Origin of the sequence: Streptomyces sp. HD, from assembly GCF_028369295.1 — a bacterium.
Taxonomy (GTDB): Bacteria; Actinomycetota; Actinomycetes; order Streptomycetales; family Streptomycetaceae; genus Streptomyces.
This window is the reverse complement of record NZ_JAQMYP010000001.1, coordinates 284,623-341,517: the sequence shown is the minus strand read 5'-3', so window position 1 is coordinate 341,517 and position 56,895 is coordinate 284,623. Positions and strand designations below refer to the sequence as shown.

Here is a 56,895-nt window from a genome sequence, read left to right as displayed (position 1 = left end):
GCCCATGTTGGCGGCGGGGGTCGTCAGTCCCGCCTGGTTGACCAGGGTGTTGTACACGGTGACGCCGAGGAGCGAGGCGATGGCCACGAAGCCGAGATGACGGCGGATCACCTCCCGTTGCCGCCACGCCTGCCGCGCCCCGAAGGGCGCCACCGCGGCCAACGCCACCAGCCATCTCCAGAACGCCTGCTGCACCGGCGGCACGCTGTCGTGCAGCGCGCGGGAGGTGACGAAGCTGCCGGACCAGACGACGGTGGCGAGGGCGGCGAGCGCGAGACCGAGGGCGGTCGCCCGGGGGAGGGAGGTGGGAGTGGGACTGGGGGTGGAGGTGGTTGTCCTGGGCAGGACGACGGTCACGGAGATCCTTTCGCTGGACGGTGATCGACCTGGTCGGCCTGGTCGGCCGGGTGCCGGTCGGTCGATCTACCGTCGCAGCGCGCCACCTGTCACGTCCATCGAAACTTTCCGATGGTTTTCTTCAGCAGAACTGAACAATCGAGCCCCGGACGACCGTACGGCACCCCGCCCCGCCCCCACCTGCCCCACGACCGTCGCCCCGAACGCGAGCGCCATGCCCGTGAGCTGGAGCGGGGTCAGCGTCTGTCCCAGCACCGCCCAGCCGACCACCGCGGCGGTCAGGGGCGACAGCGGGCCGAGGAAGGTGACCTGGGTGGCGGTGAGGCGGCCGATGCCGCGGAACCAGAGCCAGTACGCGACCGCCGTGTTCGCCAGCGCGAGATAGAGGTAGCCGGCGGCCGCCCGGCCGTCCAGCGCGGGCGGCGCGCCCTCGGCCAGGAGGGCGAGCGGGGCGATGAGCAGGCCGCCGGCCGTCAGCTGCCAGCCGGTGAGGGCGAGCGGGCCGACGCCGTCAGGGCGCCCCCAGCGCTTGGTCAGGACCGTGCCGGCCGACATGGACGCCGTGGCCGCCAGGGCCGCCAGCACGCCGACGAGGTCGAGCGCACCGGCCGCCTTCAGTACGACCAGACTGACGCCGAAGGCCGCCACGACCCCGGTGAGCACGTTCCGCACCGTCGGCCGCTGCCCCAGCAGCAACGCCGAGAGACCCACGACCAACAGCGGGCCCACCGAACCGACGACGGCCGCCATACCGCCGGGCAGCCGGTACGCCGAGAGGAAGAGAAGCGGGAAGAAGGCCCCGATGTTCAGCGCGCCCAGCACCGCCGACTTCACCCACCAGGCGCCGCGCGGGAGGACACGGGTGACTGCGAGCAGCAGCAGACCGGCGGGCAGGGCGCGCATCAGGCCGGTGAACAGGGGGCGGTCGGGCGGCAGGAACTCGGTGGTGACCGCGTAGGTCGTACCCCAGGAGACGGGGGCGAGGGCGGTGAGGAGGATCAGAGCGACACGGTTGGAGGCCATGAAAATAGCTTAGCCCTAAGCCACTTCCAGTCAAGCCACTTTTCGCAGAGCTACTTTCTAGTAAGCTACTTTTTGGCTAGCCACTTTCTTGCGGGTGATCGTTCGGCGCCCGATACTCGACCCATGAGTGCACGCCCGCCCCAGCGCAAGGACCCCGTCGACGCGATCATCGACCAGTGGGCGGCCGTGCGGCCCGACCTCGACACGAAGGCGATGGAGGTCTTCGGGCGCATCTACCGCCTGTCCCGCACGGTGGGCGACCGCATGGACAAGGCGTACACCCCCTACGGCATCTCGCGTGGCGAGTTCGACGTCCTGGCGACCCTGCGCCGCTCCGGCGAGCCCTACACCCTCTCGCCTCGCCAGCTCTCGGCGACGCTGATGCTCACCACCGGCGGCATGACCGGCCGCCTCGACAAGCTGGAACGCGCCGACCTGCTGCGCCGCTCCCCCGATCCGCACGACCGCCGCGGCCTCCAGGTCACCCTCACCGAGAAGGGCCTGAACCTCATCGACCAGGCGGTCGGCGCCGGCCTCGCCGTCCAGACCGAGGCCCTGTCCGCCCTCGACGCCGAACAGGCCGACCAACTGGCCGACCTGCTACGGGAGTTGCTCGCGGGGGCACCCGAATCCCGGTAGTTCACCCACCCAGGTGCGCGGCGAGCGCCGCCTCGACCGCCGCCGCGTCCGCAGCCTCCGCCGCCCAGGCCACGTATCCGTCGGGGCGGACCAGCACGGTCGTACGCCGGTCGCCCGCCCAACGCTCCACGGTCACCCGCTCCTTGCGGGAGCCCTCGTTCTCGTACGGGTCGGAGTCCTTCGGGGTGATCAGCACGAACCGCCCGCCGCGCAGGGCCTCGTAGAGGCGGCCGCCCTCCAGGGCGACGTCGGGGACGCGGGTGCCGGTCAGGCGGTGGGCACCGCGGGGCGCGGGGTACCTGAAGCCGATGCCGGAGACCTGGGCCAGAGCGGCGCGCTGCGCGGGCCTGGCCGCGCCCACGAAGGCAGAGACAAGGGCGCGTACGGCACGCAGCGCCGGGCTCTGTGCCCGCGCCAGCCGGACCAGCCCTCCACTGCTGCGCAGCACGGCCTTGCCGACGGGGTGGCGCTCGGCCTGGTAGCTGTCCAGAAGCCCCTCGGGCACCCGGCCCTGGACGGCCGCGGCGAGCTTCCAGCCGAGGTTGGCCGCATCCTGGAGGCCGGTGTTCATGCCCTGACCGCCGGCCGGTGAGTGCACGTGCGCGGCGTCCCCGGCGAGGAAGACCCGGCCCACCCGGTACTCGGGGACCTGCCGCTCGTCGCTGTGGAAGCGGGAGAGCCAACGGGCGTCATGCATGCCGTAGTCGGTGCCCAGGGCGCGACGGGTGACCTCCCTGATCTCGTCGAGGTCGATCGGGGCGTCGTCGGGGACCTCGTGGCGGCGGTTCCAGCCCATGACGCGGTACCAGCCGTCGCCGAACGACGCGATCATCGCGAAGGCGTCGTCCGCGCCGTTGACGGTGAGCACACTCTCCGGTTCCTCGGCGAGCCGGACGTCGGCGAGGAACAGGGACTTGATGACCGATACGCCGGGGAAGGGCAGACCGAGCGCCTGGCGTACGGCGCTGCGGTGACCGTCCGTGCCGACGACGTAGGCCGCGCGCCGGGTGACGACCGCCCCGTCCGGGCCACGCACATCGAGGTCGACCCCGGCGCCGTCCTGCCGCAGTCCGACGACCTCGCTCTCGAAGAGGAACTCGACACCCAGCTCCCGCGCCCGCCGCTCCAGCAGCCGCTCGACCTCGTACTGCGGGGTGATCAGCAGGAACGGGAAACGGGACGGCAGCGTGCCCAGGTCGAGGGAGAGGCGCCGGAAGAGACGGAGCTCGGTGATGGTGTCGCCGGTGGCCAGCAGTTCGTCGGCGAGACTCCGCGAAACGGGTGCGTGCGCAACACCTCCGTCGAGGGGGGCGGTGGGAGCCGGGCGGGCGTCGAGTTGCTCCAGGGTGCGGGCGTGGACGCCGAAGGCGCGGGAGAGGTTGCTGATCTCGTGGGGGCGCTTCTCGACGAGCGTGACGGAGACGCCGGCGGCGGCCAGGTCGCCGGCCAGGAGGAGGCCTGTGGGACCGGAGCCGACGACGATCACGGGGTGGGTGACGGGGTGGGTGCTGGGAGCGCTGTGGGTGCCGGGCATGGTGGCCTCCTGAATGCCAACATTCGTTTGCCAACGTTCGTTGACCAACGCTTGTTGGCAACGATAGGAGGGCACGTCGAGCATGTCAACACTTGTTGGCCCACATGCGTTGACCCACATACGTTGACCCACACTTGTTGGCCCACATTCGTTGGCCTACGATCGTTGACATGACTCAGCGCAAGGCCGCCACCCCCGACCCGGCCCCCACTCCACCCCGTCGCTCCGAAGCCACCCGCACGGCGATCCTCGACGCCGCCCGCGAGCGCTTCGCCTCCGACGGGTACGAGCGGGCCACCATCCGCGCCATCGCCAAGGACGCGAACATCGATCCGTCGATGGTGATGCGCTACTACGGCAACAAGGAGGGCCTGTTCGCGGCGGCCGTCGCCATCGATCTGCGGCTGCCGGACCCGGCGTCGTTGACCAAGGAGGACGCCGGCCGGGCGCTCGTGACGCACTTCCTGGCCATGTGGGAGAAGAACGAGGTGCTGACGGCCCTGCTCAGGGTCGGTGCGACCAACCAGGCCGGGGCCGAGCGCATGCGGGGCATCTTCGGGGACCAGTTGCTGCCGGTCGCCCGCCGGGTGTGCCCCGACCCCGAGCAGGCCCCGGCGCGGGCCGCGCTGGTGTCGGCGCAGCTGCTCGGGCTGGCGCTCACGCGCTATGTGCTGCGGTTTCCGCCCGCCGTGGAGCTGGCCCCCGAGGAGGTCGTGGCGTGGCTGGCGCCGACGGTGCAGCGGTATCTGACGGCGCCGTACCCGGCGTGAGAGCGGCGAGGGCCGGGGATCCGGGGAACATCGCCCGCCGGGGAACACACCGAGGGCGCCGGCCTCGCACACGTACGGCGGATACGCGTACGTGTGCGAGGGCAGCGCCCTCGGCTTCGGTGCACGGCGGGCCCGGCGGGGAGCCCGCGGTGGATCAGGCCTTGGCCCCCGGCTTCACCACACGGTGCTCGGACTTGGACCTGTCGAGGACCATCACCAGGCCGGTGATGACCACGAACAGGGCAACGGGGGCCAGGACGTAGAGGCCCAGCGTCTCGATGACGCTCAGGCCCTGACCGGGGTCGTCGCCGTCGTCACGCGTGAGCGCGAGCGCGGGGGACGACATGAGCAGCATCATCAGCGTCGTACCGGCAGCCAGGGCGCCGGCGCGCAGGGCGTTCTTCTTGTCCACGATCCCAAAAGTACAGAACGCCATGAGGGGCCGCGCGCCCGGGGTGCCGTATGCGTCGCGGCCCGCCGCCGAGCCTCCCGGCCGTACCCGGCGGTGCCGCCGTCGGCGAGCGCACGCACCCGCCCCCGCACGACCCCGCCTCCCCGCCGCGCACCGTCACTCCCGCGAGGCATCCCCCCGCCGGCTCTCCTCCCGCAGCACCTCCACCAACGCCCGCACCCTGGGCGAAGCCGCCAGTTCCTCCAACGTCACCGCCCGTCCCTCCGCGTCGGCGACGGGCAGCCGCCAGTTCGGGTACTGGTCCCATGTCCCCGGCAGGTTCTGCGGGCGGCGGTCGCCGACGCCGTCCGGGAGCCAGACGCCGACCATGCGGGCCGGGGTGCGCAGCAGGAAGCGGTGGACGGCCTGGATCTCGGCCTCCTCCTCCGACGCGCAGTGCCCGCCCCACGCACCCCGTGACAGGCCGAGGCGGGAGAGCAGCTCCAGCCACTCCCCCGTGTCCGCCGCCGCCTCCGCCCGCTCCTGTTCCAGGGGGCGGGTCAACAGGCCCAGACCGTCGCGGAGTTCGACGTGTTCGCCGGTGAGGCGGGCCGCGGTGGGCGGCAGGTCGTGGGTGGTGGCGGTGGCGAGGCAGTCGGCGCGCCAGGACTCCGGCGGCAGGGGGCGGCCGTCGCCGTCCCAGTCCCGTTCGAACCACAGCACCGAGGTGCCGAGGACACCCCGGGAGCGCAGTGCCTCGCGCACGCCCGGCTCCACGGTGCCGAGGTCCTCCCCGATCACCACCGCCCCGGCCCGGGAGGCCTCCAGCACCAGGATCGCGAGCATGGCCTCGGCGTCGTAACGGACGTATGCCCCCTCCGTCGGCGCGTGCCCCTGCGGCACCCACCACAGCCGGAACAGCCCCATGACGTGGTCGATGCGCAGGGCGCCGGCGTATCGGAACAACGCCTGGAGCAGGCGGCGGTACGGCTCGTAGCCCGACTCGGCCAGCCGGTCCGGGCGCCAGGGCGGCAGCCCCCAGTCCTGGCCGCGCGCGTTGAAGGCGTCCGGCGGGGCGCCCACCGACATGCCGGCCGCGAAGTACGCCTGTTGCGCCCAGGCGTCCGCGCCCCCGGGATGCACCCCGACCGCGAGATCGTGCACGATCCCGACCGGCATGCCCGCCTCCCGCGCGACCCGCTGGACGGCGGTGAGCTGGGTGTCGGTGAGCCAGGCGAGGCGGCAGTGGAAGTCGACCCGGTCCATCAACTCGCCCCGCGCGCGGGCGGTTTCGGGTGATCGCGGGTCCCGTAGCCCCTCCGGCCAGCGCTGCCAGTCGGAGCCGTGCACCTCGGCCAGCGCGTACCAGGTGGCGTGGTCCTCCAGCGCCTCCCCCTCCCGCGCGAGGAAGTCGACGTACGCGGCGCGTCGCCCGGGACCGAGGGGTACCTCGCGCACCAGCTCCAGTGCCTCGCGCTTGGCCTCCCACACCGCGTCGCGGTCGATCAAAGCGCCCTTCGCCAGCACCGCTTCCCGCAGCAGCCCGGCCCGTGCCGACAGGCCCCGGACGCGCTCCTGGTCCTCGACGTACGCGAACTCGGGGACGTCCTCGACCCGCAGGTGCACGGGGTCGGGGAAGCGGCGGGAGGACGGGCGGTACGGGGAGGGGTCGGTCGGGGCTCCGGGTACGGCCGCGTGCAGCGGGTTGACCTGCACGAATCCGGCGCCGAGCGCCCGTCCGGCCCATTCGGCGAGTTCGGCGAGGTCGCCCAGGTCGCCCATGCCCCAGGAGCGGCGGGAGAGCAGGGAGTAGAGCTGGACGAGGAGGCCGTAGGAGCGTCCGGGGGGTGTGGGCAGGCGGGGCGGGGCGACGACCAGGTGGCTGGTCGCGCTACGGCCGTCGGGGGCGGTCGCCGTGAGGCGGTGGACGCCGGGCGGGAGTTGGCCGGCGGTGGTGCGGGATTCGCCCTGTTCGGTCTCGACGAGCAGCCGGGTGCCGGACGGCAGCGCGGCCAGGGCCTCGGGTTCGGCGCCGCTCCAGCACACCACCGTCGGCGGCAGCAGCCGTTCGCGCAGTTCCCGCTCCCGCCCGGTGAGGGCGGCGCGGACGGCTCCGGGCGTGCTCGTGTCGACGTCGAGGGCGGCCAGGGCGAGCGTGAGGGCGGTGGCGGAGGCCGTGACCGTGCGGTCGGCGGACGGCTGGTAGGAGGTGGCGACGCCGTGCAGCTCGGCGAGCCGGGACAGTTCCTCGGCAGGGGCTTCGGCCGACCGCTCAGCTGTCATCTACGGCCTCGGGTAATCCAGGTCCATGTCCATACCGGTGTCCATACCCGTATCCCAGGCCGCTGCCTCACTGGTCAGTGGCGCGGCGTCGGCGAGCGGTGGCTCGCTGGTGAGGGGCTCGGCGTCGGGGAGGGGTGGTTCGCTGGTGAGGGGGGCTTCGAAGCAGGCGCCCTCGGCGCTGAAGACGCAGGCGTGCATCTCCGGCTCGATGAGCGCCTCAGGTTTGGACAGGGCCGATGCAGTGGCCACGGGAGCCTCCTTGTCGAGTACGGCATCGCGGTTATCGCAGCCCTACCCAGCGGGCGCGATGGCAGACGTACAGAGAGGAACAACGTGCCTCTAGTCACATTCCTTCCGGTCGACAGCCGTCCTGAGCCCTTCTCACCGATCACCGATCACCGATCACCGACCGCCGACCACTATTCACTCAGTACATGTACTCAGTGCATAATGATCGGCATGAGCACCCGCCACATCCTGTTGGGGCTGCTCGCCGGGGGGCCGAGCCATGGCTACGACCTCAAGCGACGCCACGACGAACGTTTCCCGCAGGCCCGTCCGCTGGCCTACGGGCAGGTCTACACGACGTTGCAGCGCCTGGTCCGCGACGGTCAGGCCGAGGTCGAGGGCATTGACTCGGACGGCGGACCGGAGCGGACGATGTACCGCTCGACGGAGGACGGGACGCGTGAACTGGCCCGGTGGGCCGGGGAGATCGCGCCGCCCGCGCCGTTCGTGACGAACGAGATCTTCGCCAAGGTCGTCGTCTCGATCCTGTCCGGCGGCGACCCGGAGGCCTATCTGCGCGCCCAGCGCGCCGCCCACATGGAGCGGATGCGGGAGCTCACGGCGCTCAAGACCGCGCAGGGCGCCGATCTCGCGACGGTGCTCTCGGCGGACTACGCCCTCAACCACCTCGACGCCGACCTCCGTTGGATGACGACCACGGCGGCCCGGCTCACCACCCTGACCGCGGAGGTCGACGCCGTATGAGCGACAAAGAGCGCCCAAGGGGGAGCAGTACGAGCGGCGAGGAGGGAGCCGCGGTGCCGCTGCTGACGGCCCGTGACCTCGTCAAGGCGCACGGCAGGACGCAGGCGCTGCGCGGCGCCGGCGTCGAGCTGGGCGCCGGCGAGATCCTCGCGGTCACCGGCGCGAGCGGCAGCGGGAAGTCCACGCTGCTGCACTGCCTCTCCGGGATCGTCCGCCCGGACAGCGGCTCGGTGACATACGGCGGGGACGGCGGGGAGCGGCTGGATCGGCTGCCCGAGAAGCGGCTGAGCGAGCTGCGGCGTACGGAGTTCGGTGTGGTGTTCCAGTTCGGACAGCTGATCCCCGAGCTGACGGCCGTCGACAACGTGGCACTGCCCCTGCTCCTCGCGGGCACCCGCCGTCAGGAGGCGCAGGCGGCGGCCGGCGAGTGGCTGGAGCGGTTCGGGGTGCGCGGGCAGGAGGCGCTGCGGCCCGGCGAGCTGAGCGGCGGCCAGGCCCAGCGGGTGGCACTGGCCCGGGCCCTGGTCACCGGCCCGAAGGTCGTCTTCGCCGACGAGCCGACGGGGGCGCTGGACTCGCTGGCGAGCGAGCAGGTCATGACGTCCCTGGTGCACACGGCCCGCGAGTCGGGCACGGCCGTACTGCTGATCACGCATGACGCGCAGGTGGCGGCGTATGCGGACCGTGAGGTGCGGATGGCCGACGGGGCCGTGGCGCCGCTGGGGGTGGCGGTATGAGGAACGAGTCCTGCGGCGCCCGGGGCATCGCAGCCCGGGTCGCGATGCCGGCCCACGGGGCCCACGCCGCCCACGCCATGAGGCCCGGCCGCCGGCTCACCGGCACCACCGCGGCCTCCCCGGAGGTGACCGTATGAGAGCCGACCTTCGGCTGGCCTGGCTGCTCACCCGGGGTTCCGACCGGCGTGAGTGGTGGCGGGTGACGCTCACGGCGTTCGGGGCCGCGCTCGCGACCGGCATCGGGCTGGCGGTCGCCGTGATCACCTCGATCGACGGGCAGTATTCCGTGTCCGTCGGCGCCGGACTGCTCGATCACTCCCGTGACCGGCAGGGCGTGATCATCGCGCTGTTGCTGCTACTGGTCCCGGTGCTCGGGTTCCTCGGGCAGTGCGCCCGTGTGGGGGCAGTGCACCGCGACCGTCGAGTTGCTGCGCTGCGGCTCGCGGGGGCCACGCCCCGTCAGGTCCGGCGGATCGCAGCTCTGGAGGCGGGGCTGGCCTGCCTGGCCGGTTCGTCGGTGGCCACGGTCTTCGCCGTCCTGCTCCTGCTGCGCCTGTGGCAGCACCCCGAGCCCCTGGCATGGCTCGGCATCGCCCTGGTCGCCGTGGCCGTCCCGGTGCTGGGCGCGGCCGTGAGCGCGCTGTCGCTGCGCCGGGTCGTCGCCTCTCCGCTGGGCTGGGTACGGCGGGTGCGGTCGACGCGGGGTCCGGGGCGGGCGTTCCTGGCGGTGACGGTGCTGCTCGCGGTGCTGGCCGTGTGCGTCGTTCTGACCATGCACTTCGGCGACCCCCTCCCCCTCGCTCTCGGCCCGCTGACGGTGTTCGCGGTGTCTCTGCTGATCGGCGTATCAGCCGTATGGCTGGCGGGCTGGTCGTCCCGGCGGCTGGGCACCGCGCTCGCCTCCCGCGCCCGGCGGCCGGCCCTGCTCATCGCGGCGGAGCGGCTGCGCGACGACCCGTGGGCGACGGCCCGTACGCATGCGGCGGTGCTGCTGGTGACGGTCGTGGGCACAGCGTTCGCCGGCATCCGCCTGGTACTGCTGCACGTCGTGGACCACACCGACCACCTGGCGGAGAACAGGTCGTACTACACCACCGGTCTCAGCCTCTCCGGCGCCGCTGTCCTCGTCGCCCTGGTGCTGACCCTGTCGGCCCTGGCCGTGGGCACCGCCGAGTCGCTGGCCACCCGCCGCCGGGGGCTCGCCGCGCAGGCAGCGGCCGGAGTGCCGCAGAGCGTGCTCGGCCGGGCGCTGCTCCTGGAGACCGCGCTGCCGCTCGCACCGGCGGTGCTGCTCGCGGGCGCGGGCGGGACGGCAATCTACGTGGGCTGGGCCAAGTTGATCGACGACCCGGTCGGGCCCGTGCCGCTGGTGCCGGTGCTGGTTCCGGTGGTCGTCTACGCCGCCTGCCTGCTGGCCGCGGCCACGTCACTGCCGTTGCTGCGGCGGTCGGTGCGGCCGGCGGAGCTGCGGTACGTGTGAGCACGGCCGTACGGCCGCAACCGTCCGACCCCGGGGGCACGGGGGACCCTCGGGGCCGGATCGCCGCATACCCGGCGTGCGCGTGCGCGCACATGGCGCAGGCGTACGCCAGGTATGCGAAAGCCCGGGTCGTCAGGCAGAAATGCCGTCGATCCGGGCCAAGGCGTCGTCCGCGCCGTACGGTTGCAAGTACGGCATCCAGCGCGGGTCCCTATGCCCGGTGCCGATGATGCGCCAGGCCAGACCGGTGGGTGGAGCGGGTTTGTGGCGCAGCCGCCAGCCGATTTCGAACAGGTGTCGGTCGGCCTTCACGTGGTTGCAGCGGCGGCAGGACGCCACCACGTTGTCCCAGACGTGTTTGCCCCCGCGGCTGCGCGGAATGACATGGTCGACGCTGGTTGCGACGCCACCGCAGTACATGCACCGGCCCCCGTCGCGCGCGAAGAGCGCCCTGCGGGTAAGAGGAACGGGCCCCCGATAGGGAACCCGGACGAATCGCTTGAGCCGGACCACGCTGGGTGCGGGGACTGTGACGGTTGCGCTGTGCAGGAAGGCGCCGGACTCTTCAAGGCATACGGCCTTGTTCTCCAGGACGAGGACGAGCGCGCGGCGGAGCGGTACGACGCCAAGAGGCTCGTACGACGCGTTGAGGACCAGGACATGCGGCACGGATGCCTCCTTGGGCGTCGGCGGCGCGTGGCTCGCGCCGGGACGATCTGTAGTCAGTCTCCCCTCTTGCCTGGTGAAAGCGCCACCATGTCCCGGTAACGGGCTGGGAGTGTTTTCGACCACATCTGATTCATCCCCCGGATGACGAACGGTTCATCCCACCAGTTCATCCCCGGGTGGGCACGTTTCCTCCCTCGAACATGGCAACGATCCACACACCGTGCCCCGATAGTGTGGTGAGCCTGCCCCGCCGGTGACCTTTTCGTGACCTTGACCGCCCTTGACCATCTGCCGGTGGGGCGGGCCGCTGCACTGGAGGTACCCGCCGTGTCCCTGCCCGCCGTCCTACTGGCCGTCGGTTCCACGCCGTCACCGTCTCCCTCGGAGAGTCAGACGCCGTCGGTCCCCTCGATCCAGGACGCCCACGAGAGCGCGACCCAGGCTGCGAGCTGGGTCGAGCAGAACTGGTCGACCTGGCTCGCGATAGGTCTCAAGGTCCTGCTGATCCTGGTGATCGCGGGCGTGCTGAGAGTGGTGATCCGGCGGGCGATCACCAAGCTCATAGAGCGGATGAACCGCACCGCGCAGGCGGTGGACGGCACCGCCATCGGGGGCCTGCTGGTCAACGTCGAGCGGCGCCGTCAGCGCTCGCAGGCGATCGGCTCGGTCCTGCGCTCGGTGGCCAGCTTCCTGATCATGGGCACGGCCGCGCTGATGGTGCTGTCCGCCTTCGACATCAACCTGGCCCCGCTGCTGGCCTCCGCCGGTGTCGCGGGCGTGGCGATCGGTTTCGGCGCCCGCAACCTGGTCACCGACTTCCTCTCCGGCGTCTTCATGATCCTGGAGGACCAGTACGGCGTCGGCGACTCGATCGACGCGGGCGTCGCCTCCGGCGAGGTCATCGAGGTCGGCCTGCGCGTGACCAAGCTGCGCGGCGACAACGGCGAGATCTGGTACGTCCGCAACGGCGAGGTCAAGCGCATCGGCAACCTCTCGCAGGGCTGGTCCACGGCCGGCGTCGACGTCACCGTCCGGCCCTCCGAGGACCTTGACCGCGTGAAGGCCGTACTCGGCGAGGTCGGCGAGGCGATGAGCAAGGAGGAGCCCTGGAACGAGCTCCTCTGGGGCCCGATCGAGGTTCTCGGCCTGGACAGCGTGCTGCTGGACTCGATGGTCGTGCGCGTCTCCGCGAAGACCATGCCCGGCAAGTCCCTCACCGTCGAACGCGAACTGCGCTGGCGCATCAAGCGCGCCTTCGACGCCGCCGACATCCGGATCGTCGGCCGCCCCGTGCTCCCCGTCGAGGACACGGCCACGGCCGACCCGACGGCGGGCATGTCGGCCCCGTCGGCATACTCCAACACCTCGTCACCGCAGGCCCAGGCAGCCACTCCGCTGACGCCGCCGAGCGTGACGAAGTAGGTCGACCGGGCCGAGGGCGGGAGCAGGCGGCCCGGTGGCGGGGCGGGTGCAGATGTGGGGCGCGCAGGGCAGAGCGTGCGGGCGTGCGGGGCGGGAGCAGGTGGATGTGGGGGCGCGCAGGGCCGGAGCAGGCGTGCAGGCGGCCCGCGTGCAGGCGGCCGGCGCGTAGCTCGGCCGCTCTCGGCCGCCCCGCCCGCCCTCGGCCGGCGTCAGTCGACCCACCCCCGCCACCGCGGCCACGGCGGCTCGCACCGACCCTCGGCGATGGCCTCCTCGTGGAGCCGCTGAGCGAGTTCGTCCAGCTCACGCCCGGTCGGCGGCTTGCTGCCGATGGTGGAGACCCGGGAGTAGGCGACCAGGCACTCGCCGTGCTGCACGGGCCGTGTCGCCCAGAAGACGAAGGACACACCCGCGACGATCACGGCGAGCGAGGCGAGGGCGAGCAGTGCGCGGCGACGGTCACGCGTCATCCGCGCAGCCTAGCCACGACCGGTCACGACCCCGCCGGAACCAGTCACGGCACCGCCGGGGCCTGTCACGGCACCGCCGGAACCGGTCGTGCCACCGCCGGAACCGGTCGTAGCACCGCCGGAACCGGTCGTGGCACCGCCGGAACCGATCACCGCGCCCAGGCCGGCGTCCAGGTCTCCGCCTCCGGGCGCTCGGAGCGGGCCGCGGCGAGGTGGGCGCGGAGGGCTTTGAGGGTGGGGTGCGGGTTGTCGCCGCGCCAGAGCAGGGAGTGCGGGTAGACCGGGGCCGGGTCGCGCAGCGGGATGCGACGCAGGTCCTGGTCGGCGGGCCAGACCAGACGGGTGTCCGCGCCGACGAAGGTCGCCAGTACCGCGGAGTCGGCGATCGTGTCGACGAGCGGCTCGGTGCCGAAGTCGGGGCCGGTCGCCTCGATCGCGAGCCCGAACTCGGCAGCGAGCGCGTCGTAGTAGGCGGCCCATTCGGTGCCCTCGACGATGCCGGGCATCCAGATCCGGTGCCCGGCGAGCCGATCGGGCGTCACCGAGCGGGCGGCGGCGAAAACGTGCCCCGGCCCGGTCAGGAGCTGCAGCGGCTCGTCGTACACGCGGACCGCCTCGATGCCTTCGGGCAACTGCCGCCCGGGCACGGTCACGGCGCGGAAGGACGCGTCGATCGTGCCGGCGCGCAGGGCCGCGACGGCCGCGTCGGCGTCGAAGAGCGTGACGACATCGAGCTCGGTGTCGGGGTGGGCGCGATGGAAGCCGCGCAGCAGGACCGCCGGGGCGAGCCGTCGGCCGATCACGTCGACGCGCAGGGCACGGCTGCCGGGGCGTACGGAGGCGACGGCCCGTTCCTCGGCCTGCAGGAGGGCACGCGCGTGCGGCAGGAACGCCTGCCCGTCGATGGTGAGCCGGGCCCCGCGGGCGGTACGGGTGAACAGCCGGACCCCGAGGCGCTTCTCCAGCGCGGCGACGCGCTTGGAGACGGCCTGCTGGGTGATCGACAGGGTCACGGCGGCGTCCTGGAACCGGCCGCCGTCCGCTACGGCGACGAAAGTACGCACGGCGTCGAGGTCCACGGCGGCATCCTAGGTGCACAACTCGTGGTTGTGTCCGTGGACGCCCGTTGGTTGTTTGATCTGAGGAATCGCCTGTCGCTTGGATGACTCCGGTCAACGTGAGGTTGGGGGCGGGGCTGAGCATGGTGGGCGAGCGGTCGTTGGGGCGAGGGTTCGGGTGGCTGTGGGCGGCGTACACGGTCAGTACGTTCGGGACGCGGCTGGCCTTCGACGCGCTGCCGCTGATAGCGGTGCTCGTGCTGCACGCCGGGGCGACCGAGGTGGCGCTGCTCGCGGCCTCGGGGCTCGCGGTGGGGGCGGTGGTGGCGGTGCCGCTCGGGGCGTGGGTGGAGGTCCGCCGGAAGCGGCCGGTGATGGTCGCGGCGGACCTTCTCCGGTGCGCGGCCCTGCTGAGCATTCCCGCCGCGTTCGCGCTGGGCGGGCTGGGTCTCGGCCAGCTGCTGGTGGTGTCGGTGGTGGTCGCCGCGGCGGACATCACGTTCGCCGCCGCGAGCGGGGCGTTTCTGAAATCCCTCGTGCCGCCGGAGGACCTGCTCGTGGCGAACGGCCGCTTCGAGGCCACCATGTGGACCGCCACGGCACTCGGACCACCACTCGGGGGCGTGGCGGTCGGCGTGTTCGGCCCCATGACGACGGTACTGGCGGACGCGGTCAGCTATCTGCTGTCGGCGCTGGGGATCCGGGCGATCGGCGGGGAGGGGAGGCGACAGGGCAGTGAGGAAGGGCAACAGTGCGGCGAGGTCGGGCGGCGGAGCGGTAAGGAAGGGCAACAGGGCACGGAGAGCGGGCGACAGACCGGTAAAGAAAGGCAACAGGGCACGGAGGGCAGGCGACAGACCGGTAAAGAAAGGCAACAGATCACGGAGGGCAGGCGACAGACCGGTAAGGAAAGGCAACAGTGCGGCGGACAGGGGCTGCAGAGCGGTAAGGAAAGGCACCAGTCCGGCCCTGACGCCCCGTCGAGCCCGCGGGCGACGCCCGCACTGCGGGTCGCCGACCTCGCCGCAGGCTGGCGACACATCCTCACCCACCCCACCCTGCGCCCGCTGTTCCTCAACACGATCCTGGTCAACGCCCTGATCATGGCGCCGGCCCCGCTGCTCGCCGTCCTCATGCTGGGCCAACTCGGCTTCACCCCCTGGCAGTACGGGCTCGCCTTCGCCGTGCCCTGCCTCGGCGGCCTGCTCGGCTCCCGTCTCTCGCCCCGCCTGGTCGCCCGTTACGGCCGGCACCGGGTTCTGCGCACCGCGGGCGCCCTGCGCGCCTGCTGGGCGATCGGCCTGGCGTTCGTCGGCCCGGGCATGTCCGGACTCGTCCTCGTCATGGCCGTCGAGTTCGGCCTGATCACCTGTATGGCCGTCTTCACCCCCGTGCTCGCCACCACCCGCCTGGACCGGACCCCGCCGGACCGGATCACCCGCACCCTGTCGGCATGGCAGGTCACGGGCAGGACGACGACCGCGGCCATGACGGCACTGTGGGGTCTGCTGGCGGCGATGACCGGCCCGCGCATCGCCATCGCCCTGGCCGGCGCCCTGATGCTGGCGACCCCGCTCCTGCTCCCCCGGCGCGAGCGCACACCGCAGCACAGCACCACCGGGTAACGACTGGGCCACCTGGTATAGACCTCTCTTGACGCCACCTTCCCCTCGGGTCTACCTTCCTGGACAACTCGATAGGAAACTTTCCTAACAGTGATCCTGGATGGACTTCCGTCGTAGATAGCTGAGAAGCTGGTCAGCCGAGAGGCAGGTGTCGATCCCATGGCAGGAACCGCCGGTACGCCGGGCACCCCACGCGTCCTGCGCGCCATGAACGACCGTGCCGCCCTCGACCTCCTCCTGGAGCACGGGCCCCTGTCCCGCACGCGGATCGGCAAGCTCACCGGCCTGTCCAAGCCGACCGCGTCCCAGCTGCTGGCCCGTCTGGAAGCCGCCGGTCTCGTCCTGGCGACCGGCACGACGGAGGGCCGCCCCGGACCCAACGCCCAGCTGTACGAGGTCAATCCGACCGCCGCGTACGCCGCGGGGCTCGATGTCACCCCCGAACGCATCCTCGCCGCCGTCGCCGATATCACGGGCCGCACGGTCGGGTCGTACGAACTGCTCACCCCCGGCAGACGCCCCGCCCACCCCGTGGTCCGGCAGGTCACCGACGCCCTCGACGGCGCGGTGAAGGCGGCGGGTCTCGCCCGCGACGACGTCCACCGGCTCGTCATCGGCACCCCCGGCGCCTTCGACCCCAACACGGGCCGACTGCGCTACGCCTCCCATCTGCCCGGCTGGCACACCCCCGCGCTGCTCGACGAGCTCGCGGCGGCCCTGCCGATGCCGGTCGAGTACGAGAACGACGTCAACCTCGCGGCGGTGGCCGAGCAGCGGCTCGGCGCGGCCCGCGGCCACGAGGACTTCGTACTGCTGTGGAACGAGGGCGGCCTCGGTGCCGCCCTGGTCCTCGGCGGGCGCCTGCACCGCGGCTGGACCGGCGGTGCGGGCGAGGTGGGTTTCCTGCCGGTTCCGGGCGTACCCCTGGTCCGCCAGGTAACCAAAGCCAACAGTGGCGGCTACCAGGAGCTGGCCGGTTCACAGGCCGTCCCCCGGCTCGCGCGCGAAATCGGCATGACGAACATCCCGTCGGGGCCGTACGCCGAGGCCGCCGCCACCCTCGTCCAGCGGGCCGCGGCCGAGGACACCGTCCTGCACCGGCTCCTGCTGTCGACCTACGCGACCCGGCTGGCCACCGGTCTCGCCTCCCTGGTCTCCGTCCTCGACCCCGAGCTGGTCGTCCTCAGCGGCGCCTCCCTCACCGCGGGAGGCGAGGTGCTGCGGAACCTCGTCCAGGACGAGTTGGAGGAGCTGGCCGCGTCCCGGCCCCGGCTCGTCGTCGGTGACGTCCGTGAACATCCCGTGCTGCGGGGCGCGTTGGAGAGCGCGCTCGCGACCACACGCGACGAGGTCTTCGACACCTCACGCTGACGCCCCGCCCCTCTCGACCCACCCCCCGCCTTCCTTCACCCACCCCGTCCCGCCCTTGGGAGACCTCGTCATGCCCGGAAAGTCCTGGAAAGCCATACCCTCGGTGTCCCGCAAGGCGGCCACCGCACTCGCCGCCTCCGCCTCCCTCGCCCTCCTCGCCACGGCCTGCACCGGCCAGTCCGACGCGGGCGCCACCGACGACGCCTCCGCGGAGACGACCCTCAACTTCTGGCACGCCTGGAGCGCGCCCGGCGAGGTGGCGGCGGTCAAGGCCCTGGTCGCCGGATTCGAGAAGGCGCACCCCAACATTCACGTCAACGTCGTCGGCAACATGACCGACGACAAGATCAACCAGGCCCTGCGCGCGGGCGGCGACAAGGCACCCGACGTGATCTCGTCGTTCACCACGAACAACGTCGGCAAGTTCTGTTCCTCCGGGGCTCTGGTCGACCTCAACCCGTTCTTCGAGAAGGCGGGGATCGACCCGGAGAAGACGTTTCCGAAGGCGATGAACGAGTACACCCAGTACGAGGGCAACCGCTGCGCGGTCCCGCTGCTCGGTGACGCCTACGGCCTCTACTACAACAAGACGGCGTTCAAGAAGGCGGGCATCACCAGCCCGCCCAGGACCTGGTCCGAATTCGAGGCGGATGCCAAGAAACTGACGATCACCCAGGGCGACTCGTACAAGCAGCTCGGATTCATGCCGAACTACCACGGCTGGGAGTCGACGACCGAGCACCTCTTCGCCCAGTGGTCACCGAAGTACTTCGGCTCCGACGGCAAGTCGATGGTCGCCGAGGACCCCGGGTTCGCGGCCGCTTTCACCTTCCAGAAGAAGCTCGTCGACGAACTCGGCGGATACAAGAAGCTGGAGAAGTACCGCTCGGGACTGGGCGACGAATGGGGACCCAAGCATCCTTTCCACACCGGCCAGGTGGCCATGCAGCTGGACGGTGAATGGCGGCTCGGAATGGCCCTGGAGGCCAAGCCGGACTTCGAGATCGGGGTGGCCCCGCTGCCCGTCCCGGACGACCAGGCCGACCAGTACGGCAAGGGCTACATCACCGGCACGATCGCCGGCGTCCCCGCCACCAGCAAGAAGCAGAACGCGGCCTGGGAACTGGTGAAGTACATGACCACCGACACGGACGCCGTGGTCGGCTTCTCCAACGCCATCCACAACGTGCCCTCCACCCTGAAGGCCCTGAAGTCGCCGAAGCTGAAGTACGACCCGCGCTTCAAGACGTTCCTGGACATCGCCGCGAACCCGGACTCGCAGACCTCCCCGGCATCCGTGAACGGCGGCGTGTACCTCGTCACGATCGAGAAGTTCGGCTACGACTACGAAAGCGGCAAGGTCTCCGACCTCAAGGCCGGCCTGAAGAAGACGGCCGAGCAGATCGACACGGACATCGCACAGGCCAAGTAGTCGTGACCACATACACACTGCGCGCCAAGCGACGGAAGGCGGCACTGAAGACCGCCGCCTTCCTGTCGCCGTGGCTCATCGGATTCTCGCTCTTCTTCGCCTACCCGCTGATCTCGACGGTCTACTTCTCGTTCATGCACTACGACGGGTTCCGGCCGCCCACCTTCAGCGGGGCGAAGAACTGGACCTACGTCTTCCAGGACTACCCCTACTTCTGGCCGGCACTGCGCAACACCCTGTGGCTGGTCCTGGTGATGGTCACCCTGCGCGTCCTGTTCGGACTCGGGATCGGCATGCTGATCACCAAGATCAAAACAGGTACAGGTGTCTTCCGGACCCTGTTCTACCTGCCGTATCTGGCCCCGCCCGTCGCGGCGACCATGGCGTTCGCGTTCCTCCTCAACCCTGGTACGGGACCGGTCAATTCCATTCTGGAAGGCATCGGAATTCCCGCACCGGCCTGGTTCAACGACCCCTCCTGGTCCAAGCCCGCCCTCACCCTGCTCGCCCTGTGGGGCGTCGGCGACCTGATGGTCATCTTCATGGCCGCACTGCTCGATGTTCCCAAGGAGCAGTACGAGGCCGCCGAACTGGACGGTGCCTCGCCCTGGCAACGGTTCCGCTACGTCACGCTGCCGAACATCTCGCCGATCGTGATGTTCGCGGTCGTCACCGGCGTCATCCAGACCATGCAGTACTACGCCCAGCCGCTGATCGCCGGAAAGGTGGCATCGGGCGTCATCCAGGGCGCCGGCACCGCGTTCGAGCCGGGCTATCCGGAGAACTCGACCTGGACGCTCCCCCAGCTCGTCTACAACCTCGGATTCCAGCGCTTCGACTACGGCTCGGCGTGTGTGGTGGCGCTGGTCCTCTTCGCCCTCTCCATGGTGTTCACCGCGTTTCTGATGCGGCGCCGCGGCGGTCTCATCCAGGCAGGTGACTGATGACCCAAGTACTGGAAAAGCCGGTCGAGTTGCCGACCTCGGCGTCCCCCGCCGAACGCACGGCCCGCCGAAAGGCGCTGCTGCACTGGATAGCTGTGCACTCCCTGGGCGTGGCAGCGGCGCTGTTCTTCACGCTTCCCTTCGTGTTCGTGCTCCTGACGTCGCTGATGAGCGACAGCCAGGCACTGAGCCGGGATCTGATCCCCGACACCTGGGAGTGGGGAAACTACGCAAGGGTCTTCGACACACCGGGCTTCCTGACGTGGTGGCGGAACACCCTCCTCTACGCGGTTTTCGGCACCGTCCTCACGGTCGTCTCGTCGATCCCCGTGGCCTACGCGCTCGCCAAGTTCCGCTTCCGCGGCCGCAATCTGGCGATGATGCTGGTCATCTCGATGATGATGCTGCCGCCCCAGGTGGTCGTCATTCCGATGTACCTGTTCTGGGCGAAGCAACTGGACCTCTCGGGCACCCTGTGGCCCCTGATCATTCCGATGGCGTTCGGGGACGCGTTCTCCATCTTCCTGCTGCGCCAGTTCCTGATGACGATCCCGAACGAATACCTGGACGCGGCCCGGGTGGACGGCTGCGGAGACGTCCGGACCCTGCTGAGGGTCGTCCTGCCGATGGCACGCCCCGGAATCGCGGCAGTGGCCCTCTTCCAGTTCTTCTACGCCTGGAACGACTACTTCGGGCCCCAGATCTACGCCTCCGAAAACGCGGGCGCATGGACCCTGTCCTATGGCCTGGAGTCGTTCAAGGGCATGCACCACACCGACTGGAATCTGACCATGGCCGCGACCGTACTGGTCATGGCCCCCGTGATCCTCGTGTTCTTCTTCGCCCAGAAGGCGTTCGTAGAGGGCGTCACGCTAACCGGAGTAAAGGGTTGATCATGAAACTCACCGTGGTCGGCGGAGGTTCGACCTACACCCCCGAACTCATCGACGGCTTCGCCCGCCTCCGGGACACCCTGCCCATGACGGAACTGGTCCTGATGGACCCGGCGACGGACCGTCTGGAACTGATCGGCGCCCTGGCCCGCCGTATCTTCGCCCGGCAGGGCCACCCGGGCACCATCACCACCACGACGGACCTGGACGCGGCGGTGGACGGCGCCGACGCGGTTCTTCTCCAGCTCCGGGTGGGCGGCCAGGCGGCCCGTGAGCAGGACGAGACCTGGCCCCTGGAATGCGGCTGCGTGGGCCAGGAGACAACGGGTGCGGGCGGCCTGGCGAAGGCCCTGCGCACGGTCCCGGTCGTCCTCGACATCGCCGAGCGGGTCCGCCGCACCAACCCCACCGCCTGGATCATCGACTTCACCAACCCGGTCGGCATCGTGACCCGTGCGCTGCTCCAGGAGGGCCACAAGGCGGTCGGCCTGTGCAACGTGGCGATCGGATTCCAGCGCAAGTTCGCGGCCCTGCTCGGCGTGACCCCCGCCGACGTCCACCTCGACCACGTGGGCCTCAACCACCTCACCTGGGAGACCGGGGTACGCCTGGGCGGCCCCGAGGGCGAGAACGTCCTGCCGAAACTCCTGACCGACCACGGCGACACCATCGCCGCGGACCTGCACCTCCCCCGCCCCCTCCTGGACCGCCTGGCCGTGGTCCCGTCCTACTACCTCCGTTACTACTACGCACATGACGAGGTGGTCCGCGAGCTGCGAACCAAACAGTCCCGCGCCGCGGAAGTGGCGGAAATGGAAAGAAAGTTGCTCGCCCTGTACGCGGACCCGGACCTGTCCGAGAAGCCGGAGCTGCTCTCCAAGCGAGGCGGCGCGTACTACTCGGAGGCGGCGGTGGACCTGGCGGCTGCGCTGCTGAACGGAGCGGGCAGTCCCCACCAGGTGGTGAACACGTACAACAGGGGCACCCTCCCGTTCCTCCCCGACGACGCCGTGATCGAGGTACAGGCGACGGTGGACCAGAGCGGCGCGAGGCCCCTCCCCGTGTCCACCCCGGACCCCCTGTACGCGGGCCTGACGGCCCAGGTGACGGCGTACGAGGACCTGGCCCTCGACGCGGCCCTGCACGGCGGCCGCGACCGTGTCTTCAAGGCCCTGCTCTCGCACCCCCTCATCGGCCAGTACGAGTACGCCGAGAACCTCACCGACCAGCTGATCGCACACAACCGGGAGCACCTCGCGTGGGCATGACCGCACATGTCCTCGCCATCGACGCGGGCAACAGCAAGACCGACGTGGCGGTGGTGGCGGCCGACGGAGCCGTCCTCGCCACGGCCCGCGCCGGGGGGTTCCGGCCACCGGCGGTGGGCGTGGAACGGGCGATGGACACCCTGGCCCAGGCGGTGCAGCAGGCGTTCGCCTCGGCCGGTGTGGCCTCCGCCGACCACGTCTCGGCGTGCCTGGCCAACGCCGACCTCCCCATCGAGGAGGAGACCCTGGCGGCCGCGCTGCACGCACGCGCGTGGGGCTCGACCGTCGAGGTGCGCAACGACACCTTCGCGATCCTCCGCGCGGGCGTCACGCAGCCCCGCGGTGTGGCCGTCGTCTGCGGCGCCGGCATCAACTGCGTGGGCATGCGCCCCGACGGCCGTACGGCCCGCTTCCCCGCGCTGGGGCGTATCTCCGGGGACTGGGGCGGTGGCTGGGGCCTGGCCGAGGAGGCGCTGTGGCACGCGGCCCGCGCGGAGGACGGCCGCGGCGCCGCCACATCCCTCGCCGACGCCCTCCCCGCCCACTTCGGACTGCCCACCATGTACGCCCTGATCGAGGCGCTGCACCTGGGGTCGGTGGAGGAGACCCGCCGCCATGAACTGACACCGGTCCTGTTCGCCACGGCGGCAGCCGGCGACGCCGTCGCCCGCGGCCTCGTGGACCGCCTCGCCGACGAGGTGGTGACCATGTCGACGGTCGCCCTGACCCGTCTGGACCTGCTGGAGGAGGAGACACCCGTCCTGCTGGGCGGAGGCGTCCTGGCGGCACGCCACCCCCAACTGATCGACGGCATCCACGACCGCCTCGCCTCTCGCGCCCCCAAGGCGGTACCGAGCGTGGTCACGGCGAGTCCGGTGCTCGGTGCGGCGCTGCTGGGCCTGGACGCGGCGGGCGCACCGTCGGAGGCCCACACACGCCTCCGACAACACTTCGAGCCGTAGCCCACGACCCCGGACGCCGGACGGGCCGAGACTGCCCGAGCCCCCTCGGGCACGCATCGCACTCCCGGCCCCCGAACATGGAACCGAACCGATTCCCCCGGCGTATTCATGGGCAGGGGGACGTGCGGGGCGTGTTTCGGGGTGTCGGAGGCTCAGGGTCCGCGCTGCGATCCGATCAAGATCCAGTGAAGGCCGGTGCGGATGTCAGTCCCGGCAGCGATACTTGCGCCGAAGGATGACCACGGGGGAGGTCAGCAGTGACACAGACACCGACGGGCCACGCGCCACCACCACCGGCGCCCCCGGCCGGAACCCAGCCCCGCCGCACCGCCTTCGCCGAGGGCTTCGACCAGCTCCGCGCAGCCGCCACCACGGAGCCCGGCCGCCTGCGGATCATCGGCGCCCTCCTCGCCCTCCTCGTCGTCGCCTTCGGTGCCATCGCGGCCTGGCAGATGACCGACCGGGCCGCCGCGGCCGACGACGTCCTCAACCGCAGCCAGCCCCTCAGCTCCGACGCGGCCGACATCTACCGCTCTCTCGCCGACGCCAACACCGCCGCGGCCAGCGGCTACCTCGCCGGTCTGCAGGAGAAGCCCGCCATGCGCGAGGGCTACGAGCGGGACATCCGTACGGCAGCCGCCAAACTCGTCAAGGCGGCCGCCAACTCCGAACCGGGCTCCACCTCGGCGGACACCATCGCCGAACTCAGCAGACTGCTGCCGGAGTACAAAGGCCTGGTGGAGACGGCAAGGGCCAACAACCGCCAGGGCTACCCCGTGGGCGGCGCCTACCTGCGCGCCGCGAACGAGATGATGCAGCAGAAGATGCTGCCGGCCGCCGAGAAGCTGTACCAGACGGAGAACCAGCGCCTGCGCGCCGACTACGCGGACGCGAAGTCGTTCCCCTGGGCCGCCGCGGGGCTCGGCCTCCTCGCCCTGGCCGCCCTCACCTGGGCCCAGCGCCGCAACTACCAGCGCACCAACAGGGTCCTCAACCACGGCCTGGTCACCGCCACGGCCGCCGCCACGGTCGTCCTGCTCTGGCTCGCCGTGAGCCACACCGTCGCGCGCGCGGGCCTGAACGACTCGTACGACCACGGCGTCCGCTCACTGGACGTGCTGCACGAGGCCCGCATCGCCTCCCTCACGGCCCGCAGCGACGAGAACCTCACCCTGGTCCGCCGGGGCGCGGACTCCAAGACGCTCGGCGACGGCTCGGCCGTGGACGCCTACGAGTGGGGCTACGACCAGCAGATCGACCAGCTCGGCAAGTCGCTGGTCCGGGCCGCGGGCCTCGCCGACGACTCGGCGGGGAAGAAGCCCGTACAGGACGCGAACGGCTTCATGAAGGTCTGGAAGGACCGCCACAGCCTCGCCCGCGACGACAACAACTCCGGCAACTACCAGGCCGCCCGCGACCGCGTCATCGGCGCCGCGAAGGAGCCGACCAGCGTGTGCTTCGACAACGTCGACAAGGCACTCGCGGCCGCGCTCACGCACGAGCAGAACGAGTTCAAGCAGGCCGCGAGCGGCGGCCGTGACTCGCTGACCGGACTCCCGACCGGCGCCGCGGTCCTCGCGGTGCTGGGCGCGACCGGCGCGGTCCTCGGCATCGGCCGCAGGCTGTCGGAATACCGGTGAGAGGGGGCACGACGATGAACGCACGCGGCACGACGACGAACGCAGGCGCCCACTCGGTTCGCCTCCGGGGCACGAGCGGCCCGTGGCGGCGTCTGCGGGCCGGACTGCGCGGCTGGGGCGGCGTCGGCGCGATGGCCGTCGTCTGCGCCCTGGCGCTGGGGTTCGCGCTGCTGCTGCCGCTGTCCCAGCAGCACGGCGGACTCGGGGAGGCGGCCACCGGGGGCCAGGGCGTCGCCCACGGCAGCCAGGTGCGGGCCGAGGACTGCGAGAACCCGCAGGACCAGAGCCTGTCGCCGTCCGGCGGCAGCGGCGGCACCCCGACCGTCGACGCCATCAAGAGCCGCAAGGACCGGCGTCTGATCGTGGGCGTCGACACCAACAGCTACCGCTGGGGCTACCTCGACCCGAACAACCCCGCCGGTGAGCTGGAGGGGTTCGACATCGACCTGGTGCACCGGATCGCCGAGGACATCCTCGGTGACCGGGACGCGGTGCAGTTCAAGGCGATCCCGACCAGCCGTCGTATCGAGGCGATCCAGAAGGGCGAGGTCGACATGGTGGTCCGCACCATGACGATCAACTGCGACCGCATCGGGCAAGTCGCCTTCTCCGCCCCGTACTTCGTCACCGGCCAGCAGGTCCTGGCCCCCAAGACCTCCGCCATCACCGGGTTCAACAAGACACTGGCCGACAAGAAGGTGTGCTCGGCCCAGGGCTCCACGGCGTACGACAACCTGGAAGCGGGCAGGAAGAATCGCGACCTTCCCGCCTCCACCGACATCAGGACCACCGTCCCCAACCAGCTCGACTGCCTGGTGAAGTTGCAGCTCGGAGAGGTCGACGCGGTCGTGACGGACGGCGCGCTCGCCGCGAGCCAGGCCGCGCAGGATCCCACGGTGGAGTTGAAGGGCAGCCTGTTCACCGACGAGTACTACGGCGTGGCGATGAAGCTGGGTTCGGACGATCTGGTACGCCAGGTCAACCGGACGCTGGAGAACTACATCAAGGATGGTGGCTGGGAGGCTTCGTACGAGAAGTGGCTCCACCCGACCATGGACCAGGGCGACAAGAAATCGGCATCGGCGACCGCTCCCGAGGCCGACTACAAGTAACCGACCACTGAGACAGACCAGGACCACAACGCAGCGAGAGGTGATCGATGGGCGTCACGGACCCCGCCGGGCCGGTGATGGACCGGGACGAGGTGGACCGTGCGCTGGCGCGGCTCGGCGCGGAGCACGAGGCGATCGAGACGTCGCTCCTCGCCCTGCAGGACCACGCGGGCCGCAGACTGCTGGAGGGTGCCGAGCTCACGGGCGTCACCAAGGAGCGCTGGGCGGCCGCGGAGGCGTCGATCACGCTGCTGTGGGCGTACTTCGACGCGTACACGGACGCGTTGCGCTCCGCCCGTGACATCCGTGCCCGGCGCCGCTGGTCCAGCCGCGACGACCTGGTCGAGCTGACGGAACTGCTGCGCGGCGAATCCGTGACGGTGGCCGGATCGGCGACCGCCACCGCCAACGCCCCGACGCTGCAGGGCAGTTCGAGCAAGCTCAGCGAACAGTTCTCGCTGGCCACCCTGGTGGACCGGATGAACGAGCTGTACGCGACGTCGCTGGACATGGTGGTCGCCGCCGACGCGGTCTGGTCGGCGCTGCCCGCCCGTATCGATTTACTCGCCGCGGAACTCCAGCGCACCCGCCGCCTCGCGCACTCCGTCGGCGTACGGCCGGGCGAGCACCCGGCGGGCGACGACCTGGAACGCATCACGCGCACGCTCACCACCCTGCGCGCCGAGGTGGTGTCCGACCCGCTCGCATACTGGCTTCCCACGCAGGGGAGTTCGGCGCCCGGCGGCGGCAGGCCGGACACCACGGTCTACGACCGTGAGGCGCGCGCCCTGGAGGACGTACGCCGTGAGATCGACGCGGTGTTGACGGTCCGTCAGGATGCCGAGCAGCGCCTGGTCAAGCTGCGTGACGTGCTGTCCCGCGCGGACCGTACGCTCGCCGAGGCGCGTACCGCGCGCGGTGAGGTGCTGGCGAAGATCGCGGCCACGGAGGTGCCGGTCGTCAGCGGCCCGCCGACCGTGCTGCAGGAGCAGCTGGCGACGGCCGCCGAGTACCGCAGACACGCCCAGTGGCACCGCCTGTCCCCGCTCCTTGAGTCCCTGGAGCAGAAGGCGGAGGACGAACTGCTGCGCGCGCGTGAGTCGTTGACCGCGGTCACCGCGCCGCTGGCGGTCCGTGCCGAGTTGCGCGGGCGCCTCGACGCGTACAAGGCGAAGGTCGCCCGGCACGGCTTCGCGGAGGACCCGTTCCTCATCGAGCGCTACGACGCGGCCCGCCGGATGCTGTGGAGCGCCCCCTGCGACCTGCGCGTCGCCGAACAGGCCGTCCTGCGCTACCAGCACGCGGCCGCCGAACTACTCGGCGGCCCACGCGTACCGGGGCCGCGCGGGCCGGAGGATCGCGGGGGAGCATGAGGGTGAAAGCCTGTGGAGAAACCCCCGTCGTCCGCCCGGAGGGCGGGCCCGGCGGTGTCGTGGGGGCACCTCCCGCCCGAGCCGTGCGAAGCGCGGTTCGCACATGGGGGAGGAGCCACGTGGGTGGTCCGGCAACGCGGCCGGGGGTCCCCCCTCTGGGGGAGTGCGTGCCAGGCGCCGGCGGGCAGGCGGGGATTTCTTCAAAGGCTCTGAGGGGGGAGTCGTCGTCATGAGTCAGGCACAGCAGAGCTGTCAGCGGCCGGACTGCGGTGGGACGTACGAGGACATGGGCGGCGGGGAGCTGTACTGCGACACCTGCGGTCTCGCCCCGGTCGTCTCGGCGACCGGCATGGTCGGTTCGCCGCCCACCGGGGTGACCGGCGGCGGCAAGGGCGGGCGCGGTTCGGGCAGCGACAGCTCCCGTTCGACCAGCCGCGGCAGTTCGCGGACGTCGTCGCAGTCGTCGAAGTCCCGGCGCTCGGTGTCGGGACGGCTGTCGCGCTCGCTGTCGGGCCGTTCCACGGGCCGCTCGGTGTCGGTGCGCAGCTCCGGCTCCACGGCCGGCTCCAGCGGCCGCGGCCGGCTGGGCGCCGGCCTGGTCCAGGTGCCGGACGTGCCGCGGCCCGACCCGCGCGCGATGGTGCTGGAGAACCCGGAGGTGCCCGAGCGCAAGCGGTTCTGCTCCCGCTCGGACTGCGGCGCGCCCGTCGGCCGGGCCCGCGGGGAGCGTCCGGGCCGTACGGAGGGCTTCTGCACGAAGTGCGGGCACCCGTACTCGTTCATCCCGAAGCTGAAGTCCGGGGACATCGTGCACGGCCAGTACGAGGTGGCGGGCTGTCTCGCGCACGGCGGGCTCGGCTGGATCTACCTCGCCGTGGACCGCGCGGTCTCCGACCGGTGGGTGGTGCTCAAGGGCCTGCTGGACACCGGCGACCAGGACGCGATGGCGGCGGCGATCTCCGAGCGGCGCTTCCTCGCGGAGATCGAGCACGCCAACATCGTGCGGATCTACAACTTCGTCGAGCATCTCGACAAGCGCACCGGCTCGCTCGACGGCTACATCGTCATGGAGTACGTGGGCGGCAAGTCGCTGAAGGAGATCGCCAACGGCCGCCGCTCCCCCGAGGGCAAGCGCGACCCGCTCCCGGTCGAGCAGGCGTGCGCGTACGGCATCGAGGCGCTGGAGGCCCTCGCGCATCTGCACAGCCGGAACCTCCTCTACTGCGACTTCAAGGTCGACAACGCCATCCAGACCGAGGACCAGCTCAAGCTGATCGACATGGGCGCGGTGCGCAGGATGGACGACGACGAGTCGGCCATCTACGGCACGGTGGGCTACCAGGCGCCGGAGGTCGCGGAGGTCGGCCCGTCGGTGGCGTCCGACCTGTACACGGTCGCGCGCACCCTCGCCGTCCTGACCTTCGACTTCCAGGGCTACACCAACGTCTACGTGGACTCGCTGCCCGACCCCGACCACATCGAGGTCTTCCGCCAGTACGAGTCCTTCTACCGCCTCCTGGTCCGCGCCACCGACCCCGACCCGGCCCGCCGCTTCGCCTCCGCGCAGGAGATGACGGAGCAGCTGACGGGCGTGCTGCGCGAGGTCGTGTCCCTGCAGTCGGGGCGGGCACGGCCGTCGCTGTCGACGCTGTTCGGGCCCGAGGTGCGGGTCACGGACACGGAGTTGTTCCCGAAGCTGAACGGCGAGGTCTCGCGGTTGGGGGCACGGGTGGTGCGAACCGGCAGGAAGGCGGTCTCCGCGCCGTCACCCGCCACCGCCGCCGACCCCTTCGCCGCTCCCGGTGGCGCAGCCGCCGAGGCGCTCCCGGCCGGCTCGCCCGGCATCGTCAGGGCCGTCAGCACCTCCGCCGCGGCCCTGGCGCTCCCGGTCCCCCACGTCGACCCGTCCGACCCCAACGCCGGGTTCCTCGCGGGTCTGATGACCACCGCGGCGGCCGAGCTGCTCGGCGCCCTCGCCGCCGCGCCCGCGCCGTCGACCGAGACACGGCTGCGGCAGGTGCGGGCCTGGCTGGAGAACGGCGACACGAGCACCGCGCACGAGGCGCTGCTGAAGCTGGAGGACGAGCGGCCCGACGACTGGCGGGTCGTCTGGTACCGCGGGGTGGCCGCGCTGGTCACCGGCGACCACGAGGGCGCCGCGCTCGCCTTCGACGCGATCTACGACGCCTTCCCGGGCGAGCCCGCCCCCAAGCTGGCCCTCGGCATGTGCGCGGAGGTGCTGGGCCAGCTGGACAACGCCGCCGAGTACTACCGTCTGGTGTGGTCGACCGACCCGAGCTATGTGAGCGCCGCCTTCGGTCTCGCCCGGGTCCAGCTGGCGACCGGTGACCGCCGTGGCGCCGTGGGGACTCTTGAGTCGGTTCCGGAGAGCTCCATCCACTACACGGCCGCACGCGTGGCGGCCGTCCGCGCCCGGCTGCGTCAACGCACGGCGGTCGCCTCCGACGTACCGTTCCTGGACGATCTGACCGCGGCCGCGGGGCAGGTGGAGGCGCTGGACGCATATGGTCTGGACCCGGCGCGCCGGGAGCAGTTGTCGGCGGAAGTCCTCGGTTGCGCGCTGGACTGGATACTCTCCGGGGGCCAGGGTTCCGCCCTACCCGCCTCCGGAGGACGGACGCTGCTCGGCAGCGGCCTGGACGAGCGGGGACTGCGTTTCGGTCTGGAGCGTTCGTACCGCATGCTGGCCCGGCTCGCGCGGGGCGGCGAGGAGAGGATCGACCTGGTGGAACGTGCAAACCGTTACCGCCCCCGGACGTGGGTGTAGTTGATGTCGCAGATGCCCCAGTTGTCCGCCTGCCCGAGCTGCGAATGGCCGCTCGATTCGAGTGACCGTTTCTGCGGTGCGTGCGGATACGACCTGTCCGCCGTGCCCGTACGGCCGGACGACCACCCGACCATCGCCCTGAACGGCTCGTCGATGCCGCCCCCCGCGCCGGTCGCGGGCTGGTCCGTCACGCCCGCGCCGGACGGCTCCGGCGTCCCGGCGCCCGCGCAGCCGCCGACGGACCTCCAGGGCACACCCCCCGGCGGTCACTCCGTGCCCCCGGGCACGCCCCCGCCCCCGCAGTCCCCACCCCTCACCGCACCGGTGCCCCCGGCCCCCGCCGCTCCCCCCGCCCCGACCGGGTCCCCCGTCTCCCCGGCCTCCGGCGTCCGGTTCGACCGTCCCCCGGAGCCCCCCGAGCCCGAGGAGTACCCGCTGCAGGCGCCCGACCCGCGCATCGCCGAGGTACCGCCCCCACGCGAGGGCACCAAGGTGTGCGTGGCCTGCCGTGCGGGCCGGGTCGACCTCGACGGGTACTGCGAGAACTGCGGGCACGCCCAGCCGCGCGAGCGCGACCACATGGAGCAGGACACCGGCCCGGTCGCCGCGGTCAGCGACCGCGGACTGCGCCACCACCGCAACGAGGACGCGTTCGCCGTCGGCTGCACCGCGCTGCCCGACGGCCGTCCCGCGGTCCTGGCGGTCGTCTGCGACGGCGTGTCCTCGGCGACCCGCCCCGACGACGCCTCGATGGCCGCGTCCCGGGCCGCGAGCGAGTCGCTGCTGACCGCCCTGCCGCGCGGCACGCACCCCCAGCAGGCGCTGCACGACGCGATCGTCGCCGCCTCGAACGCGGTCAACGCGCTCGCCAACGAACCGGCCACGGCCCGCGAGCAGGGTCCGCACCAGAACGCCCCCGCCTGCACGATCGTCGGCTCCGTGGTGACGCCCGAGCTGCTGATCGTCGGCTGGGTCGGCGACAGCCGCGCCTACTGGGTCCCGGTCGACCGCAGCACTCCCCCGGCCCGGCTCACCGAGGACGACTCCTGGGCCGCGCAGATGGTCGCCGCGGGTCTGATGAGCGAGGCCGAGGCGTACGCCGACGAGCGCGCCCACGCCATCACGGGCTGGCTCGGCGCGGACGCCTACGAACTGGAGCCGCACACCGCTTCCTTCAAGCCGGACCGGCCGGGTGTAGTGGTGGTGTGCACGGACGGGCTGTGGAACTACGCGGAGGCCGCCGAGGACATGGCCGACGTCGTACCCCTCGACGCCGCCGCGCGCCCCCTGCACTGCGCCCAGGTACTGGTCGGCCACGCGCTCGACGGCGGGGGCCACGACAACGTAACAGTGGCCGTCCTGCCGTTCCCGGCGCCGCCGATGGGGGCAGGATCGGCCTGAGGCCTGCCGCGGGGGCGGCGCCTCATCGGACCGGAGGGGACCGGTCCGTCGACAGCCATGACCCCGTTACGGGGTTCATTAGGGGGATTTGAGAACGTATGGCCAATTTCTCGAAGTCGAATGTGCCGCAGTTCTCGGTGGACGTGTACCAGAACGAGTACCTGCCGGAGGGCGGTCGCGAGGTCAACGCGATCGTCACGGTGACCTCGACCGGCGGCGGCACCATCGGAAGCGCGGTCGCGGCGCCCCACCTCTACGCGCCGGGGCAGGGCCCGTCCGCCGCAGTGGCGATCATGGTCGACTGCTCGGGGTCGATGGACTACCCGCCGACCAAGATGCGCAACGCCCGCGACGCCACGGCCGCCGCGATCGACACGCTGCGCGACGGCGTCCACTTCGCGGTGATCGGCGGCACACATGTGGCCAAGGAGGTGTACCCGGGCGGCGGGCGCCTCGCCGTGGCGGACGCCGGCACCCGCGACCAGGCCAAACAGGCCCTGCGCAGGCTGAGCGCGGGCGGCGGTACGGCCATCGGCACCTGGCTGCGGCTCGCCGACCGGCTGCTGTCCTCGGAGGACGTCGCCATCCGGCACGGCATCCTGCTCACCGACGGCCGCAACGAGCACGAGTCGCCGGAGGATCTCAGGGCCGCGCTCGACTCCTGTGCCGGACGTTTCACCTGTGACGCGCGTGGAGTGGGCACCGACTGGGAAGTGAAAGAAGTCACAGGCATCGCCTCGGCCCTGCTCGGCAGCGCCGACATCGTCGCCGACCCGGCCGGTCTCGCGGCCGACTTCACACAGATGATGGAGACGGCGATGGGCAAGGAGGTCGCGGACGTCGCCCTGCGGGTGTGGACGCCGGTCGGCACGACCATCAGGTTCGTCAAGCAAGTCGCGCCGACGGTCGAGGAGTTGACCGACCGGCGCACCGAAGCCGGCCCGCGCGCCGGGGACTACCCCACCGGCTCCTGGGGGGACGAGTCCCGTGACTACCACGTTTGCGTCGAAGTACCCGCCGCGGAGATCGGCCGGGAGATGCTCGCCGCACGGGTTTCCCTGGTCATCCCGCAACCCGACGGCTCCGCAACGAACTTGGGCGCCCAGGGCCTGGTGAGGGCCGTATGGACCGACGACATGGTCGCCTCGACGTCGATCAACCCCCAGGTCGCCCACTACACCGGCCAGGCCGAACTTGCACAAGTCATCCAACAAGGGCTTGATCTTCGCAAATCGGGGGATATCGATGGAGCAACGGCGAAACTGGGCCGCGCCGTTCAGCTCGCCAGCGTCTCCGGGAACGCGGATACGGCGAAACTCCTTGCGAAGGTGGTGGACGTGGTCGATGCCGCGGCGGGTACTGTGCGACTGAAGGCGAAGGTCGCGGAGGCCGACGAGATGACTCTCGAAACACGGTCGACAAAGACTGTTCGTGTAAAGAAGTGACTCAGTACTGACTCAGCAGGACCCTGGAAAGCACCGAGCCTGACCCCTTGGGGTTGGAGAAGTCCGGTCGAAGCGGCCGGAAAAGGAGAGGGGGAAGCGCCGACATGCCGACCTGCCCGAACGGACACCAGTCGGGTTCCGACGACTGGTGCGAGGTCTGCGGTCACCGCATGGCCGGTGCCGTACCTCCGCCCCCTCCCCCGCCGCCCCCGCCCGGCGGTGGCTATGGCTTCCCGCCGCCCGGCGGCCCCGGTGGGCCTGGTGGCCCCGGCGGTCCGTTCGGCGGCCCGAACACCGGTCAGCCCGGCGGCCCGCCGCCGATGTCCGGCGTACCGGAGCCGGAGCTCTGCCCGCAGTGCCGTACGCCGCGTGAGGGCGGTGCGCCGTTCTGCGAGGAGTGCCGGTGGAACTTCCTGACCAACACGGCGACGTCGTACACGCCCGCCGCCCCGCCCCCGTCGGCGCCCGGCGGCCCGGGTCTGCCCTCCCACTTCCAGCAGGGCCCCCCGCCGTCGTTCGGCGGCGGTGACTCGTACGAGTACCAGGGCTCGCGCCCGTCCCAGGTGAACCGCCCGGCGGAACCGATCCCGCCGTTCGGCGCGGAGCCGCAGGGGCCGGGTGGACCTGGCGGCCCCGGTGGTCAGGGCGGCCCTGGCTCGGGCTTCGGCGGGCCTGGCGGCCCCGGTGGCCCCGGCCCCGGCGGCCCGGGTGGTCCGGGTTCGGGCTTCGGCGGTCCTGGCCCCGGTCCCGGTGGGCAGGGCGGCCCCGGCGGCTTCGGCCCCGGTCCCGGTGGGCAGGGCGGCCCCGGCGGCTTCGGCCCGGGTCCCGGCGGTCCGGGCAACACCAACCCCGGCGGCCCCGGTGGTCCCGGTGGACCTGGCGCTCCCGGTGGACCTGGCGGCCCGGGTCAGGGGTTCAACGCCCCCTCCGGCTTCGGCGGCGACCCGTCGCGGCCGGCTCCTCCGCCGCCCGGCCCCACCCCGCCCGGTGGTCCCGGCGCGACCAGCGGTGCCCCGCAGGCGTTCCAGCCGGCCGGTCCCGGCCCTGGCCCCGCCGCGCCGCCGGCCCCGCCCGGGTTCGGGCAGGATCCGAACCGTCCGCAGCAGGGCGGCCCGTCCTTCGGCGGCGGCGAGGACGACTGGGTGATCTCCCCGCCCGGGTCGGCCCCGGGCGCTCCCGGCGGGTCCCCGCAGGGCGGCTACGGCTACCCGCAGCCCGGCGCGACCCAGGCCCCGCCCCCGCCCGGCCCCGGCTACCCGCAGCAGCCGACGACGTGGCTGGCGACCATCGGTCCGGACCGTGAGTACTTCATGGCGATGATGCACCGCTCCGGCCCCGAGGCGGCGGGCCTCAACCTGCCCGCGTACTCGCCCGAGCAGCAGCGCACGCTCACCGGCAACCAGGTCACCATCGGCCGCCGCCGCCACTCCACCGGCGACACCCCCGACATCGACCTGTCGGTGCCGCCGGAGGACCCGGGCGTCTCGCACCAGCACGCGGTCCTGGTCCAGCAGCCGGACGGCACCTGGGCGGTCGTCGACCAGAACTCGACGAACGGCACCACGGTGAACGGCTCCGAGGAGCCCATCCAGCCCTTCGTGCCGGTACCGCTGCAGGACGGCGACCGGGTGCACGTGGGCGCGTGGACGACGATCACGATCCGCCGCGGCTAGCAGCGAGCGCGGCTCGACCCTGAGGTCGGGAGATCGAGAGTCGGGAGACCGAGAGATCGGGAGGGGGCTGTCGTACGGCGAGGAATCGCCGTACGACAGCCCCCTCCCGGCATTCGCAAAGCCCCCGGCCGGCGTTCATGAAGCCCCCGGCGTTCGACGGCCCGCCGGCGTTTCAGCCCGGCAGCGCCCAGGCGTACGGCCCCTCGGGGTCGTCCAGCCAGGCCCACGCGTGCTCGCCGCTCACCGTGATCCCGTACCGCTCCCGCTGCGGCTGCCCCTCGCGCTCCCACAGGGCGTACGCCTCCTGTGGATCGAGGCTGCCGCGGGTCAGGGCGAGCAGGAAGCGGAACAGTTCGTGGTCGCGGGCCCGGCGCGGCAGTCCGCCCAGGTTGGTGGACCCCGGTTCGGCGCGGGTCCCGCCGCGCAGCGGCACGAAGTAGGCGGGCGTGTGCAGGAAGCTCCCCTCGGCGTGCCCGGCGTCCCATACGGCGAGGGCGACCAGGCCGGTGGCGAGCGGGGTCAGGATGCGGGCGCCGGGGCGGCACTGGGCGAGCCAGGCGCGCGGGATCGACGTCAGGGTGCAGGTGGCGATGATCCGGTCGAAGGGGGCGCGTTCGGGTACGCCACGTGCGCCGTCGCCGGTGACGACGGCGGGGTGGTGTCCGGCGGCGGCCAGGTGCTGCCGCGCCGACTCGGTGATCTCCGGCTCCAGGTCGACGGTGGTGACGAGGCCGTCGTCGCCGAGCCGGTGGGCGAGCAGTGCGGCGTTGTAGCCGGTTCCCGCACCGATCTCCAGGACCCTGTTGCCGTCCTTCACCTCCAGCGCGACCAGCATCATCGCCATCAGGGACGGCTGGCTGCTGGAGGAGACCAGATCGCCGTCGCGCAGCCGGGTGGCCAGCGGGGTGTCGGCGTACGCCCCGCGCACCCAGCGCTCGCGCTCTCCCGGGTCGGGGTTCTGGCCCCACCGCCGCTCGTAGCCGCCGGCGACGCCGACGTAGTAGTACGGCACGAACAGATGCCGGGGCACGGCGGCGAAGGCCTCCCGCCACACGGGGTCGTCGTCCCAGGCCCCGCTCATGTCGATCTCACGCACCAGCGCGGCCCGCGCCGAGGCGGCGAGGTCCTCCAGATCCCGGTCGAGGGCGTGCGCGCTCATACGTCCACTGTCCTGCGGGAGCCGGTGCGAGGCGAGCGCCCTGCCGGACTGTCCGGAATACGTGGCTCAAGGCGGCCGTCCCTGGGCGAGGGCCGGTCGGCTGGTCCTAAGCCTGGAGTCCTCGGTCGTCGCGTCTGAGACCATGGACCGTGTGAATGAGATTCGGCGCGGCACGCTTCAGGAGCAGACCTTCTACGAGCAGGTCGGCGGGGAGGAGACCTTCCGCCGCCTCGTCCACCGTTTCTACGAGGGTGTCGCCGAGGACCCGCTGCTGCGGCCCATGTACCCCGAGGAGGACCTGGGCCCGGCCGAGGAGCGCCTGACCTTCTTCCTGATCCAGTACTGGGGCGGTCCGACCACGTACAGCGAGAACCGCGGCCACCCCCGCCTGCGCATGCGCCACGCCCCCTTCACCGTCGACCGCGAGGCGCACGACGCCTGGCTGAAGCACATGCGGGTCGCCGTGGACGAGCTCGGCCTCTCCGAGGAGCACGAGCGGACGCTGTGGAACTACCTGACCTACGCGGCGGCGTCGATGGTGAACACGGCGGGCTGAGCCTTCCGGCGAGCGTCGGTGGCTCCGGCACCCGCCCCATCCGTATCGGCCCGCCTGACGCCCCCCTCCCGTCGGAGGGCGAGCTCGCCGAGCAGGCGGCCGTGAGCCGGCTGACGGTGCGCGAGGCGGTCGGCTGTCACGCACCTTTCACGCACCCCTGCCCGAGGCACCGCCATGTCCCTACCCCACCACGCCCTGGCCGCTGGTGTGACAGCGACCGTAGCTGTGGCTGTGGCTGTGGCTGTGGCTGTGGCTGTGGCTGTGGCTGTCAGCGGACGCTGACGTCGAGCGCGCCGAGTCCCGCGCGTCGTACGGCGATCGACCCGTACGGTGTGCGCAGCCGTAGCCACGCGCCGGACGAGAACAACGCGAGCTCCCCCGTGGCACGCAGGAATCCCAGCGACTGGGCCGCGTGCACCGCCCGTACCGGCAGGTGAGTGTCCCCGACGGTCCGGGACCAGATCTCCCGCCCGATCCGGTCGAGTTCGGTCCGGGTACGCAGCTCGGGCGCCAACTCCTGCGTACGGGACCGGAATTCGGCGACCCCCGCACCGATCATCGCCCGCAGGGCGTCGGGCGCGGGCAGCCCCGGCACCGGTCGCCATCCGCCGCGCGGCGGGAGCACCCCGGCCCACGGCGGCCCGGTCACGGCGTCCGGTACGACGGCGGTGGCCGCCGACTCGTCGACGGACTCCAGCAGCTCACCCGCGGAGACGGTCACGTCCAGGGTGACGTCGAGCCCGTTCTCGTAGGGCTTCGCCAGCCGTACGGCACGGATGGCCAGCACCTCGAAGGACGGCGGTCGTCCAAAGACGGCGAGCGCCGTGCCGGCCGCCTGCAGACGCACCGCGGCTCCACGGTCGTAGTGGAGCAGCCGGGAGAGGAAGGCCGCGAGATCCGCCGCCTCCCCCTCGTCGGCGAGGTGGAGCACCGTCATGCGGCGACGGCCTCCTCCTCGTCGGCTTCGTCGGATTTCCCGGCCTTGCCGGCCGCGCCGGTCTCGTCGTCCATGTACTCGCGGAGGAACTCCTTCTCCTCCGCGGTGATGCGGCGCGGCCGCTCGGCCTCGAAGTCGAAGGGGACGACCACCGTCGAGGCCCGGACGTAGACGACGTCGTCGTCCTTCACCTCACAGGTGATGGTGAAGGACGCGGCGCGGATCTCGGTGATCCACAGCTCTATGTCCACGGGCGCGTGCCGGTGGACGAGCTGCCGCTTGTAGTCGATCTCGTGCCGCGCCACCACCGACCCCTGCCGGAAGTCCTTCTCCGGGCGGAACAGGAAGTCGATACGGGCTTCCTCCAGGTAGCGGACGAAGACCGCGTTGTTGACATGCCCGTACGCGTCCATGTCGGACCAGCGCAGGGGGCAGCGGTAGATGTGGCGCAAGACCGATCAGCCCCGGGTCAGCTTCTTGTAGGTGGCGCGGTGCGGACGGGCGGCGTCCGGACCGAGGCGCTCGATCTTGTTCTTCTCGTACGACTCGAAGTTGCCCTCGAACCAGAACCACTTGGAGTCACCCTCGTAGGCGAGGATGTGCGTGGCCACTCGGTCCAGGAACCAACGGTCGTGGGAGACGACCACGGCCGCGCCCGGGAACTCCAGCAGCGCGTTCTCCAGGGAGCCGAGGGTCTCGACGTCGAGGTCGTTGGTCGGCTCGTCGAGGAGCAGCAGGTTGCCGCCCTGCTTGAGGGTGAGCGCCAGGTTGAGGCGGTTGCGCTCACCGCCGGAGAGCACGCCGGCCGGCTTCTGCTGGTCGGGGCCCTTGAAGCCGAACGCGGAGACGTAGGCGCGGGACGGCATCTCGACCTGACCGACGTTGATGTAGTCGAGCTCGTCGGAGACGACCGCCCACAGGGTCTTCTTCGGGTCGATGTTCGCGCGGCTCTGGTCGACGTACGAGATCTTGACGGTCTCGCCGACCTTGATGGCGCCGGAGTCCGGGGTCTCCAGACCCTGGATCATCTTGAAGAGGGTGGTCTTGCCGGCGCCGTTGGGGCCGATGACGCCCACGATGCCGTTGCGCGGCAGGGTGAAGCTGAGGTCGTCGATGAGGACCTTGTCGCCGAAGCCCTTCGTGAGGTTGGTGACCTCGACGACGATGTTGCCGAGCCGGGGGCCCGGCGGGATCTGGATCTCCTCGAAGTCCAGCTTCCGCATCTTGTCGGCCTCGGCGGCCATCTCCTCGTACCGAGCCAGACGCGCCTTGGACTTGGCCTGCCGCCCCTTGGCGTTCGACCGCACCCACTCCAGCTCTTCCTTGAGCCGCTTGGCGCGCTTGGCGTCCTTCTGGCCCTCGACCTTGAGACGGGTCTGCTTGGTCTCCAGGTACTTGGAGTAGTTGCCCTCGTAGCCGTGCAGGCGGCCGCGGTCGACCTCGCAGATCCAGCCGGCGACGTTGTCGAGGAAGTACCGGTCGTGGGTCACGGCCACGATGGTGCCCTCGTACTTGGCGAGGTGCTGCTCCAGCCAGTTCACCGACTCGGCGTCGAGGTGGTTGGTGGGCTCGTCGAGGAGCAGCAGGTCGGGGGCCTCCAGCAGCAGCTTGCACAGCGCCACACGCCGCTTCTCACCACCGGAGAGGTTGGTGACGGCCCAGTCGCCGGGCGGGCAGCCGAGGGCGTCCATGGCCTGCTCCAGCTGAGCGTCGAGGTCCCACGCGTTGGCGTGGTCGAGCTCCTCCTGGAGCTTGCCCATCTCGTCGAGCAGCGCGTCGGAGTAGTCGGTCGCCATCAGCTCGGCGATCTCGTTGAACCGGTCGAGCTTGCCCTTGACCTCGGCGACACCCTCCTGGACGTTCTCCAGGACGGTCTTGTCCTCGCTCAGCGGCGGCTCCTGCAGCAGGATGCCGACGGTGTACCCCGGCGACAGGAAGGCATCGCCGTTCGACGGCTGCTCCAGCCCCGCCATGATCTTCAGGATGGTCGACTTACCGGCTCCGTTCGGGCCGACCACACCGATCTTCGCGCCGGGCAGGAAGTTCAGCGAGACGTCGTCAAGGATGACCTTGTCGCCGATTGCCTTGCGCGTCTTGCGCATGGTGTAGATGTACTCAGCCAAGAGAAACCGTCCGGCAGCTTGAAATCAGGCAGTGGGCAGATACACCCCATCTTGCCCGACCGCCACCCCTGGGGGGAAACGCGTATGGGCGGGGGGCTCTGACCTGGGGTTTCGCTGACGAGGGCCCGAGTGGTCTGCACTGGAAGACCCTCCATCTCGTCGACTGGACCGACCGTCGGCCGTTCATCCGGAGCGATGACGAGATCATCCCCATGGATCGCCTGTGGGTCTCGTCCCAGCACCCCGGACCGTCGCTGCTCGTGGGAGTCAGTGAGGGACTCCCCGGCTGCCCGGTCGGACCAGTCCCGTCCTCTTGACGCCGGTCAGGATGGGGGTGACCTCGACGGTGGAGATGTGCGCGAGGGCTCCGATGGTGTCGCTCATGGCAAGGACGCCGACATCATCCTGCTACGCGCCGTCGACCTGACCGTCTTCCCGGTCACCGACCCGGCCGCCACCATCGTCAGCGCCGGCCACCCCGGCCCGGTGGACACCGTTCTCGTCGCAGGCCGCGTGGTCAAACGTGATGGCGTGCCGGTGGACGTGGACCTGGCGGCGCCGAGGACGCGACTGGTCGCATCACGTGACCGGATCGGGTCCACCGCGGGCGTCCACTCGACGGCACGTGGCGTCAGCAGCCGGTATCGGCGTAAGGCACGGATCCGCGGCCGCTGACCCAGCCGGGTGCAACTCGTGACGCTGGCGGCGACTCACGGCGCGCCTGTGGGACATTTCATCACTTTTCATATTACCTCTCGTGTGACTGTACGGAGTCGATTCGCCACGGATCGAACACACCTCACCTCACCGGAGATGGCATGCACAAGCTTCGTAAGGCTTCCGTCCTGGTCGCCGCCCTTGGCAGCGTCGGCCTCCTGACCACCGGCACGGCCACCGCTCAGGGCATGGACGGTCACGGCAACTCGGTCCTGCAGAGCTCCAACTGCAAGTCGCACGACCTGAACCTCGATGTCCTCGGCCAGGTGGGCCTGCTCAACGGCGTGCTCGGCAACGCGCTCAACGGCGAGGGCAACTCGGGTGGCCAGGACACCCACATCGGCTCGTCCATGGGCTGCAACAACGGGGCCTTCTAGCCCGCATCCCAGCGGCAGCCGCTCGACACACCGGGGGGCTGCCGGGTGCGGACCGGTGCTCCACGGCAGGACCCACCGGTGGAGTACGGGCCGTGGCAGCGGCCTTAGGGTCCCGCCGATGCGACGCACCGGTGTCTGACGTCAGGGGCCTGACCCACGAGAGCGGGTCAGGCCCCTGACCGGCGTCTGCGACCCGTCGGACGCTCAGTTCTCAGTTCTCGGGTCTGAGTTCTCGGGCCTCAATTCTCGGACCTCAGTTCTCGGCCCTCGGTCCTCAGGCCTGAATTTCTCAGTCCTGTGTCGGCGCTTCCTTCTTGCGTACGAGGACCAGGGCCGCGCCGCCGATCAGGACCAGGCCGATGGCGAGGCCGGTGATCAGGGGCGTCATGTCGGAGCCACCGGTCGCGGCGAGGTTGGTGTCGTCCGACGCCGTTCCGACCGTGGCGGGGCTGGGCTCGCTGAGGGTCTGGGTGGCGGGGCCCGCCGCGTCGGCCTCGGACGCCTGCGTCATGCAGTCCAGCACTCCGGTGAACCGCTTCTCGAAGCCGGCCGCGCCCCGGATGGTGAAGTCGTAGGCCTGGTCCTCCTGCAGCGGGACCGTCACCGTCCGCGACTCGCCCGCCGGGATGGTGTACTCGATGCCGAGCAGATCGAAGGTGAACGGCGCGTCGCCCTCGTTGGCCGCGGTGATGTCGACGCCGCCCTTGTCGCAGTTCTCCACCGCGGACAGAGCCGGTATCGCACCGGTCTTGGCCCAGGTCGCGCCGGCCGTCGCCGAGACGGTCGACTCGCTGGAGCCGGCCAGGATCTGCGTCTGACTACGGCTCTCGGCGGCGAAGGCGCGCCCCACCGGCACGGTCGTCGAGGCCTGCACCGTCAGCTCGGCCTGGCCGTCGGCGGCCTTCTCGGGCACCTCGAAGTACACCTGGCCGCCGTCCGCCGCGGACGTGACGCGCTTGCCGTCCTTGTCCACGATCCGCACCCCGCTGGTGGCCGCGTCCGCCGGCGGTGTCACCGTCACGCTCTCCGAGTCCGTGCGGACCGTCACCGGGCCGAGCCGCTCACCGGGGTGGCCGGAGACCGCGGGCGGGTCGAGCGTCAGCGACGCCCTGGGTTCCGCCACGCCCCGCGCACTCTTCTCCAGGTAGTCCGCGAGCTGCTCGGCCTGCGGGTCGAGGGCGTCGACGGCCACGCCGTCCGAGTAACGCCAGATGGCCACCTGGGTACCGGCCGCGGCGTCCTGCTCGGTGAGGCCGCCCTTGACGCCCGCCTTGCCTGCGAGTGCCGCGAGGTCGTTCACCTGCGGGTAGGAGTTCTGCAGGATCCAGCGGATCTTGCCGGCCTCCTTGTTGGCGCCCAGCGACGTGCCGCTCCAGGACGTCTCGTGGTACTTGGCGTCGCGCTGGGTGGGGTTGTGGATGTCGACGCAGTACGTCTGCAGAGTGCCGCCACCGTCGACGGACATCTCGAACAGGCCAGCCGAGATCTGCTGGTCGCCGGAGTCGGCGTGGACGACGGCCGCGCCGTATGTCTTCAGGCCGCCTATGGTGGCGGTCGCCCCGCCCTGACTCTGTGCCGCGCCGTCGGCTGCGGCCGGGCCGGCACCGGCCATCACCGAGGCGGCGACGAGCCCGGACACCAGGGTCGAGGCGGCAAGGCGGGCCACCCCTCGCCCTCGCACCGACAGCGCAGCGAACGCAGCAAACACAGAATTCCCCTTCGAGCAGGACCCGTTGACGTGGGGGGAAGGTCCCACCAGCAGAATCACAAACCCCATGAGCTATGCCCGGCATCCTAAGGACGCGGCGCACCACGCTTCCCTGCGATCCCGCCAGAGGGCCGATCCTTCTCGGAATCGTTATCGCCAAGATCCCCTGCGAGCAGGGCTTATCGACAAATCCACCGGGGTCGTTGGGAACGCATTCGTCGATAAGCCGCACTTCGGTCAGCTCAGGAGCCGACTCCAGAGTCAGCCCGGACTCAGCCGGACTCAGCCGGACTCAGCTCCGGAGAGTGACTGACATCACGTCACTGCCATTGCTTCCGGGGCCTGTTGGGATCCTTCGCCCGACGGCGGCGTCTCCCAGTCCGGCTCGGGCCGGTCCGGTGCCGCGGTGGCTCCCGCCTCCGCCCGTGGGGTGCGCCGGAACGCTGTGGTGCCGCGGGCGAGGTCGTGGCCGATCGCCACCGCGTCGATGTCGGCCGAGGTCCAGCTCTGTCCCTCGCGGACGTCCGAGCGCACCTTCAGCCTGCCGTGCACCACGACGGGATCGCCCACGTTCAGCGATCCGGCGGCGTTCGTCGCGAGCTGCCGATTGGCCCACACCGTGAAGAAGTTGGTGTGCCCGTCGGTCCACTCGTTCTTCCCCCGGTCCAGATAGCGCGAGGTCACCGCCAGCCGGAAGCGCGCGGACGGTCCCGTCGCGAGTTCCCGGTACACCGGCTGTGTCGCCACGTTGCCCACCGCGCAGATGGTCGTCTCGTTCATCTCGAACCCCTCCCTCTCCCGGCCGCTCCGGCCGGGCGGATACGCGTACGGGCCCGTCCCGTACGGCTGCGTCCGACATGACGGCCGCGCGCCCCGGCACGCCCGCGGACGTCCCCCGTTCGCCCTCGGTACGCCCCGATCCGTGCCGGTGCACCGCCGTCACCGCGATCGACCGCGCCCGTCGCGATCGCCGCGAAGCCAGACTGCCTCCGCCGAGCCGAACCCGCTGAGCCCTGTGGACCACCACTCACCTGTGGATATCTCCGCCACCCGAACGAGTGATCCCACAGCCACCGCCCCGGAAACCCACCAGCCCAAGCACCCGCGGCCCAAGCACCGCGGCCCGGGGAGCCTCGCCGCCCGGGCCCCTCCGCCCCAGGGGCCAGCCGCCCCAGAACCCGGCCAATCCGGGCCCCCCGCCAGGCCAAGCCTCCCGCCGCCCCCGCCCCCGGCCCCGACCCCGGCCCCGGCCCCGACCGGACCAGAACCCGACCGCCCCGGGCCCCGGCCGTCCCAGAACCCGACCCTCCCGGCACTCCCACGGCCCCAGCACTCCCGCGGAGCCAACCTCCCCGCGGCCCCAGAGCCCGGCGACCTCAAAACCCGGCGCCCCCAGGACGCCCCCCACCACCCCAGGGCACCCCGTCGCCCTGGAACGCCCCGTCAAAAACCGCCTCCCCGCCCCCAGATCACCTCACCTCACCTTGCCCCCAACTCCCATCACCCGCCCGTACTGCTCGCGAACCTCCCGATAGCGCAGCAGCTCGGATGCCACCGGATCCAGTACCCGGGCCCGCCCGCACCCGGCCGCCGCCTCCCGCAATCGTCGTTCCGCGTCCATGCCGTAGCGCCGGGCCGGTCCTCTTGCCGCGATCCGGCAGCCCCATTCGACGAGTGGACCGCCGACGATGCCGGCCACCATGAGCAGCACCGGCACGCCCAGGTTCGGCGCCATGACCCCGATGATCTGGGCCACCAGCCACAGCCCGCCGATGACCTGAAGGACCGTCATGGCGGCCTGCACCAGGACGGCCGCCGGCCACCAGCCCGGCCGCGGTGGCCGCCCCGGCGGCAGGCCGGCCCGCGCGGCCAGCTCGTCCAGCGCCTCGGAGAGCCCCTGGGCGCCCCGTACGGCCGCCTCGCGCACCGCCTGCGCCCAGGGCGCGGGCAGCCCGGCCGAGGCCTGCTCGGCCACCGTTCGCACCGCCTGTTCGACGCGCTGGCGGGCGGTGGACTCCATGTCCGTCTGGGCGCGCAGGGACAGCCGTCCCGTCGGGGGTTCGCCCCGGTCCTGGTACCAGCGCCACAGCCGCAGCCACGGCGTCCCGCACGCGCGGTTGGCGTTGCGCAGCCACGCCCGCTCGGCGGCCTCGCCCGCGGCGGTGGCGCCGATGGCGTCCGCGAGCCGGGCGGAGAAGTCGTCCCGGTCCTCCTCGCTGAGCCCGGTCCGCCGGCGCGCGGCGTACACGGGCCGCAGCCGCCACCCGGCGGCCTCCACATCGGCCGAGATCCTGCGGGCCGCGGCCCCGCGCTGCGCCACGAACTGGCCGAGCGCCTCGCGCAGATCACCGACGCCGTCCCCGGTGAGTGCGGACAGCGCGAGCACCGTGGCGCCCGGTTCGCCGTGCTCGCCCAGGGCGATGCCGTCCTCGTCGAGCAGTCGCCGCAGATCGTCGAGGACCTGGTCGGTGGCCTCACCGGGCAGCCGGTCGGTCTGGTTGAGGACGACGAACATGATCTCGGCATGGCCCGCCATGGGCCGCAGATAGCGCTCGTGCAGGACCGCGTCGGCGTACTTCTCCGGGTCGACGACCCAGATGACCGCGTCGACCAGCGCCAGCACCCGGTCGACCTGCTCACGGTGGGCCACGGCCGCCGAGTCGTGGTCGGGGAGGTCGACCAGGACGAGCCCGCGCAGCTGCCCGTCCGAGGCCGCGCTCTGCGCCGGACGCCGCCGCAGCCGGGGCGGGATGCCGAGCCGGTCGATCAGGCCGACCGCGCCGTCGCTCCAACTGCACACCAGGGGCGAGGCCGTCGTCGGCCGTCGTACGCCCGTCTCCGAGATGGTCACCCCGGCGAGCGCGTTGAACAGCTGAGACTTGCCGCTGCCGGTGGCCCCGGCGATGGCGACGACCGTGTGCTGCCCGGAGAGCCTGCGCCGCGACGCCGCCTCGTCGAGCACCTTGCCCGCCTCGGCGAGAGTCTTGCTGTCGAGCCGGGGGCGTGAGAGCCCGACCAGTTCACGCAGCGCGTCGAGCCGGGACCGCAGCGGCCCGTCGTAGGCGAGCGGCGTCACATGGTGCTGCTGCGTGGAGGCCCGCTTCTCCACGACGGGCTGCTCCGCAGCGGCGCCCTCGTTCACGCGCCGTGCGATCAGCCCGTCGTCCCAGGGGGTCGAGGACTCCGCGTCGGAGGCGGTGTCCGCGCGGGAGGCCGGCTCCGTACGCGGACGAGTCTCCTTGCGCGCCTCCTTGCGCACAGACGTCTCCTTACGGGCAGACGACTCCTTACGAGCAGACGTCTCCTTACGGGCCGAGGACGCCGTACGGCGGGACGCGCCCCCGTCCTTGGCGCCGCCGGCACCGCGGTCGCCCCCGCGCGCGCGGCCGTCACCGCTCTGCACGCGCGCGTGGCGGTCACCGTCGTCCACGCGTGCGTGGCCGTCGGTCGGCGGCTCGTCCCGCCTGCCCCGCTTCCGCCAGAGCTTGCGCTTCTCCGGCTCCTCGGCCGCAGCGGAGCCGTCGGCCGTGGCGGAGTCACCGCCCTCGCGGGGCCTCCCCTCCGCGCGAACGCCGTCCTCCGGGTGGCCGTTCTCGGAAGCGCCGGAAGCGCCCTCCGAAGGGGCGTCCGCGGCGTCGTTCTCACGCTCGTCGTTCTGGGGAGCGGTGTCCTCGTTCGTGGTGACGCTGTCCTCCGGGCGATCGGGGTGTTGCGTCCGGCCCTGTTCCGCTTGGTCCTGGTCAGTGACGGCAGTCACCGGTCACCTCTCCTTCTGCAGTACGGACAGCGCGGCGATGAGTTCTGCCTGGGGGTCCGGGTGGACCTCCAGGCCGTCCAGCGGGGCGAGCCGACGCTCGCGTTCGTTGTGCATGACCCGGTCCAGGTGCTCGGCGAGCAGCCGCCCGGCCCGGTCGCGCAGCCGCAGCGCCCCGTGCGCGCCGATCCGCTCGGCGAGCCCCTCCCCCGCGGAGCGTGCCCGGCGGGCGCCGAGCAGCGCGGTGGCGACGAGGGCGGCGACGACCTCGGGGTCCTGGACGACGCCGCGTTCGACGTCGTTCACCTCGTCCTCGGCGTACTCCTCCAGCTCCCGCCGCCATCGCCGTACGGCCATGCCGATGCGGTGTTCGACGGTCTCCGGCTTCGGGTCCCGGCCCGTCAGCTCGGGTGCCTCGGCGGCCGGTTCGCGCCGCCAGGCGTCGTCGACGCGTTCGTCGGCCGCGGTGACGGCGCACAGCAGGAGGGTGCTCAGGCTCTCCACCAGCGAGTCGAGGAGCTCGCCGGCGGTGCAGTCGAGCGGGAAGGCGCGCCAGCGCTTCAGGGCGTCGCCGGCGAGCACGGCGCCGGACTGCAGACGGCTGCGTACGCGCGCGTACTCGCTGTCGTACGCCGCGTCGACGGCGGCGGTGAGTCGCAGTGCGGCGGCGTACTGCGAGGAGGCCGCGGCGGCGAGTTCGGGCATGCGGGCCTTGAGGGAGTCGAGAAGCCCGTTGGCCGTACGGGCCATGGTGTGCTCGCGTGCCGTCGGGTCCTGGGCCTGGTGGACGAGCCAGTTGCGCAGCTGTGCGACGGCCGTGGCCGGGAGCAGCCCGCCGCCCCAGGCCGACTCGGGCAGTTCGGGCACTGTGAAGCGGGGTACCTCGCCGAGGCCGGCCTTGGTGAGGAGTGCGCCGTACTGCCGCGACACCTCGGAGACGACCTGGTGGGGAACCCTGTCCAGGACGGTCACGAGGGTGGCGTCATACTCCTTGGCGGTGCGCAGCAGGTGCCAGGGGACGGCGTCGGCGTACCGGGCTGCCGTCGTGACCATCACCCAGATGTCGGCCGCGCAGATCAGTTCGGCGGCGAGGGCACGGTTGTCGGCGAGCAGGGAGTCGATGTCGGGCGCGTCGAGGAGGGCGATCCCGGGGGGCAGTGTGTCGGCGGTCTCCAGTCGGAGCACGCGCACGGGATCCTCGCCGGGCAGCATCAGTTCGTCGGCGGGATCGTGTTCGGGGACCCACACGCGTGTGAGGCCGGGCAGTACGCGCATCCCGCTGAACCAGTGATGGTCCTCCGGATGGCAGACCAGCACAGGAGTCCGCGTCGTCGGCCGCAGTACGCCCGCCTCGGTCACACGTCTGCCCACGAGGGAGTTGACGAGCGTCGACTTCCCGGCCCCGGTGGATCCTCCCACCACGGCCAGCAAGGGCGCTTCGGGCTCTCTCAGGCGGGGCACCAAATAGTCGTCGAGCTGCGCGAGGAGTTCGTCGCGGTTGGCACGCGCGCGTGGCGCCCCCGCCAGGGGCAGCGGGAAGCGTGCGGCGGCGACACAGTCGCGCAGGGCGGAGATCGCGTCGAGCAGCTGAGGCCGTACGTCCAAGGTCACCACATGCGAAGAATGCCCAATTTTAGGGGAATTCTGAAGCATATGAGCATGTCTGCGCGCCGACGGGACACAAGGGACGGAAGGGGCGACTGGGACAGAGACACAGTCCAGGCATAACGAGTGCACAACACCCGGGGCGCAAGAGGCCAAAAGCGGTGCACGATTCGTACCTGCCTGCGATTATCAGGACCGCTTCACCGAACCTCCACATCGAGCCACGGAGGCGAAGCAGCAGGGACACGGATGCGGGAGCCCTATCCTTGTCCCCGGCAACGTCACGGATCAGCCCACACCCGGGCACCACGAACGAGGCCACCACAACCGGCCCCCGTAGCTCAGTGGATAGAGCAGGCGCCTTCTAAGCGCTTGGCCGCAGGTTCGAGTCCTGCCGGGGGCGCCCAACCTACGGTCAGTCGTCGTCGCGGCGTGGCGCGACATGGAAGTCGAAGGCCAGTGCCCCGGGGTCAAGGGCCGTCGCGCCGCCGTCGACGGTGAGTACGGCGCCGTTGACGAACGACGCCGCCGGGGACAGCAGCCAGCCGATCGCCTCCGCGATCTCACGCGGCTCACCCGGCCGCCCCAGGGGCAGGACCCTGGTCACCTCCTCGTAGGCGGTTCCCACGCCGTCCCCCGGCAGGTCCGCCTCCGCCGCGAAGCGGGCCATGCGCCGGTCGGCCATCTCGCTCTTCACCCAGCTCGGACACACGATGTTGGCCCGCACCCCCTGCCGCCCGTAGTCGACGGCGACGGAACGGCAGAGCTGAAGCAGGGCGGCCTTGGACGTGGCGTACGGGGCGTTGGCCGTGCCGTTGCGCAACGCGGCGACCGAGGCGACGGCGACCACCGCCCCGCGCGCCTGCACCAGGTGCGGGATCGCCGCGCGCAGGAGCAGCAGCGGGCCGGTGACGTTGGTGCGCATCACCTCGTCCCAGTCCTCCAACGACAGGTCGCCCACGGCTCCCCCGCGCCCGATGCCCGCGTTGAGCACAAGTCCGTCGAGTCGTCCATGCGCGTCCAGGGCGGCCCGGACGAGACCGTCGGCGGCCTCGGGATCCCCCACGTCGGACGGGTACGCGAGCGCCCCGGTCTCCTCTTCGAGGCGTCGCAACGGCTCGCTCCGCCGACCGGAGGCGACCACCTGGTGGCCGCCCTCGCGGAGCAGACGCACGGTGGCCGCCCCAATGCCCGTACCGCCGCCGGTCACGATGAAAACTCGCTTGTCCGTCACTGCTGTTCTGGCTCCTTCGGGATCACATGGCGCACCCGAGCCTAGAACTCACCGATCCGTCGTTGACGACTTTGAGACAAGGAGGACGGCGTTCTTGCTGTTCAGGCCTGCGGGCTGTACGGCGACTTCGCCCGCGCCTCGTGCAGCGCCCTCCCCCACCAGGCCAGCTCGTCCAGCATCACCTTGGCGGCGCCGTTCGTGCCGTCGGTGTCGTTCGGGCTGCCGTCCTCGCCGAACGCCTCCCAGTAGAACGGGAAGGCCACCCCGTCGCGGACGGTGACGGCGTGCAGTTCGGCGAAGACCTGGCGGAGTTGCTCGACAGCGCGCAGGCCGCCGCTCTGGGCGCCGTAGGAGACGAAGCCGACCGGCTTGGCCTGCCACTCGGTGAAGTGCCAGTCGATGAGGGCCTTGAGGGAGGCGGGGAAGCTGTGGTTGTACTCGGGGGTCACGACGACGAACGCGTCGGCCGCGGCCAGCTTCGCGGAGAGCGGGAGCATCCCGGCCGGGCGCAGTTCCTCGGTGGCCATGGCGGGCGGTATCGCCGGAAGGGCCAGCGGCAGCTCCGTCTCGGCGAGGTCGACGACCTCGACGTCGAAGGCGCCGTGCTCCTTCGCCGGCCCGGCGAACCAGTTCGTCACCACCTCACCGAACCGGCCCTCGCGGACGGAACCGAGTATGACGACGAGCTTCAGGGGGTGTGCGGACATGCTGGGTGCTCCTCCAATAGGGGCTGTTCTCATGCGGACTGTTCTCATGCGGGGCCGCATCGAACGGGCTTCGCCGATCGGCCTCGTCGATCGGGCTTCGTCGATCGGGCTTCGCCAAACGGCCTCGCCAAACGGGCTTCGTCAAAAAGGCTCGTCAAACGGCTTCACCAGGGCGTGAACGCATGCGGCCGGCCGGTCCCGGCTCACCCGCCCGTCCCGGCCGACACGCCGTCGAGCCGGGCCAGTTCGTCGTCGGTGAGCTCGATGCCCGCCGCGGCGACGTTCTCCTCCAGGTGGTCCACCCGGCTCGTGCCGGGGATCGGGGTGACCGGGACCCGCCACACCCTGGCCCGGTGATGGACCCAGGCCAGCGCGATCTGGCCCGGGCGTACGCCCCGTTCGCCGGCGATCTCGCGCAGTACGGCGGGCAGTCCCTCCCGGCCGGGGAAGGTCCGGGCGAGCTGCGCCGAGCGGTCGTCCCGGGCGCTGAGCAGACCGCGGCCGTTCGGTGAGAACGGCACCACGCCGACGCCGAGTTCGGCGCAGACCGGCACCATCGCCTCGATCCGGCGGGCGCCCAGCGACCACTCCGACTGCACCGCCGAAATCGGGTGCACGGCATGGGCGCGGCGCAGTTCCTCACCGCTGACCTCGCTGAGGCCGATGTGGCGCACCTTGCCCTCGGCGACCAGGTCGGCCATGGCGCCGACGGTCTCCTCCAGCTCCACGTCCACGTGCGGACGGGCCAGGTAGTACAGGTCGATGACATCCGTACCCAGGCGTTTCAGGCTGGCCTCGCAGGACGCCCGTACGAAGGGGGCGTCGCCGCGCACCCACCAGCTGTCACCCGGGCCGAGGACCACACCGAACCTCGTGCACAGCACGGCCTCGTCGCGGCGGTGGCGCAGGGCCCGGCCGACCAGTTCCTCGCCTCGGCCGCGGCCGTACATGTCGGAGGTGTCGATCATCGTGGCGCCGAGGTCCAGCGCCCGGTTGATGACGGCGGCGGCCTCGGACGGGCCGGTGGCCGCGGCGGGTTCGGTCATCCGCATACAGCCAAGTCCCTGTACGGGGACGACGAGGCCGGTGCCGATGGGGTACCTCCCTGCTTGAGCGAAGTTCATACCGGTGTGCGAACCACTCACCCCGGTAAAGTACAACGTGCATTGCAACTAGTAAAGTGGTCGTTGTAATCGATGCGGAGGTACCACGATGACCAGGTCGGACGGCGGGCAGAACCGGCCGCGCAAGGGGTTCCCGGAGAAGCGGCAGGCCATCATGCGGGCCTCCCGGAAGGTCTTCGGGCGGGTCGGCTACCAGGGGGCGAGCATCGATGTGATCGCCACCGAGGCCTGTGTGTCGACCCGCACGATCTACAACCACTTCGAGAACAAGGAACAGCTCTTCGCGACCGTCCTCATCGAGAGCTCGGAGCAGGTCGCCGCCGCCCACGAGGCGATGATCGAGCGCCACCTCGGCGGCACGTCGAGCGCCGCCGATCTGGAGGCCGACCTGGTGGGGCTCGCCGAGGACTGGGTGCGGCCGCGCCCGGAGTTCGCCGACCACGTCGCGATCGTCGCCCGGATCAACGCCGAGGGCGAGAACTTCCCCGCCGCCCTCCACGACGCCTGGCAGAAGGCCGGGCCCCTGCGCGTGCAGCGCACCCTCGCCGCCCGGATGGCCCGGCTCGCCGAGCGCGGGCTGCTCCAGGTTCGGGACTCCGAACTCACCGCCCAGCACTTCGTGGTGCTGGTCACCAACACCTGGGGCCGGGGGCGGACGGGCTTCGGCGCACTCTCCGACGCCGAGACCCACGAGATCGCGGCGGCCGGCGTACACGCCTTCCTCTACGGTCATCTGCCCCGCGACTGAACCGCCTCGCGCCGCCCGTCGCCGCGCCCGTCCCTCAGGCCATCGCCCAAGGCCATCACCCCGGCCCTCACCCGTCACATATCGGTGCCGCCACTGACGTCGAGGTACTGCCCCGTGATCCAACGGGAGTCGTCGGAGGCCAGGAACGCCACCACGTCCGCCACGTCGGACGGCCGGCCGATGCGGTTGAAGAGGGAGCGCTCGGCCAGGGCGGCGGCCGCCTCGGGGGTCTTCCTGCGCCGGGCGTTCATGTCGGTCTCGATGAACCCCGGCCCGACCGTGTTGACCGTGATGCCACGGCCACCGAGCTCCTTCGCCAGGCACAGGGTCATCGTGTCCAGCGCGCCCTTGGACATGGCGTACGCGACGGACTCGGGGAAGGCGCGCCGTGAGGCGAGCGAGGAGATGTTGATGATCCGCCCGCCGTCCCGCATCCGCGGCAGCGCACGCTGCGTCAGGAAGAACGGCGCCTTCGCGTTTACGGCGATCATGCGGTCGAAGATCTCGGGCACCGCCTCCCCGATCGGCCCCGAACCGCTCACTCCTGCGTTGTTCACGAGTATGTCGAGCGAGCCGACCCGACCGCCGGACGCCACCTCCACAGCCACCTCCTCCTCCACAGCCGCCTCCTCCGCAGCCGCGTCCTTATCCGCCTCCGCCTCGGTGTGCTCCCGCAACCCCGCGTCGAAGGCGGCGAACACGGCGTCGGCGTCGCCGGGTACCCCCAGCTCCGCCCAGACCGGGAAGGCCCGTCCGCCGTTCTTGCGTATCTCCGCGACGACTTCCAGCGCCGCGGCCGTGCTGTGGCCGTAGTGGACCGCGACCAGCGCCCCGTCCCGGGCAAGCCGCTCGGCGATGCCTCTGCCGATGCCCCGGCCGGCCCCGGTGACCAGGGCAATCTTGTCCGTCAGTGCGCGCTTGGTATTCACGATGGTCCTGTGTATCGGAAGGGGCCAGGAGGTGCGGGACGAGGAGCGGGGACGAGGAGCGGGGACGAGGAGCGGGAGGAGTTCCGCACCCCCGCCCGTGCCTGCCGTCAGCGCTCCAGGACCTCCCGGTACTCCCGGTACCACGGGGCGTGCTGTGCAAGGCTCTGCGTGAATCCCGTCCCGGGATCGACGCCCACGCGCGCCCAGAAGCCGCCGTCCGCGAACCAGTGGTCCACGGCGAGCATGCCGAGGTGGTGCAGTGCGCGCGGCTTCGCGGCGAGCCGGGTCCGGGCCTGGTCGAGGTCCAGGGGCGGGTCCGGCAACCGCAGGCCGAGCCGGTCGGCCACCGTGTCCATCAGGTCCGAACTCTCCACCGGCTCCGGGTGGTTGGCGTGATGCGCACCCGTCAGGGCCTGCTCCGACAGCCCCGCGGCGACTACCGCGCGCGCCAACGCCCGTACGTCGACGACGGACTGCCGGGCGGTGCACCCCTTCAGACGTGCCGACAGCATTCCCGTCAGGGCGGCCATCCCTGGCACCACCCATCGGTCCCCGGCCCCGAGCACCAGATGCGGGCGCAGTGCGGCCCCTCCCGCGTCCAGCACATGCCGTTCGGCGGCGGCTCGGGAACGGCTGGTCGGTGAGGCGGGCGCGAGCGGCAACTCGTGCGCGGGGGCGTCGGTGAAGGGGCCTCGGCCGTACACGGCGGCCGTGCTCACGTAGACGACACGGGCCACGCCGGCCCGGGTCGCCTCCTCGACCAGGGCGCGGGTGCCGTGGTCGTTGACGGTCTCGGTGAGCCGTTCGTCGTCGCCGACGTGGGAGGCGCAGTGCAGGACGACGTCGACGCCGTCGCAGACACCGCGCAGGGAGGCCGGGTCGGCGAGGTCCGCTCGTACGACGTCCGCTGCCGGGCCACCGTCGGCAGAGCCGTGGCCTGCCGGGTCACGCAGCAGGAGCCGGACCCCGGACGGTATGCCGCCGCCCGGCTCCCGCAGGGCGGCGACGACATGCCCGCCGATGAAGCCGCTGCCTCCGGTGATGAGGATGCGTGGTGACAAGGTGGGCCCTCTCTCTAGGCCGATGATCCGCGCTCCGCAGATGCAAGCACGTTACGTAAAGTCGTTTCCCTGGCCATGGAAAGGAACTGCCGTGCGGTTGCGCTGTGCTGTGCTCGACGACTTCCAGAACGCGGCGACCGAGGTCGCGGACTGGTCGCCGCTCGCGGACGACGTGGAGGTCGTCTCCTTCACCACCCACTTCCCCGACGAGGACGCCCTCGCCGACGCCCTCGCGGACTTCGACATCGTCGTCACCCTGCGGGAACGCGTCCCCTTCCCCGCCTCCCTGATCGCCCGCCTCCCCCGGCTGCGGCTGCTGATCGCCTCCGGCATGCGCAACTCGGTCATCGACTACGCCGCCGCCGAGGCGCACGGCGTCACCGTCTGCGGCACGGCCAGCTCCTCGACCCCGCCCGTCGAGCTCACCTGGGCCCTGCTGCTCGGTCTGGCCCGCGGCATCGTCGTGGAGAGCGACGCCCTGCGCGGCGGCGGCCCCTGGCAGAGCACGGTCGGCGCCGACCTGCACGGCCGCCGGCTCGGACTGCTGGGCCTGGGCAAGATCGGCAGCCGGGTGGCGCAGGTCGGCCTCGCCTTCGGCATGCACGTCAGCGCCTGGAGCCAGAACCTCACCAAGGAGTACGCCGACGAGGTGGGCGTCCATCTGGCCGCGTCCAAGGAGGAGTTGCTCGCCGAGAGCGACTACGTCTCCGTCCACCTCGCCCTGAGCGACCGCACCCGCGGCCTGCTCGGCGCACCCGAACTCGCCCTGCTCAAGCCGACCGCCTACCTGATCAACACCTCGCGCGCGGCGATCGTCGACCAGGACGCCCTGCTCGCCGCCCTGCACGAGGGCCGTATCGCCGGCGCCGGCGTCGACGTCTTCGACGTCGAACCCCTCCCCGCCGACCACCCGATGCGCACGGCCCCCCGCCTGCTCGCCACACCCCACCTCGGCTATGTCTCGCAGGCCAACTACGCGACGTACTACGGCCAGGCGGTCGAGGACATCCAGGCGTACCTGGCGGGTTCCCCGGTACGACGGCTGCCCTGAGGGGTCAGGCGTACCGGTAGATCCCGGACAGGTCCTCCAGTTCGTCCGGCGTCACGTCCCACGGCGGCATCGGCTCGTGGCGGGAGACGATCCGCCCGTACTGGGCGCTGCCCCGGCCGGGTGGCGTGGCCGGCAGGTAGCGGTGGTTGCGCCGGCGCTGCTGCCAGCGCTGCCACTGCATGTCCACGAAGGCGTGGTGCAGCCAGAACACGGGATCGTTGACGGACGCGCCGCCGAGCATGGCGCCCCCGACCCAGCGGTGCACCCGGTTGTGGTTGTGCCAGGGGATCCTGCCGTTGCCCCACCCCTCCATCTTGTTGCGGAATCCCCTGGTGACCGTCGAGTCCCAGGGGGCTACGTCGTAGACGGGGTCCCTCAGCGCCCAGTCCAGATCGCTCTGGGTGGGCAGGGAGATCGGGTCCCGGGCGCGGCCCAGGTCACGGGTGAGGAAGTTGATGTCGGTGATGCTCTCCCTGAGGGTCCACCGGCCGCCCGCGTAGGCGAACGGTCCGGTGACCACCTGCCGGTCCCCGCGCCGGCCGTTGCCGCCGAGCAGATCGTCGGTCCAGGGCAGCGAGGTGGCCGACCGGTCCCGGGTCCAGTCCCAGTACGGCACCGTCACCGAGGAGTCGACCCGGCGCAGGGCGTTCTCCATGTCCAGCAGGAACTGCCGGTGCCAGGGCAGGAAGGAGGGGGTCATATGGGCGGCACGCAGACCTCGGTCGCCGTCGCCGCGGAAGTGCACGATGTGCAGCCGTACGAACTCGTCGTACTCGCCGCGTCGTTTGACCTCAAGCAGCGCCTCGATGAACCGCCGCCGCTCGGTGCGCGTCAGCCTGCTCACGTTCTTACGCACGTACGCCATACTCCGCCTCCCTGTGCGGGTGCCCGCCGTCGAACGGTCCGGGCGCCCAGTCGCGCAGCCGCCTGCGGGGTCCGAGTTCGTCGACGGCCGCTCGGGTCGCCTCCAGCGGAGTCCGGTACCAGCTGTAGTGGTCGAGCATGCTCAGCCAGGTGCCGTCGGCACGTCGCATCAGATGCAGCGGGTGGCCGTCCACGGTGACGCGCCAGTCGGCGCCGAGGGCGGTGAGTCCCGCGAGGGGCAGCGGGGTGCCCTGGATACGGCGGCCGCGGTAGGTCTCGTCGAAGGGGATGTCGCGCGGCCGCCGGTCCGCGGACTCCGAGGGCCGGGAGGCGGCGAGCACCGGCGTGAGCGCCACGGCCGCGGAGCCGAACAGCAGCCGCGCCAACTCCCGCCGTGTCCGCCGCTCCGGCTCACCGTTCCTCGGGGTGCCCGCCCCCTGCGCCGGACCCACCGACATCCCGTCTGCACTGACGGCCATCGCTCACTCCTCGTACGGTTCGGCTGTTCGTACGAGTAACCGTCCGGGGTGCCCCACGGTCACCGCGGGGGCGCCCATACGGTGCAATCGTCAGCTCGTCCAGAAGTCCCACCAGCGGGTCAGGATCAGCATCCCGACGATCCCGGTGTGCAGCACCGGCAGCATCCAGGTGAACTCCGCGAAGAACGTCCGCACCGGGGCAGGCGCGGGCAGGAAGCCGCTGCGCACGATGAAGGACGTCACGTACCAGAACAGCACGATCGTCGCGAGCCAGGCCAGACAGCACCACAGGCACAGGGCGTTGATCCGGTACAGCGACTGGAACTGCAGCCAGGACACGAACCCGATCCCGAAGAGGCATCCGGTCTCGAAGGTCAGCCAGTACCAGCGCGGGAAGGCGGCCCCGGCAAGCAGACTGACGCCGACACAGATCACGACGGCGTACGTCACCAGACCCAGCATCGGGTTGGGGAACCCGAAGGCCTCGGCCTGGTCGCTCTCCATCACGCTGCCGCAGGACAGCACCGGGTTGAGGCTGCAGCCCGGGGTGAAGTCCGGGTCCTCCAGCAGCTTGAACTTGTCGAGCGTGATGACCCAGGAGGCGAGCAGGCCGGCCGCCCCGGTGAGCACCAGCAGGAGGGCGAAGGCACGGGATGGGGCCAGGGCCGAGCCGGGGGCCCGGGACGGGGATGGAGCCGGGGTCACCACCGGGAGGCCTCGCGGTAGACGCGGAGGTAGTCGACGGCGAACGTGACCGGCGCCGGACCGCAGGGGGCCGGGTGGTGCTCGCCGGCGCTGAGCGACAGGTTCAGGATCAGGTACGCCGACCAGTCGGCGCCGACGCCGGTGCCGTCGCAGTGGACGCGGTCTCCGTTGACGTACCACTCGACGCACCGCGCGCCGTAGCGGGTGCCGATGGTCACCCACCGGTCGGGGCCGATCGCGTCGGCGTCGGTGTGGTACGCCGAGGAGGCCGGGGAGCAGGTGACGTGGTTGGACAGCTCCAGCAGGTCGGGGTTGTCCGGGTGGTACTCGAAGGAGTCGATCTCGTTCGCGCCGTCCTTCCAGGTCCACAGCGCCGGCCAGGCCCCGGTGGCCGAGGGCAGTCTGACGCGGGTCTCGATGTGGTCGCCGGTGCGCACCTGGAAGCCCTCGGCGGAGTACTCGGTGGTGAGCAGCCCGGTGCGCCAGGCCGGCCGGCCGTTCTCAAGGGTGCGGCCGGCCGGGGTGGCGGTGAAGGTGGCCATGCCGCCCGCGACGGTCACACAGCCGGGGTCGAGCCAGTCGAGTTTGTTGTCGTCCGGGTTGTGATCGCCGTGGCGGTAGGCGCTGGACCGGTCGCCGACCCATTTGGCGCCCCATGCGATCGGGGCGTCGAACTCCTCAGACCAGGTCGGCGTGAACGTGGCGGTGTCGATGGTCATGGCGGCGAGGGTAGGCCACCTGCCACGTTTCCCAATTCAACCGTATACAGCTCGTTCAGGCGATCGAATTGGGCCGTGTGCACCATACGATCAATCGATTCGCCGACCAGATGTCAATCCCTCCGAATGCCTCTGTGCATTCCATTCTTCACCCCCGCCACTTTCACGCGTATGGAGCAACGCGTCGCTTTTACATGGGCCTTGGACTGCTATGTTCTCCAACCGTCGGATCAGAGGTACTTTCCAGCGAGGTGAATCATGAAGAAGGCAGTTTTCACCACTGCGGCATTGGCCATCGGTGCGGGTCTTGTGGGCGGCTCCGCCGCGGCTGCGGTGGCCGCCACGGGAGGTTCGGGGATCTCCACCAGCCCGCTCGGGCTCATGTCTCCGACCAAGGTGAGCCCGGCGATCCTGCCCGCGGCCGACGCCGTGACGCGGCTGGCCCGCGACGGCGGGGTCGCGAAGGGCAGCGCGTTCGACAAGAACAACAAGAGTGCAGTGGGAATGTCCGGTGTGTACCTGGACGGAATGGACCCGGATGCCGCCAAGCGGCCCACGATTCCGGTGAAGAACGCGATCGGAAGC

General features: G+C 71.4%; 53 protein-coding genes and 1 tRNA gene (2 of these 54 cut by a window edge). 28 read left to right on the top strand and 26 right to left on the bottom strand.

All coding sequences use genetic code 11. The annotated features are described in order from the left end of the window. Both POF73_RS01575 and POF73_RS01570 read right to left on the bottom strand, forming a co-directional pair. A protein-coding gene (locus POF73_RS01575) for a DMT family transporter (RefSeq protein WP_443049389.1) crosses the window boundary here: on the bottom strand, positions 1-345 show its start. It extends 576 nt beyond the left edge of the window; only the first 345 of its 921 coding nucleotides appear in the window; its start codon is at positions 343-345; its stop codon lies off the left edge, out of view. A 78-nt stretch (positions 346-423) separates the two neighbouring features. Next, a complete protein-coding gene (locus tag POF73_RS01570) occupies positions 424-1,380 on the bottom strand; it encodes an EamA family transporter (RefSeq protein WP_272112522.1) in 957 nt (318 codons plus the stop codon). A 123-nt stretch (positions 1,381-1,503) separates the two neighbouring features. Here POF73_RS01570 and POF73_RS01565 point away from each other — a divergent pair, with 123 nt between their 5' ends. After that, a complete protein-coding gene (locus tag POF73_RS01565; protein WP_272112521.1) occupies positions 1,504-2,019 on the top strand; it encodes a MarR family winged helix-turn-helix transcriptional regulator in 516 nt (171 codons plus the stop codon). Position 2,020: 1 nt separating this feature from the next. On the opposite strand, the gene POF73_RS01560 is transcribed toward POF73_RS01565, so the two are convergent. Further along, complete coding sequence (locus POF73_RS01560; protein WP_272112520.1) at positions 2,021-3,553, bottom strand: FAD-dependent monooxygenase; 1,533 nt, start codon at positions 3,551-3,553, stop codon at positions 2,021-2,023. A 170-nt stretch (positions 3,554-3,723) separates the two neighbouring features. Between POF73_RS01560 and POF73_RS01555 the strand changes: the two genes are divergently transcribed. Next, positions 3,724-4,323: a TetR/AcrR family transcriptional regulator gene (locus POF73_RS01555; protein WP_272112519.1), complete on the top strand. Its 600-nt coding sequence runs from the start codon at positions 3,724-3,726 to the stop codon at positions 4,321-4,323. 154 nt (positions 4,324-4,477) lie between these two features. On the opposite strand, the gene POF73_RS01550 is transcribed toward POF73_RS01555, so the two are convergent. From POF73_RS01550 to POF73_RS01540, 3 genes are all read right to left on the bottom strand, one after another. After that, the gene (locus POF73_RS01550) at positions 4,478-4,735 is read right to left on the bottom strand and encodes a hypothetical protein (protein ID WP_272112518.1); all 258 of its coding nucleotides are present in this window, start codon (positions 4,733-4,735) and stop codon (positions 4,478-4,480) included. Positions 4,736-4,891: 156 nt separating this feature from the next. Continuing rightward, on the bottom strand, positions 4,892-6,997 hold the full coding sequence (malQ, locus tag POF73_RS01545; RefSeq protein ID WP_272112517.1) for a 4-alpha-glucanotransferase: 2,106 nt from the start codon (positions 6,995-6,997) through the stop codon (positions 4,892-4,894). Further along, the gene (locus tag POF73_RS01540; protein WP_443049385.1) at positions 6,998-7,246 is read right to left on the bottom strand and encodes a hypothetical protein; all 249 of its coding nucleotides are present in this window, start codon (positions 7,244-7,246) and stop codon (positions 6,998-7,000) included. Between the two features lie 210 nt (positions 7,247-7,456). Between POF73_RS01540 and POF73_RS01535 the strand changes: the two genes are divergently transcribed. Genes POF73_RS01535 through POF73_RS01520 form a run of 4 tightly spaced genes read left to right on the top strand, consistent with a single transcriptional unit; the run spans position 7,457 to position 10,207 of the window. After that, positions 7,457-7,990, top strand: a complete 534-nt coding sequence (locus POF73_RS01535) for a PadR family transcriptional regulator (protein WP_272112516.1) — start codon at positions 7,457-7,459, stop codon at positions 7,988-7,990. Next, a complete protein-coding gene (locus POF73_RS01530; protein WP_272112515.1) occupies positions 7,987-8,727 on the top strand; it encodes an ABC transporter ATP-binding protein in 741 nt (246 codons plus the stop codon). Before POF73_RS01535 ends, POF73_RS01530 begins: the two co-directional genes overlap by 4 nt. Next, positions 8,724-8,864 (top strand): hypothetical protein, encoded by a 141-nt coding sequence (locus tag POF73_RS01525; RefSeq protein ID WP_272112514.1) that lies wholly within the window; start codon positions 8,724-8,726, stop codon positions 8,862-8,864. The genes POF73_RS01530 and POF73_RS01525 overlap by 4 nt, the downstream gene beginning before the upstream one ends. After that, a complete protein-coding gene (locus tag POF73_RS01520) occupies positions 8,861-10,207 on the top strand; it encodes an FtsX-like permease family protein (RefSeq protein ID WP_272112513.1) in 1,347 nt (448 codons plus the stop codon). Before POF73_RS01525 ends, POF73_RS01520 begins: the two co-directional genes overlap by 4 nt. Before the next feature lie 132 nt (positions 10,208-10,339). On the opposite strand, the gene POF73_RS01515 is transcribed toward POF73_RS01520, so the two are convergent. After that, complete coding sequence (locus tag POF73_RS01515; RefSeq protein WP_272112512.1) at positions 10,340-10,876, bottom strand: HNH endonuclease; 537 nt, start codon at positions 10,874-10,876, stop codon at positions 10,340-10,342. Positions 10,877-11,203: 327 nt separating this feature from the next. On the opposite strand from POF73_RS01515, the gene POF73_RS01510 reads away from it, so the two are divergent. Next, complete coding sequence (locus tag POF73_RS01510) at positions 11,204-12,298, top strand: mechanosensitive ion channel family protein (protein ID WP_272112575.1); 1,095 nt, start codon at positions 11,204-11,206, stop codon at positions 12,296-12,298. A 209-nt stretch (positions 12,299-12,507) separates the two neighbouring features. On the opposite strand, the gene POF73_RS01505 is transcribed toward POF73_RS01510, so the two are convergent. Together POF73_RS01505 and POF73_RS01500 are read right to left on the bottom strand one after the other, a co-directional pair. Continuing rightward, the gene (locus tag POF73_RS01505; protein WP_272112511.1) at positions 12,508-12,768 is read right to left on the bottom strand and encodes a hypothetical protein; all 261 of its coding nucleotides are present in this window, start codon (positions 12,766-12,768) and stop codon (positions 12,508-12,510) included. A gap of 149 nt (positions 12,769-12,917) precedes the next feature. Then, positions 12,918-13,847, bottom strand: a complete 930-nt coding sequence (locus POF73_RS01500) for a LysR family transcriptional regulator (protein WP_272112510.1) — start codon at positions 13,845-13,847, stop codon at positions 12,918-12,920. A 122-nt stretch (positions 13,848-13,969) separates the two neighbouring features. Here POF73_RS01500 and POF73_RS01495 point away from each other — a divergent pair, with 122 nt between their 5' ends. From POF73_RS01495 to POF73_RS01430, 14 genes are all read left to right on the top strand, one after another. Continuing rightward, entirely contained in the window at positions 13,970-15,451 is a 1,482-nt protein-coding gene (locus POF73_RS01495; protein WP_272112574.1) for an MFS transporter, read from the top strand. A gap of 159 nt (positions 15,452-15,610) precedes the next feature. Then, positions 15,611-16,822 (top strand): ROK family transcriptional regulator, encoded by a 1,212-nt coding sequence (locus POF73_RS01490; RefSeq protein ID WP_272112509.1) that lies wholly within the window; start codon positions 15,611-15,613, stop codon positions 16,820-16,822. Positions 16,823-16,892: 70 nt separating this feature from the next. Then, positions 16,893-18,254 (top strand): ABC transporter substrate-binding protein, encoded by a 1,362-nt coding sequence (locus tag POF73_RS01485; protein WP_272112508.1) that lies wholly within the window; start codon positions 16,893-16,895, stop codon positions 18,252-18,254. A 2-nt stretch (positions 18,255-18,256) separates the two neighbouring features. Next, positions 18,257-19,198 (top strand): carbohydrate ABC transporter permease, encoded by a 942-nt coding sequence (locus tag POF73_RS01480; RefSeq protein WP_272112507.1) that lies wholly within the window; start codon positions 18,257-18,259, stop codon positions 19,196-19,198. After that, positions 19,198-20,091 carry a carbohydrate ABC transporter permease gene (locus tag POF73_RS01475; protein WP_272112506.1) on the top strand — a complete coding sequence of 298 codons (894 nt, stop codon included), beginning with the start codon at positions 19,198-19,200 and terminating at the stop codon, positions 20,089-20,091. Before POF73_RS01480 ends, POF73_RS01475 begins: the two co-directional genes overlap by 1 nt. A 2-nt stretch (positions 20,092-20,093) precedes the next feature. Continuing rightward, positions 20,094-21,359 (top strand): 6-phospho-beta-glucosidase, encoded by a 1,266-nt coding sequence (locus POF73_RS01470; protein WP_272112505.1) that lies wholly within the window; start codon positions 20,094-20,096, stop codon positions 21,357-21,359. Continuing rightward, complete coding sequence (locus POF73_RS01465; protein ID WP_272112504.1) at positions 21,350-22,321, top strand: N-acetylglucosamine kinase; 972 nt, start codon at positions 21,350-21,352, stop codon at positions 22,319-22,321. Before POF73_RS01470 ends, POF73_RS01465 begins: the two co-directional genes overlap by 10 nt. A 257-nt stretch (positions 22,322-22,578) precedes the next feature. Continuing rightward, positions 22,579-23,961: a hypothetical protein gene (locus POF73_RS01460; protein WP_272112503.1), complete on the top strand. Its 1,383-nt coding sequence runs from the start codon at positions 22,579-22,581 to the stop codon at positions 23,959-23,961. Positions 23,962-23,975: 14 nt separating this feature from the next. After that, entirely contained in the window at positions 23,976-25,073 is a 1,098-nt protein-coding gene (locus POF73_RS01455; RefSeq protein ID WP_443049384.1) for a glutamate ABC transporter substrate-binding protein, read from the top strand. Positions 25,074-25,120: 47 nt separating this feature from the next. After that, a complete protein-coding gene (locus POF73_RS01450; RefSeq protein WP_272112502.1) occupies positions 25,121-26,446 on the top strand; it encodes a hypothetical protein in 1,326 nt (441 codons plus the stop codon). A 229-nt stretch (positions 26,447-26,675) separates the two neighbouring features. Beyond that, on the top strand, positions 26,676-29,234 hold the full coding sequence (locus POF73_RS01445; RefSeq protein ID WP_272112501.1) for a serine/threonine-protein kinase: 2,559 nt from the start codon (positions 26,676-26,678) through the stop codon (positions 29,232-29,234). Beyond that, positions 29,235-30,635 carry a PP2C family serine/threonine-protein phosphatase gene (locus POF73_RS01440; protein ID WP_272112500.1) on the top strand — a complete coding sequence of 467 codons (1,401 nt, stop codon included), beginning with the start codon at positions 29,235-29,237 and terminating at the stop codon, positions 30,633-30,635. A 98-nt stretch (positions 30,636-30,733) separates the two neighbouring features. Continuing rightward, on the top strand, positions 30,734-32,080 hold the full coding sequence (locus tag POF73_RS01435; RefSeq protein ID WP_272112499.1) for a vWA domain-containing protein: 1,347 nt from the start codon (positions 30,734-30,736) through the stop codon (positions 32,078-32,080). Between the two features lie 104 nt (positions 32,081-32,184). Next, on the top strand, positions 32,185-33,753 hold the full coding sequence (locus tag POF73_RS01430) for an FHA domain-containing protein (protein ID WP_272112498.1): 1,569 nt from the start codon (positions 32,185-32,187) through the stop codon (positions 33,751-33,753). 172 nt (positions 33,754-33,925) lie between these two features. Here the strand turns inward: POF73_RS01430 and POF73_RS01425 are convergent, their stop codons facing one another. Next, complete coding sequence (locus POF73_RS01425; protein ID WP_272112497.1) at positions 33,926-34,912, bottom strand: methyltransferase domain-containing protein; 987 nt, start codon at positions 34,910-34,912, stop codon at positions 33,926-33,928. A gap of 142 nt (positions 34,913-35,054) precedes the next feature. Here POF73_RS01425 and POF73_RS01420 point away from each other — a divergent pair, with 142 nt between their 5' ends. Next, a complete protein-coding gene (locus POF73_RS01420) occupies positions 35,055-35,468 on the top strand; it encodes a globin (protein WP_272112496.1) in 414 nt (137 codons plus the stop codon). 268 nt (positions 35,469-35,736) lie between these two features. Here POF73_RS01420 and POF73_RS01415 read toward each other — a convergent pair whose 3' ends face one another. From POF73_RS01415 to ettA, 3 genes are read right to left on the bottom strand one after another with little or no spacing between them, the layout of a single operon-like run. Further along, positions 35,737-36,405: a hypothetical protein gene (locus tag POF73_RS01415; protein WP_272112495.1), complete on the bottom strand. Its 669-nt coding sequence runs from the start codon at positions 36,403-36,405 to the stop codon at positions 35,737-35,739. Then, positions 36,402-36,857 carry an acyl-CoA thioesterase gene (locus POF73_RS01410; protein WP_272112494.1) on the bottom strand — a complete coding sequence of 152 codons (456 nt, stop codon included), beginning with the start codon at positions 36,855-36,857 and terminating at the stop codon, positions 36,402-36,404. Before POF73_RS01410 ends, POF73_RS01415 begins: the two co-directional genes overlap by 4 nt. Before the next feature lie 6 nt (positions 36,858-36,863). Beyond that, the gene (gene ettA, locus POF73_RS01405; RefSeq protein ID WP_272112493.1) at positions 36,864-38,528 is read right to left on the bottom strand and encodes an energy-dependent translational throttle protein EttA; all 1,665 of its coding nucleotides are present in this window, start codon (positions 38,526-38,528) and stop codon (positions 36,864-36,866) included. Positions 38,529-38,882: 354 nt separating this feature from the next. Here ettA and POF73_RS01395 point away from each other — a divergent pair, with 354 nt between their 5' ends. Beyond that, complete coding sequence (locus POF73_RS01395; RefSeq protein WP_272112491.1) at positions 38,883-39,203, top strand: hypothetical protein; 321 nt, start codon at positions 38,883-38,885, stop codon at positions 39,201-39,203. 143 nt (positions 39,204-39,346) lie between these two features. Further along, positions 39,347-39,622: a hypothetical protein gene (locus tag POF73_RS01390; RefSeq protein ID WP_272112490.1), complete on the top strand. Its 276-nt coding sequence runs from the start codon at positions 39,347-39,349 to the stop codon at positions 39,620-39,622. A 289-nt stretch (positions 39,623-39,911) separates the two neighbouring features. On the opposite strand, the gene POF73_RS01385 is transcribed toward POF73_RS01390, so the two are convergent. From POF73_RS01385 to POF73_RS01370, 4 genes are all read right to left on the bottom strand, one after another. Next, the gene (locus tag POF73_RS01385) at positions 39,912-41,330 is read right to left on the bottom strand and encodes a Cys-Gln thioester bond-forming surface protein (RefSeq protein ID WP_272112488.1); all 1,419 of its coding nucleotides are present in this window, start codon (positions 41,328-41,330) and stop codon (positions 39,912-39,914) included. 315 nt (positions 41,331-41,645) lie between these two features. Further along, entirely contained in the window at positions 41,646-42,110 is a 465-nt protein-coding gene (locus tag POF73_RS01380; protein WP_272112487.1) for a single-stranded DNA-binding protein, read from the bottom strand. 694 nt (positions 42,111-42,804) lie between these two features. Next, complete coding sequence (locus POF73_RS01375) at positions 42,805-45,087, bottom strand: GTPase (RefSeq protein WP_272112486.1); 2,283 nt, start codon at positions 45,085-45,087, stop codon at positions 42,805-42,807. Between the two features lie 3 nt (positions 45,088-45,090). Beyond that, on the bottom strand, positions 45,091-46,698 hold the full coding sequence (locus tag POF73_RS01370) for a dynamin family protein (protein WP_272112485.1): 1,608 nt from the start codon (positions 46,696-46,698) through the stop codon (positions 45,091-45,093). Positions 46,699-47,019: 321 nt separating this feature from the next. Here POF73_RS01370 and POF73_RS01365 point away from each other — a divergent pair. Continuing rightward, a tRNA-Arg gene (locus POF73_RS01365) sits at positions 47,020-47,092 on the top strand. Positions 47,093-47,104: 12 nt separating this feature from the next. Here POF73_RS01365 and POF73_RS01360 read toward each other — a convergent pair. The 3 genes from POF73_RS01360 to POF73_RS01350 all read right to left on the bottom strand — a co-directional run bounded on the left by POF73_RS01360 (position 47,105) and on the right by POF73_RS01350 (position 49,754). Beyond that, entirely contained in the window at positions 47,105-47,923 is an 819-nt protein-coding gene (locus POF73_RS01360) for an SDR family NAD(P)-dependent oxidoreductase (protein ID WP_272112484.1), read from the bottom strand. A 101-nt stretch (positions 47,924-48,024) separates the two neighbouring features. After that, positions 48,025-48,630: an NADPH-dependent FMN reductase gene (locus tag POF73_RS01355; protein ID WP_272112483.1), complete on the bottom strand. Its 606-nt coding sequence runs from the start codon at positions 48,628-48,630 to the stop codon at positions 48,025-48,027. Between the two features lie 203 nt (positions 48,631-48,833). Further along, on the bottom strand, positions 48,834-49,754 hold the full coding sequence (locus POF73_RS01350; protein ID WP_272112572.1) for an aldo/keto reductase: 921 nt from the start codon (positions 49,752-49,754) through the stop codon (positions 48,834-48,836). An 88-nt stretch (positions 49,755-49,842) separates the two neighbouring features. On the opposite strand from POF73_RS01350, the gene POF73_RS01345 reads away from it, so the two are divergent. Then, entirely contained in the window at positions 49,843-50,502 is a 660-nt protein-coding gene (locus POF73_RS01345; protein WP_272112482.1) for a TetR/AcrR family transcriptional regulator, read from the top strand. Between the two features lie 74 nt (positions 50,503-50,576). On the opposite strand, the gene POF73_RS01340 is transcribed toward POF73_RS01345, so the two are convergent. Together POF73_RS01340 and POF73_RS01335 are read right to left on the bottom strand one after the other, a co-directional pair. After that, on the bottom strand, positions 50,577-51,431 hold the full coding sequence (locus POF73_RS01340) for an SDR family oxidoreductase (protein WP_272112481.1): 855 nt from the start codon (positions 51,429-51,431) through the stop codon (positions 50,577-50,579). Positions 51,432-51,538: 107 nt separating this feature from the next. Then, positions 51,539-52,492 carry an NAD-dependent epimerase/dehydratase family protein gene (locus POF73_RS01335; protein WP_272112480.1) on the bottom strand — a complete coding sequence of 318 codons (954 nt, stop codon included), beginning with the start codon at positions 52,490-52,492 and terminating at the stop codon, positions 51,539-51,541. A gap of 91 nt (positions 52,493-52,583) precedes the next feature. Here POF73_RS01335 and POF73_RS01330 point away from each other — a divergent pair, with 91 nt between their 5' ends. Continuing rightward, complete coding sequence (locus POF73_RS01330; protein WP_272112479.1) at positions 52,584-53,543, top strand: D-2-hydroxyacid dehydrogenase family protein; 960 nt, start codon at positions 52,584-52,586, stop codon at positions 53,541-53,543. Positions 53,544-53,547: 4 nt separating this feature from the next. On the opposite strand, the gene POF73_RS01325 is transcribed toward POF73_RS01330, so the two are convergent. From POF73_RS01325 to POF73_RS01310, 4 genes are all read right to left on the bottom strand, one after another. After that, complete coding sequence (locus tag POF73_RS01325; protein ID WP_272112478.1) at positions 53,548-54,408, bottom strand: tyrosinase family protein; 861 nt, start codon at positions 54,406-54,408, stop codon at positions 53,548-53,550. Continuing rightward, positions 54,392-54,886 (bottom strand): tyrosinase family oxidase copper chaperone, encoded by a 495-nt coding sequence (locus POF73_RS01320; RefSeq protein ID WP_272112477.1) that lies wholly within the window; start codon positions 54,884-54,886, stop codon positions 54,392-54,394. The genes POF73_RS01325 and POF73_RS01320 overlap by 17 nt, the downstream gene beginning before the upstream one ends. Before the next feature lie 90 nt (positions 54,887-54,976). Next, entirely contained in the window at positions 54,977-55,591 is a 615-nt protein-coding gene (locus tag POF73_RS01315) for a vitamin K epoxide reductase family protein (protein WP_272112476.1), read from the bottom strand. Further along, positions 55,588-56,310 (bottom strand): glycoside hydrolase family 16 protein, encoded by a 723-nt coding sequence (locus POF73_RS01310; RefSeq protein WP_272112475.1) that lies wholly within the window; start codon positions 56,308-56,310, stop codon positions 55,588-55,590. The genes POF73_RS01315 and POF73_RS01310 overlap by 4 nt, the downstream gene beginning before the upstream one ends. 258 nt (positions 56,311-56,568) lie before the next feature. Here POF73_RS01310 and POF73_RS01305 point away from each other — a divergent pair, with 258 nt between their 5' ends. After that, positions 56,569-56,895, top strand: partial view of a hypothetical protein gene (locus POF73_RS01305; protein WP_272112474.1) — the 5' portion only. 75 nt of this gene lie beyond the right edge of the window; the window shows 327 of its 402 coding nt (coding positions 1-327); it begins with the start codon at positions 56,569-56,571; its stop codon lies off the right edge, out of view.

Bases quoted from the DNA above. Each gene is read 5' to 3' on its own strand.
- POF73_RS01570 (WP_272112522.1), bottom strand. From the start codon at position 1,380: ATGGCCTCCAACCGTGTCGCTCTGATCCTCCTCACCGCCCTCGCCCCC.
- POF73_RS01565 (WP_272112521.1), top strand. From the start codon at position 1,504: ATGAGTGCACGCCCGCCCCAGCGCAAGGACCCCGTCGACGCGATCATC.
- POF73_RS01560 (WP_272112520.1), bottom strand. From the start codon at position 3,553: ATGCCCGGCACCCACAGCGCTCCCAGCACCCACCCCGTCACCCACCCC.
- POF73_RS01555 (WP_272112519.1), top strand. From the start codon at position 3,724: ATGACTCAGCGCAAGGCCGCCACCCCCGACCCGGCCCCCACTCCACCC.
- malQ (WP_272112517.1), bottom strand. From the start codon at position 6,997: ATGACAGCTGAGCGGTCGGCCGAAGCCCCTGCCGAGGAACTGTCCCGG.
- POF73_RS01535 (WP_272112516.1), top strand. From the start codon at position 7,457: ATGAGCACCCGCCACATCCTGTTGGGGCTGCTCGCCGGGGGGCCGAGC.
- POF73_RS01530 (WP_272112515.1), top strand. From the start codon at position 7,987: ATGAGCGACAAAGAGCGCCCAAGGGGGAGCAGTACGAGCGGCGAGGAG.
- POF73_RS01525 (WP_272112514.1), top strand. From the start codon at position 8,724: ATGAGGAACGAGTCCTGCGGCGCCCGGGGCATCGCAGCCCGGGTCGCG.
- POF73_RS01520 (WP_272112513.1), top strand. From the start codon at position 8,861: ATGAGAGCCGACCTTCGGCTGGCCTGGCTGCTCACCCGGGGTTCCGAC.
- POF73_RS01505 (WP_272112511.1), bottom strand. From the start codon at position 12,768: ATGACGCGTGACCGTCGCCGCGCACTGCTCGCCCTCGCCTCGCTCGCC.
- POF73_RS01495 (WP_272112574.1), top strand. From the start codon at position 13,970: ATGGTGGGCGAGCGGTCGTTGGGGCGAGGGTTCGGGTGGCTGTGGGCG.
- POF73_RS01490 (WP_272112509.1), top strand. From the start codon at position 15,611: ATGGCAGGAACCGCCGGTACGCCGGGCACCCCACGCGTCCTGCGCGCC.
- POF73_RS01485 (WP_272112508.1), top strand. From the start codon at position 16,893: ATGCCCGGAAAGTCCTGGAAAGCCATACCCTCGGTGTCCCGCAAGGCG.
- POF73_RS01475 (WP_272112506.1), top strand. From the start codon at position 19,198: ATGACCCAAGTACTGGAAAAGCCGGTCGAGTTGCCGACCTCGGCGTCC.
- POF73_RS01470 (WP_272112505.1), top strand. From the start codon at position 20,094: ATGAAACTCACCGTGGTCGGCGGAGGTTCGACCTACACCCCCGAACTC.
- POF73_RS01455 (WP_443049384.1), top strand. From the start codon at position 23,976: ATGAACGCACGCGGCACGACGACGAACGCAGGCGCCCACTCGGTTCGC.
- POF73_RS01450 (WP_272112502.1), top strand. From the start codon at position 25,121: ATGGGCGTCACGGACCCCGCCGGGCCGGTGATGGACCGGGACGAGGTG.
- POF73_RS01445 (WP_272112501.1), top strand. From the start codon at position 26,676: ATGAGTCAGGCACAGCAGAGCTGTCAGCGGCCGGACTGCGGTGGGACG.
- POF73_RS01435 (WP_272112499.1), top strand. From the start codon at position 30,734: ATGGCCAATTTCTCGAAGTCGAATGTGCCGCAGTTCTCGGTGGACGTG.
- POF73_RS01430 (WP_272112498.1), top strand. From the start codon at position 32,185: ATGCCGACCTGCCCGAACGGACACCAGTCGGGTTCCGACGACTGGTGC.
- POF73_RS01425 (WP_272112497.1), bottom strand. From the start codon at position 34,912: ATGAGCGCGCACGCCCTCGACCGGGATCTGGAGGACCTCGCCGCCTCG.
- POF73_RS01420 (WP_272112496.1), top strand. From the start codon at position 35,055: ATGGACCGTGTGAATGAGATTCGGCGCGGCACGCTTCAGGAGCAGACC.
- POF73_RS01415 (WP_272112495.1), bottom strand. From the start codon at position 36,405: ATGACGGTGCTCCACCTCGCCGACGAGGGGGAGGCGGCGGATCTCGCG.
- POF73_RS01390 (WP_272112490.1), top strand. From the start codon at position 39,347: ATGCACAAGCTTCGTAAGGCTTCCGTCCTGGTCGCCGCCCTTGGCAGC.
- POF73_RS01380 (WP_272112487.1), bottom strand. From the start codon at position 42,110: ATGAACGAGACGACCATCTGCGCGGTGGGCAACGTGGCGACACAGCCG.
- POF73_RS01355 (WP_272112483.1), bottom strand. From the start codon at position 48,630: ATGTCCGCACACCCCCTGAAGCTCGTCGTCATACTCGGTTCCGTCCGC.
- POF73_RS01350 (WP_272112572.1), bottom strand. From the start codon at position 49,754: ATGAACTTCGCTCAAGCAGGGAGGTACCCCATCGGCACCGGCCTCGTC.
- POF73_RS01345 (WP_272112482.1), top strand. From the start codon at position 49,843: ATGACCAGGTCGGACGGCGGGCAGAACCGGCCGCGCAAGGGGTTCCCG.
- POF73_RS01325 (WP_272112478.1), bottom strand. From the start codon at position 54,408: ATGGCGTACGTGCGTAAGAACGTGAGCAGGCTGACGCGCACCGAGCGG.
- POF73_RS01320 (WP_272112477.1), bottom strand. From the start codon at position 54,886: ATGGCCGTCAGTGCAGACGGGATGTCGGTGGGTCCGGCGCAGGGGGCG.
- POF73_RS01310 (WP_272112475.1), bottom strand. From the start codon at position 56,310: ATGACCATCGACACCGCCACGTTCACGCCGACCTGGTCTGAGGAGTTC.